Below are 57,671 nucleotides of genomic sequence, written 5' to 3' on the forward strand. Positions count from 1 at the left end.
GGGGCCGGCCCCGCCACCGCACCCGCCACCGCACGGGCCGCCCGCACCGGCCAGCCGCCCTACGGTGCCGCCGCACGCGGCTGCGTCGGGCCGCACCGGGCCGTCACCGGCCCCCGCCACCGCACCGGCCCGCCGCCCTTCTCGCGGCGCTGAGTCGCACGAGCGTCAACCTTCGTGGCAGAATTGGTTCTCGTGCCACAGGTCAAGCCCGGCACGGTCCGCTCTGGTGTAATGGCAGCACCCCGGCCTTTGGAGCCGTGGAGTATAGGTTCGAGTCCTATGGGCGGAACTGGCGAGACACACTGCGCAACCAAGCAAGGAGAGCCAATACGTGAGCCCCGAGAACACTGGCCCAGCCGCCGTGATTGTCCTAGCTGCAGGGGCCGGTACCCGGATGAAATCCCGTACCCCAAAAATTCTCCATGAGATCGGCGGCCGCTCCCTGGTCGGCCACGCGCTCCAGGCCGCCCGCAGTATCCACCCCCGCGAACTGGCCCTCGTGGTTCGGCATGAACGCGACCGCGTGGCCGCGCACGTCTCCGCCCTCGATCCGCAAGCCCTGATCGTGGACCAGGATGATGTGCCCGGCACCGGCCGTGCGGTCGAAGTCGCACTGGAAGCGCTCGACGCCGAAGGCCCGTTGAGCGGCACAGTCGTTGTCACGTACGGCGACGTCCCCCTGCTCACCGGCGAACTGCTCGCCGAACTCGTCGCCGCCCACGAGGTCGAGGGCAACGCCGTCACCGTCCTGACCGCCGTGCTCGAGGACGCCACCGGCTACGGTCGCATCCTCCGTGCCGACGACGGAACCGTCACGGGAATCCGCGAGCACAAGGACGCCACCAGCACCGAACGCGAAATCCGTGAGGTCAACTCCGGCATCTACGCCTTCGACGCCGCCGTGCTCCGCGACGCGCTGGTCCACGTCACCACGGACAACGCCCAGGGCGAGAAGTACCTCACCGATGTCCTGGCCCTGGCCCGCGCCGCGGGCGGCCGCGTCGCCGCCGTCGTCACCGAAGACCGCTGGCAGGTAGAGGGCGCCAACGACCGCGTCCAGCTCTCGGCGCTCGGAGCCGAACACAACCGCCGCATCATCGAAGCCTGGATGCGCGCCGGTGTGACGGTCGTGGATCCCGCCACCACGTGGATCGACGCCACGGTGACGCTCGACGAGGACGTCCGCCTCCTGCCCAACACGCAGCTGCACGGTGCCACCACGGTGGCGCGCGACGCCGTCGTCGGCCCGGACACCACGCTGACCGACGTCACCGTGGGGGCGGGCGCGAAGGTGATCCGCACGCACGGCTTCGGCTCCACGATCGGTCCGCGCGCCAGCGTGGGCCCCTTCACCTACCTGCGCCCCGGCACCGTCCTGGGCGAGACCGGCAAGATCGGCGCGTTCTACGAAACCAAGAACGTCACGATCGGCCGCGGCTCCAAGCTGTCCCACCTCGGCTATGCCGGGGACGCGGAAATCGGCGAGGACACCAACATCGGCTGCGGCAACATCACCGCCAACTACGACGGCGAAAAGAAGCACCGCACGGTGATCGGCTCGGGTGTGCGCACCGGTTCCAATACCGTGTTCGTCGCCCCCGTCCGCGTGGGCGACGGCGCCTACAGCGGTGCCGGCGCGATCATCCGCCAGGACGTCCCGGCCGGGGCCCTTGTCGTCTCCCTGGCCAGGCAGCGGAACTCCGAAGGCTGGGTCCCGGCCAACCGCCCCGGTTCCGTCTCCGCCGCCCTGGCAGAGTCCGCCGGCGCCGTGTCCGCCGGCGCCGTGGGCGTCGCCCCAACATCCTCCACTACTCCGGCACCGACAGAAGAGGGCTAGCAATCATGAGCGAAATTACGGCACACGGCGAGAAGAAGCTGGTGCTGGCCGCGGGGCGCGCGCACCCTGAGCTGGCGAAGGAGATCGCGAAGGAGCTGGGCACCGAACTGCTGCCCCTGGACGCCTACGACTTCGCCAACGGCGAGATCTACGTGCGGGCCGGCGAGAGTGTCCGAGGCACCGACGCCTTCGTGATCCAGGCCCACCCGGCCCCGTTGAACAACTGGCTCATGGAACAGCTGATCATGATCGATTCGCTCAAGCGGGCCTCCGCCAAGCGCATCACCGTCGTGTCCCCGTTCTACCCCTACGCCCGCCAGGACAAGAAGGGCCGCGGCCGCGAGCCGATCTCGGCACGCCTCGTCGCCGATCTGTACAAGACCGCCGGCGCCGACCGCATCATGAGCGTGGACCTGCACACCTCGCAGATCCAGGGCTTCTTCGACGGCCCCGTGGACCACCTCATGGCCATCCCGCTCCTGGCCGACTACATCCGCACCCGCGTCGGCTCGGACAAGGTCACGGTCGTCTCGCCGGACACCGGTCGCGTCCGCGTCGCCGAGCAGTGGGCCGAGCGCCTCGGCGGCGCGCCGCTGGCCTTCGTGCACAAGAGCCGGGACCTCACCGTGCCCAACCAGGCCGTCTCCAAGACGGTCGTCGGCCAGATCGAAGGCCGCACCTGCGTCCTGATCGATGACATGATCGATACCGGCGGAACCATCTCCGGCGCCGTCCAGGTGCTCAAGAACGCTGGCGCCAAGGATGTCATCATCGCCGCGACCCACGCGGTGTTCTCCGATCCGGCAGCCCGCCGGCTGTCCGAATCCGGCGCCCGCGAGGTAGTGGTCACCAACACCCTGCCGATCACCCCGGACAAGCGCTTCCCGCAGCTGACCGTGCTGTCCATCGCACCGCTGATCGCCCGCGCCATCCGCGAAGTGTTCGACGACGGCTCCGTCACCAGCCTGTTCGACGGCCAGGCCTGAGCCGGCCGGCGCAGGGCCCGGATTTAGAAACCGGGCCCTGCGCTGGTAGCCTTGTACCGAAACCTTGGCGAGGGAGAGCGCCGGTATCCGTATATTCCGTATATACGGGCAACCGGCCGCTGGTCTCCGTTATCGACTGGGTCTGAATCTCCTTCTGAAGGGCAGCTGCACAGCAGCCCGGCGTTGAAGGTCGCAAACAGACCTCCGCCCTTGCTGAACACCGTTTAGTCCCACAGCTTGAAATCCCACGAGGAGATATCCATGTCTGAGCAGAAGCTCGCAGCAGAAGTCCGCACCGAATTCGGCAAGGGCTTCGCCCGCCGCGCCCGCATGGCCAACCTGATCCCGGCTGTCATTTACGGCCACGGCGCAGAGCCGATCCACATCACCCTGCCGGCGAAAGCCACCACCCTGGCTGTCCGCACCGCCAACGCCCTGCTGACCCTGGACATCAACGGCGAGCAGCACCTGGCCCTCGTCAAGGACATCCAGCGCAACCCGATCAAGCAGATCATCGAGCACCTCGACCTGCTGACCGTCCGCACCGGCGAGAAGGTCACCGTTGACGTGCCCGTCCACCTCAGTGGCGAACTGGCTCCGGGCAACGTCCACAACCTGGAAATGACCACCGTCTCCCTCGAGGCCGAGGCAACCCACCTGCCGACCGCCATCGAGGTCAGCATCGAAGGCCGCAGCGCCGGCGAGCACATCCACGCTTCCGACCTCGTCCTGCCGAAGGGCTCCACCCTGCTGGCCGACCCCGAAGCACTCGTTGTCAACATCTCCGAGTCTGTCGAAAACGTCGAAGAGGGCGAAGAGGGCGAAGCGGCTGCCCCGTCAGCCGAAGCAGCAGCCGAGTAATTCCGGCGATTTTACCGGTGGCCGGGTCCCTCTGGGGCCCGGCCGCCGTCGTCTCTGACGTCGTCGTATCCCACGCCGCAGCCCGGAGCCGGCGGCCCCGCCGGACACGTCCCGCCTGACCGTCCCACCCTGCCGCGTCCCACCGAAGGACTGATCCATGACCGACACCTGGCTGATCGTAGGCCTTGGCAACCCCGGATCCGAGTACAGCCACAACCGGCACAACGTCGGCCAGATGGTCCTGGACGAACTCGCCTCCCGCGTCGGCGGCGGCTTCAAGTCGCACAAGTCGCGCGCCCAGGTCCTCGAAGGGCGCCTGGGCATCGGCGGACCCCGGATCGTGCTGGCCAAGCCGCTGTCCTACATGAACGTCTCCGGTGGCCCCGTCTCGGCCCTGGCCCAGTTCTACGGCATCGACCCCGACCATGTCATTGCCGTCCACGACGAGATCGACATCCCCTTCGACACCGTGCGGCTCAAGATCGGCGGCGGCGAAGGCGGCCACAACGGACTCAGGGACATCTCCAAGGCCCTGGCCACCAAGGACTACCTGCGCGTGCGGGTGGGCGTCGGGCGTCCGCCCGGCCGGATGGAGACTGCGGACTTCGTCCTGCGCGATTTTTCCGCCCCGGAGAAGAAGGAACTTCCCTTCCTCATCGACTCAGCGGCCGACGCCGTCGAAGTCCTGGTCAGGGACGGTCTGCTCGCCGCCCAGCAAAAATTCCACCCGGCCAAGGCCCCTTAGACGCGGCCCGAACCTAAACGCAGCCAAAGCGCGCCCAACGCAGCCGTCGCGGCTCCCTGGCAGGCGCCGGGCGGTTTAGTTGCATCCGCATTACGGGTTTCCTTTCCAAGCTTTCGGCATTCCAGCTATGATCTGTCTACTCTCATGTCGGGGGATAGGGATACGCTACTTCTAAGTGGGCAGTCCGGGGTTGCTGTCTGCAAAGCGGTACGAAGGAAACTACATGTCGAGGGAATCGCTGGGCTGGGGGAATGTTTCCACTACATTGGCACCCGCCGAAGAAGAACATGCTGCCGGTCCGGTCACGAGGCACGGGTGGTCCGGTTTGGCGCGGAACGCTGATGCCGAGCGTGTCCGCCACGAACTGCTGGCGCCGGACCGGATGGGCGTTGTCATCACGGGCGACCGGGGTGTGGGCAAGACGCTCGTCGGCCGGACTGCTCTCGCGGGATTCGGCCCCGAGGTGTACACCATCCAGCTCCGCAGCTCGGGTCCGGGTTCGGCAACACCGTACGGTTGCCTGGCTTTCACCCTTGCGCGGCTCCCGCAGAGCTCCCTGGGCTCGCCGACCGCCATCCTGCACGGCATTACCTCGCTGATCCGCGACGACGCCGCCGGCCGCCAATGCGTAATCCTCCTCGACAACGCCGGGGCCCTTGACGAACTCAGCACCGGCGTCCTGCTGAACCTGCTGCAGACCCGGACCGCCCGGCTGATCGCAACGGCCCAACGCACAACAGACCTTCCGCCAGACTTCTACTGGCTCATCACCTCGGGCCAGCTGGCCGAGGTCCGGCTCGCCAACCTCACCGAACTCGAAACGCTGGAGGTCCTGCAGTCAGCCTTGGGCCATCGGGTCTCGACGGCCCTGGCGAGCCAGCTGCACCAGCTGGTCGGTGGCAGCCCCACACTCCTGCAAGCCGTCGTGTCGGAACAAATCGAACGCGGAAACCTGGTCTTGTCCGGATCGGTATGGACACTGGTTGATGAGGTCGTGCTGGACGGCCGGACGGCGCTGGAAGACATTGTCCGGGCCAGGTATGCCCGGGAAACGCCCGAGGCCCGGGAGGTAATTGACGTCCTCTCATGCGCCCGGACCCTGCCCCTGTCCCGGCTCGCCAGGATGTACAGCCCCGGCGTTATTGCCGACATGGAAGAGGCCGGCCAGATCGTCGTCGACCGCACGGACCGGCACCTCGTCACGCTGGGCGACCGCTACCTCGGCGACATTGTCCGTAACTGGCTTAGCGTGGAGCGCCGGCTGGAGCTCCGGGACAAGGTCCCCGGGCACCAGGAACATGAGCTGAACGAGCTGACTGTCGAGGACCTGCTGGCCTACGCGGCGTGGACCCACGACTGCAACGCCCAGCTGGCACCCGCCCACGCTGTGGCGGCTGCCAGCGCCGCCGTCAAGCTCTTCGACCCGAAGTTTGCCCTCAAATGCGCCGGCAGCCTGTCCCCAGCGGACCCTGAGTGGGTGGAGGGGCAACTCCAGAAGTCGGCGGCCTACCTCCAGCTCGGGCTGCCGCTGCAGGCCATGTCCGCGCTGGACGATGTCTCCGAACGGCAGGTCAACGACCTCGCGGCCGAGAACTTCGCCGAATTCATTGCGGCGAAAGCTGACTGCATGGCCTGGCTGGAGGGCCGCTCCGGCCAGGTCCCCGAGCTGCTCCGGCAGGCCAGGGTCCGGCTCCAGGACTTGAGCCTGGACGAGCCGCCCGCCGCCCCGGCGGCACTTTCCCGGGCGGCGCTGGCCCTGGATCTCTGCGAGTTCAACTACTTCTCCTTCATCGGGGATTTCGAGCCCATGATGGAGCGGCTCACCACCGCGGCCACCACAGACGTCCCGGGCGCCGATCCCGTGCACCGGCTCAGATCGGCCATCATCCTGATGGAGGCCTGGTCCCTGACCGGCCACGAACTCGATGCCCGCAAACTCATGCGGGAGATCGGCGGACAGCTGGGCGAGTGGTCCAACGTGCCGCGCATCCGCGAAAACTTCGCCTGGCGCTCCTTCAATGTGCTGCTCCTCTCCGGCCTGTGGCGCCAGGCCATCGACATGCTCAAGGACGCGAGCGGCCGGGCAGGGCACGGGCTGCATTCCGGCAGCGCCGCCACCGACCTCGCCGTCGGGCTCGCCTACGTTTATGCCGGCCGCGGCTACATGGCACTGGATCCGCTGCTGGCCGCGATCGCCCAGCTGGAGGTCCGGGCGAGCCTGCAGTCCCTGCGCCAGGCCTACGCTGCCACCGCATTCGCCTACGCCCAGACCGGCAACTCGGTCCAGGCCACGATCTACCTGGACCGGGCCCGCTCGGCTGACGGTCCGGCCCGCTTCACTGTCAGCAGTTCCACGGAGTTCTGCCTGGACATGGCCTCCCGGTGGCTCGGTGACCCCGAGGCCAAGGACAGGCTGGTACGGTCCGCGGAGGCGCATTTCCGCAAGGGCCGCCACACCCTCGCCGGAATCTGCATGTTCGGCGCCACCGTCAACGGAACCGTCAAGGATTTCCTTTTCATGGAGGAAATCGCCGGGCTGCGGCAGGGGCCGCTTGCTGAGATGTCCCGCACGGTCGCCGTCGGCAGCCGGAAGAAGGACGCAGCGATCATGCTCGAAGCCGCCGAGCAGGCTGCGAACCTCGAACTGGACGCTGTCCAGGCCAGGTGCGCGGCGCTCGCGTTCGACTTCGCGAAGGGTGCCGGACTGACCGCCAGCGCCAACGCCGCGTACAGCATGCTCGAGAGCCTCTCGGAGTCCGTTCCGGCGCTGCCGGTCATGCCGCGCAACAAGGGGCCGCTGCTGACGGAACGGGAGCGGCAAATCGCCACCCTGGCCGGGAACGGGGTCTCCAACAAGGACATTGCCCTGGAAGTGGGCATTTCCGTCAGAACTGTGGAGGGCCACCTGTATCAGGTGTTCACGAAACTCGGCGTTTCTTCGCGAAGTGATCTGCTTGGACTCATCTAGGGGGCCGGCGGGAAACCCCGGAACGGCGCCTACCCGCGCCTTGACCGGGAGGTCGGAAGATTTGATGTCGGCAGTGGAGGCCCTCCAGGGCGGCAGCCATGTGGCCGTGTTCGTCCTCGGCGACAGCGGGATGGGCAAATCCAGGCTCATCGAAGCCGTGGTGGCTGAGCTGGGCGCCGAGGTGACGCCTGTGCCGATCCACGGCAGCGCGTCATTGACCAAGGTGCCTTACGGTGTCCTCGGCCCCTTCATCGTGGGACTGCCGGTCCAGGAAGCAACATCGCAGCTGGCCGTGTTGCGGACGCTGTGGGCGCACCTGGAAGAGCAGAAGCGCGTCACCCAGAAACCCCTGATGCTGGTCGTTGACGACGCCCACGACCTCGACGAGGCGACGGCCGGAATCCTGGCGGAGCTGGCCGCGGCGGGGTGGGCCAAACTGCTCGTGGGCGCGGCCGCCCGGCCCGGACTGCCGGAACCGCTCCTGCAGCTCTGGTTTGAAGGCATCGCCGAACGGCACGACCTCCGCCCCCTCACCCTCGCACAGACCACAGAGATGCTGGAGGGTGAACTGGGCTCACAGGTGTTGCCGAACGTCGCCGAGATCCTCTGGGAGGCCTCCGGCGGCAACCCGATGCTCCTCAACGGGCTCCTCGACGACGCCAAGAACGACGGCACGCTGCTGCGGCGCAACGGTGTCTGGTTGTTCACCCGGCACCTCAACAGCCACGGCGACCGGCTGACCGACGTCGTGCGCCGTCAGCTGCTGCTGCGCTCGCCGGAAGAACGTCAGGCCTTGAACCTGGTGGCGCTGGCCGAACCGGTATCCAGGGAACTGATCGAGTCTGTGGCCGGCGAAGAGGCCGTGGGATCTTTGATCGACAGCGAACTGATCCGCGTGACGGACCCCGTAACCGGAGAGCTGCGGCTGTGGCATACCGTGTACGGCGACACCCTGCGGAACCTGATCTCGCCGGCGAGGAGCCTGCAGCTGCGGCAGAGCCTGCTGCGCAAGATGGACAGCGAGCCGACGTCGGCCGAAGGGCTGCTGCGCCACGTGAGCTGGTCGATCGAATGCGGTGCGGAGGTCGAGGACCGGCAGCTGCTGCGGGCCGCGGTGCTGGCCAGCCGGCTCTACGAGGATGAGCTCGCCCGGAAGGCTGCCGCACTGGTCAAGGATCGGGAACTGCAGATGGCGGCCCGTGCCGTGATAGCGCGGACCCGCTACAACTCCTCCGACTACGTTGCGGCGCGGGACATCCTCGACGCCGATTTCGGCAAGGGCAACACCGTCCCCGGCCTCCTGGCCGGATCGCTCCTGTGGGCCGCGGTGATGTCGGCGCTGGGCCACACGCCGGCAGAGATCATGAAACGGGCACAGGTGCTCCAACGTGCCGCCGAACGACTCGCCGCGGCCCGGCCGGACGACGCCGAAGCCATTCAGCATGCCACAAAGGAGCGCCTGGACACCATGGAAGCCATGGTCCTTGCGCTGGCGGGCGAGTACGCGGCGGCCCCTGCCGAGGAGGCGGATGCCGCCAGCCGGCCGGCGGCGAACACGCTGGAAAAGGCGTTCCGGCTCTGTCTCGACGCGGAGCGGCTCCTGGCCGGTGGCAAGGGAGTGAGCGCCCTTGCCGTGATGTCCCGGGCAATCGAGGCCGCCGGAGCCGATCACGATGAGCTGTACTTCCTCACCGACTTCCTGGTGGTCCGTTCCGCCGCCGCCGCAATCCACTCCGGGGACTGGCAGGGGGCCGAAACGCTCCTGACCGGCTTTGTGGCCGGATCCGGGCCCAGCCTGATTTCCTTTGGCGGTGGAGTGCACGCGGCCCACGGCATCATCCTGCTCTACCAGGGCAAGGCTGCCCAGGCCCTGAATACCCTCAGTGCCGCGCTCGAAGCCCTGCGGTTGACCGACCCCCAGCAGCTGTTCGCCCTCACAGCGGCCATGGCGTTCGCCGCGGCCGCCGAAGTCGGTGCCCAGACGAAGGCGGAGCTTCTCCTCGCCGACTTCGAGGCCGCCCCCGCGGCTTTGCCGCGGTTCATGCGCTCGCTGGCCGCGATGGCCGTGGTTTACGGAAAAGCCCGGCTCGGGAATTACCCCGGCGCCATCGCGGAACTGAAGCGGCTCGGACACCCGGACCCGGACATGGACACCTCCGGCCTCGAACTCGACGCGCTGGCCTTTTGCCTGGCCCTGGGTGACACGGACTCGGCACCGAGGCTGCTCGAACTCCGGGCCGGGCTTGAGGGCCCACGGCCTGCCGCGATCTGCGCCTACGCCGCAGCCATCAGCACGGACAACGCCGCAGACCACCTTGAGGCCGCGAAAACCTGTGAAGCTGCCGAACTGTGGACCTTTGCCGCCCTGGCCTACGACGCAGCGGCGCACGCCTACCGGGCCGCGGGCGACACCCTGAGGGAGCGCATGGCGAACTCCCAGCGGAAGCGATGCCTGGACCGGGCCGACGACCTCCCCGGTGAGGAGGCGGCCAAGAGTGATGACTCGCTCGGCATACTGACCCGCCGCGAGCGCGACATTGTGGCGCTGGCGGTACGCGGCCTCACCGACCGGCAGATTGCCGCCGAGCTCCAGGTGTCCGTGCGCACGGTTGAAGGCCACCTCTACCGCAGCTACGCCAAGCTCAACGTGAAGGGCCGGGAGCAGCTTCCAGGTATCGGCGGACGCTAGCGGAGAAGCAGCCGGACGCCAGCGTACAGCAGCCGGCCGGGGCTGCTTAGGGCCGTGTTGGGCGGCCAGCGGGGGCCTGGGCTGGGCCGATTCTCCGGTTTCCGGGACGCTACGGTCAGGGACACGTGAAGCGGGATTCCGACTACTTGGTTTGGACCCTGCAGGGGTGCGGGTCCAACTGAGTACAGCTACGTAGAGCGGCCTGAATACTCGCTGCGTAATCGAGTACTACTTACGCATACCTAAAATACGCGCAGTCCCTACCGTTGAGGTATCACCGCTCACACTTTGATTGCGAAGGTCTCTCATATGTTCCAGCAAGACGCCGGCTTGCCTGCGGGCAGCGGCCAGACAGAAGCTATCTTTCCGGCGCAAAGAAACGGATATGGCCGGCACAAAGACAAACCCTTCACCCGCCAGCAGGTCGTTGCCGACATCGTTGAGACCMTGACGTCGGGGTCCGGCTGCGGTATTGTCCTGGTGGGCGACCACGGGGCCGGCAAGTCTTTCATCGCCCAGCGCGCCCTTGAACAGCTCGGAGACGAGTACCTGGTAGTCCAGGTCAGGGGCAGCTCGATTTCCTCCAAGCTTCCCTATGGGGCACTGAGCGTTCTGCTCAACGACCTCGACGCCTCCCACCTCGAGCACCCCCTGATGGTGCTGCGCGGACTGACCCAGCTGCTTCACAACAAATCCGAGGGGCGGCGAGTCGTCCTCTTCGTGGACAACGCCCATGACCTCGACGAACTCTCGAGCATGATGGTGGCCCAGCTGAGCGCCGGGGCCCACGTCACCCTGCTGGCGGCGTGCGTGGACATGCCCCACGTCGGCGGCGACATCATGGGCCTGTGGAAGGATGACCTGCTCCGGCGGGTAGACCTTGGACCGTTCGACTTCGCAGAGACGGCAGCAACACTGCATCACGAATACGGCGGCCGTTTCTCCCTGACCGCCGCCCGGGCGCTCTGGAGCGCGAGCGGAGGCAACGCCCTGTTCCTCCATTCCCTCGCCCGGGAACAGATCAAGCTGGGCACAGTGCTCCGCCAGGACGGCGTATGGTTCCTGGGCAACGGCCCCATTGCCCTGACCGGCGAGATCCGGGACGTCGTGAAGGCACGCCTGAACCGGCTTGGCACCGGCCAGCGCGACGTCTTTGAATTGCTGGCCCTTGCCGGGTCGGTTTCTCTGCAGACGCTCATGCTGATCGCCAACCCCCAGGACATGGATGCGCTCCAGGAGCGGGCCCTGATCCGGGTCACCCATGACCATCCGCCGATGGTGAGCGTCGCCAACCCCGTGACGGCCGGAATCGTCGCCAGCGTAGTCCCGCCCGGCCGCAGCGCCGAACTCCGCCGCCGGCTCACGGCCGTGCTCCAGGACTCGGACGCCTTGGACGCCGGCGGCGCGACCGGCGTCGCCTGGGCGCTGGACTGTGGAGAGCAGGTGCGCCCGGAAGTGGCGCTGGCCGCGGCCCACACCGCGAACAGCGAGTCCGACCCCGCGGCCGCGCTGCGGTTCATCCAGGAGGCGGAAGGAAGCGAAACCTCTGTCCTGACGGCTATCGAATCGGTGAATGCCCATATTTTGGTGAATAACGCGGAGTCCGCGCGTCGGGTCCTGGAGGCGCTGGATGAGGCCGCCTGCCGGGACCTTTCTGTGTCCGACTGGACGGCCCTGCAGCTCCTGCGCGCAGAGCTGGAAAAGCGCAGCCCGGCCCCGGGAGCCGATCCTATGGCCAGGCTGCGCGAGCTCGCGGAGCGGCTGGCGGCAGAACCGGAGCAGCACAGCCGCGCGGTGCGAGCGGGCCGCGAGCAGCTGCGCCTGGCCGAGGCCGAGCTCGCCGCATTCCAGGGACGCTACGCCGATGTCCTGGCCGCGACCGAGCACGTGGACACAACGGACCTGGGCAGCGAACTGCGCCTCGTGACCGCCAGTGTGCGCTGCGAGGCCCTGGCCGTCACTGGCAACGTCGTGTCGGCACTGGCCCTGGGAAAGCAGGTCCTGGCGGCCACAGCGAACCTGCACCTCACGGACCGGGCGGTTCGGGAGATCAGGGGCAGGTTCCTGCTCCTGCTCCTGGTCTCGGCAAAGTTCCGGGAGGCATCCGTTTATCTTGACGAGACCTACGGCGGCATCGAACCGCAGACCCGGCTCGGCGGGATGTTCGAGATTGGGCACGGGGTCATTGACCTGCACGCCGGGCACTTGGACGAGGCCCTGTCCCGGCTCCAGGCCGGCAGGTGGCAGCTCCGGGCGCAGGACCCGGATGCTTTGACCGGCCTGGCCACGGCAGTCTGTGCCTATGCCGCCGCCCTCCAGGGCGAAGAGGAGACGGCCGGCCTCCTGCTGGGCGACCTTGACCAGCCGCGGCCGCCCGCGGCGTGGCTGGCAGAACGGCTCACACGTTATTTCGAACTCTCAGCCCAGGCCGAGCTCGGCCAGCGGGCAGCATCCATCCGCGCCCTGGCAGCCGAGGCGGAGAACGACACCGAATCCTCGGCCGTGGCTCCGGCGCTCCTGTTCCAGTCCGCCGCCACCAGGTTGGGAGACCGCCAGATGGGCCACAAGCTCGGCAGTCTCGGCGGCCGGGTGAGCGGGCAGTACGCGGCCCTGTGCTCGCGGCTGGCCGAGGGCATGCGGGAGGCCGACAGCGAACTCTTGCTGGCGGCGTCCAAGGACGCCGACGCGTCCGGCAACGCCGTCTTCGCCCGGGATGCGGCCCGGAAGGCCGTCAGCTGCGCGAACGACGCCGGCAACCGGATCGCACTGCGGATCGCCCAGCGGGCGCAGCAGTCGCTCGATGACAAGTTCGGCAGTCCCAAGAACGGTCTTCACTCGCTCACAACCTCGACCCTGACGGCGAGGGAATGTGAAGTGGCCGTCCGGGCCGCTGCCGGCACGTCGAACCGCAAGATCGCGGAACAGATGCACGTGTCGGTCCGCACCGTGGAGGGACACCTCTATCAGGTGTACTCGAAGCTGCATGTCGCCAGCCGATCGGAACTCAAAGATGTCATCTCAACTCCGGCAGACAGCGCCCGGCTCGGCTGACCCCGGCAGAATCCGGGCGGCTTCCCCGTCGGCATTCCGGGAAAGGCAACAGGCGGCAGGAAGAACCGGCAATGGAAAGCCTGGCTGAGACCGCCCCGCTGATCGAGCGGTCAACACTGCTCAAGGATCTGGTGCGTTGCCTGCGCGACGACACCCGCTCAGGTGCGATCGTCGTCGGCGGGGCAGGGACGGGCAAGACCGCCGTCGTCAAGGCCGCCCTCCGCGAACTCGGGCCCCGCAGACACGTGATCCGGCTGACGGCCACCCCGGCCCTGGCCGCCGTTCCCTTTGGCGCACTGGCACCGTATCTGTCCGGGCTTCCCGACCGGGAACTCGACTCCTATGCCGCCGTCGTGGAGGCAATGGCCGGCAGCCTCAGAGCTGAGGCGGACCGCCCTCTGTTCGTCGTCGACGACGCGCATTGCCTCGACCACGGGACCGTCCGGCAACTCGCGCAGGCCGCAGCCACCGGCGCAGCGGGCATCCTGGCGACCTGCCTGCCCGGGCCGATGATCCCGGAAGAGTTCCTCTCCCTGTGGGACGACGGAATTATTGCCAAGTTCGATCTTGCCCCGCTCAGCCGGACTGGAACCCACCAGCTGTGCGAACAGGTCCTGCGGGCCGACGTCTCGCCGTGGGTCAGCGCGGTGTTTCATGACGCCGCCGACGGGAACCCGCTCATGCTGATGTCCCTGATCCAGCATGCCCGCACCACAGGCGCACTGGGCTGCCGGCACGGAGTATGGTTCCTCCTGGCGAACCCCGACATGGCCCGGGTTCCGGCCGCCGACGTCGTTGACCGGCAGCTGCGCTCCATGACGCCGGAAGAAAAGACCGCAGCCACAATCGTGGCCCTGGCAGGACCACTCTCCCTGGCCCAGATCCTGCGGATCAGCGGGCCCAAAGCCGTTGATGYGCTCGACACGGCCGGAATAATCGCCGTCTCCGCCGGGCACGACCGGCTCGTCCGGCCCGCCAGCCCGATAGTTGGCGAGATCATCCGCCACCGGGTCCCGGCCGGCCGCAGTTCCGCCCTGCGCTCGAGCGTGCTGTCGCTTCCCTCAGAACGTGCCTCAGTGCCGGGAGCGGATCTGAACCGGCTGCGCTGGTCCCTGGACTGCGGCGTGGAGATCCCTCCTGTCCAGCTGCTCCGCGCCGCTGTCGGCGCGAACACGGCCCTGGATCCCGCGACAGCTGCACGCGCCGCCGGCGCCATAAGGGACCCCCGTTTCCTCTCCGAGGCCCGCATCCAGCTCGCCTATTCCCACTTCATTGCCGGGCGCCCGCAGGCCGCTGTGGTGTGCCTGGAGTCGGCGCGGCCGGTGCGGCCCGGACGGCCGTCCTATCTGGCTGCCCTGCTCGCCGCCCGGCTCGGGGCCGCGACGCTGGCCCGGGATGCCGTGACTTCCACGCACGGTCCCGGACGTGCCCCGGAGGAGCAGCTGGAGGGCGGCGCCGCCGCTGCTGGACTGGCCGCAGAGCTCCTGGGCCGCACGTGGGACGGCAGGTTCACGGCCGTCGGAACCGGGCTGCGCGACTTGGTCGAGACCACCGGAACCCCTCCCGAAATCCGCGTCCCGGCAATTTCTCTCCTCGCCGAACTACTGACCGCGCAGGGCCAGCTGCGGACCGGCCTGCGCCTGGACGGGGAAGCATGGAACGGCGCCCGCAGCGGGAGCCTGGGGCTTCCGCTGGTGTTCGAGGACCTTGTGGTGCGCCACTGCCTGAACCTGATCCGGGCCGGTGACTGGGACGGGCTCGGCCGGGTCCTCGACGACTACGCGGCCCGCGAGCCGGGACGGCTGCTGTACAGCGGCGGCATGCTCCACCTCATGCGGGGATACTCGAGGCTGCGCCAGGGCAGGATGCGCGAATGCCTGACCGAAGTGCGGCTGGGCGTGGAGGAACTTGCCATCGCCGACCCCTTGAACCTGCTGCCGTTTGCACACGCCGTGGCAGCCTACGCGGCTGCCGCCGTCGGACGGCATTACGAGGCCAGCCAGCATTGCCTGGCTTTCCGGCTTTCGGTCTACCGGGAGCCCAAAACCCTTCGCCTGCTGGCGGAGGCGTATTGTCGGGCGGCAGAGCCCGAGGGCGCCCCGGACCAGGGCGGCGCATCGGCCCTGGCACTGCTGGCGGACGAGGCACTGCACGAGGGCCTGCGGGGCGTTGAAACCGACATCAGGCGGCTCGCGATCCGCGGTGGCGACGTCTCCGAGGCCGAGGCCGAGGCCCTGGCCCTGAGCAGCCGGGCAGTGGACGGCCCGGAGGCGCGCCTGCTGGAATCCTACGCGCTGGCGGTATCGGCGTCGGACGCTGCCGACCTCATTGGCATCAGCGACGACGCGCTCGGCGGCGGGCACGGGCTCCTGGCCCTTGAAGCCGCCCAGCAGGCCGAACGGATCCTGGCAGATGACCCGGACCGGTGGAGGCTCACCGCGGTCCAGCGCAGGGTCCATCACCGGCTCGTTGAGGCCGGCATGTCGGCGCAGCTGGAGATCGTCCACAGCGATCACGACGCAGCGCTGACCGGCCGCGAAGCCGAGGTCTTGGATCTTGTCTCCCGCGGCGCCACGAACGCCGAGATCGCCTCGGCGCTCTGCGTATCGCAGCGGACCGTGGAGGGGCACCTGTCACGGATCTTCGCCAAACTCGGTGTCGGCCGGCGCGCGGACCTGCTGGGCTACAGCTCCCTGAACCCCGAACCGTGAACTCGAATCCCGAACCTGACACCTGAACCTCGAACCCCCAACCTGAACCCTGCGCTCCGGAACTACTGACCGGCAGCGGCGGCGGCTGCGTACAGCCCGGGTGGCCCGGGGGACCGGCGGGAGTATCCCCAAGTAGTGCTGTCGCAAGCGCGCCGACAGAAGTCGGGTAAACGCTACTCGTGTGCAGATCCGGTCCCGGGGCTTGACTTAAGTCAGTCCCACGAACAACTCACAAAGGTCTCAAAATGAGGAACTTCAGGGCGGTAATTGACCGCGGGTATGACCTGCAGGGAAGTTTGGTCCCTCAAACCATCTTGCTTGCTGAGGCAGCCACTGCCACCATTAGAGGTGGTCGTGTCCTAACCTCCCTTCACCGAACTCCTTCATTGGAATCGTACGGTGCCGCAACCGGCAACCGTGCGCCAAGGTCGGAGCCGGCGGCGTCAGAGCCTTCTGAGACCGAGGCTCTCCCCCCAGCCGCCGCCGGCTCCCTTAACCGGTCTGTTCGCGGGCCCGCGCCGACGAAAAGCGCGGACCCGAAATGAGCGCCGTCGATGAGCGCCGCAGGGGGTACCGGTCGCCGGGGAGCCGTTTGACCGGCCGGCCAGCGCCAGTGCTGGCCACGAGCGCCGGTTCGCTTGGCCAGCCTTGGACCGCCGCCCCGGCCGTGGGCCACGACGACCCAGCCGCCGCTGGTGTCGACTCAGGGAAGTCCTGGGCCAAACGCTATCGTCGCTGGCTCCGGCTCACGGACACCGCCATTGTGGCGATCGCCGTCGCGGCCGCCTACGCTTTCCGCCTCGACTTAGGCGAGCCCATTCTGTCCCGCGGCGTGGACAGCGGCTCGTACTTGGTCGCGAGCCTTGCCATCCTCCTGGTCTGGGTCCTGGCGCTTGAAGTGCACCGCACCCGCGAAGAGACAGTCTTGGGAATCGGCTCCGAGGAATACAAACGGGTCCTTGACGCGACCCTGAGCGTGTTCGGCGGCATCGCGATCATGGTCATCCTCCTGGGAATCGATGTGGTCCGCAGCCACTTCGCCCTCGCACTTCCGGCCGGTGCCCTGCTGCTGTTAGTCAACCGCTGGCAATGGCGGGCCTGGCTGAACCGGCAGAGGCTCTTTGGCCACTACCTTTCCAAAGTGATCGTCGTGGGGGAACCCGCGGACGTCGAATACGTGATCCGGCAGTTCGGAAAAGTTTCCGGGGCCGCCTACGAAGTCGTGGGGGCCGCCTTGCCGGCCGGCTACACCGAGAACCACCTGAAAATTTCCGCCGAACGGGTTCCTGTACTGTGCGACGTCGACTCGGTTGCAGGAAAGGTCATAGAAACAGGGGCCAACGCCGTGGTGGTGGCCGGACCGCTCCAGGGCGGCACCCGGTCCATCCGGCAGCTGGGGTGGGCCCTGGAAGGCACCCGGGCAGGCCTCGTCCTGGCCTCGAGCCTGACCGACGTCGCAGGTCCCAGGATCCACTGGCGGCCCGTCGAAGGCCTGCCCCTCATGCACGTGGAACTGCCGCGGTTCACCGGCGGCAAGCACACGCTCAAACGGCTCGTGGACATCGTGGCATCAGCGGCGGCCCTGCTGATCCTCTCACCCGTGCTTTGCGCCCTGGCCTGGATCATCGTCCGCGACAGCAAAGGGCCGGTGTTCTTCCGCCAGGAACGGGTGGGACGCAATGGCGAGCGGTTCAAGATGATCAAATTCCGCTCCATGGTCACCACCGCGGAACAGGACCTGGCAGCGCTGCAGGACCGCAACGAGGCGGCGGGGCTGCTTTTCAAGCTCAAGAACGATCCCCGGATCACTACCTGCGGTCACTGGCTCAGGAAGTATTCGCTCGACGAGCTGCCGCAGTTCTGGAACGTCCTCAAGGGCGACATGAGCCTGGTGGGGCCACGGCCGCCGCTGCCCGGTGAAGTCGCGGGCTACGAGGGGGATGTGAGCCGGCGGCTCCTGATCAAGCCAGGCATTACGGGTCTGTGGCAAATCAACGGACGGTCCACTCTGGGCTGGGACGAGAGCATCCGCTGGGACCTCTACTACGTGGAGAACTGGTCACTGACCGGCGACATCATGATCCTCTGGCGAACGCTCAGAGTCATTCTTCATCCGGTGGGGGCCTACTAAACGCACTATTCGCATTATTCGCACTACACACCGGTACTGGGCCGGCGTCAAACGGGAAGGCAGCAGAACACAATGGGTCTCAAAATTGGATATGCCCCGGGGGCTTTTGACCTGTTCCACATCGGGCACCTGAACATCCTCAAGCACGCCAAGAGCCAATGCGACTACCTGATTGCCGGGGTCGTGGCCGACGAAATCCTGGGGCAGGTCAAGGGCAGGCTGCCTCTGGTCCCCCTCGCCGAGAGGATGGAAATCGTCGCCAGCATCGGCTACGTGGACAAGGTCTTCGCCGAAGTTGTCCCGGACAAGCTCCAGGTCTGGGAGGAACTGCGTTTCAACGTCTTCTTCAAGGGCGACGACTGGAGGGGCACAGCGAAAGGCGACCGGCTGCAGGCGGCCTTTGGCGCCGTCGGCGTCGAGGTCATCTACTTCCCGTACACCGTGCACACCTCCAGTTCGGCCCTGCGCACGGCCCTGGAACTGATCAACCAGTCCGCCTCGCCGTCGCAGCTCAGGCAAGGAGCGAGGCGGTGAGCGGCCTGCACGTCGCCATGGTGGGGACGCGTGGTGTCCCGGCCCGCTACGGCGGCTTCGAAACCGCCATCGAGGAAATCGGCCAGCGCCTGGTGCAGCGCGGCCACCGCATCACCGTCTACTGCCGCGACACGGGGGACGGCACGGACAAGCCCTCCGAGCACCTGGGCATGGAACTGGTGCACCTCCCGGCGATGCGCAAACGGTCCCTGGAGACATTGAGCCACACCGGACTGTCGGTCGCCCATCTGCTCCGGCACCGGCCGGATGCGGCAATCCTCTTCAACGCCGCCAACGCACCCTACCTGCCGGTTTTCCGGACGGCGGGCATCCCGGTGGCCACCCACGTCGACGGGCTGGAATGGAAACGCGCCAAGTGGGGCCAAGGCGGCCGGAAGTACTACCTCGCCGTGGAACGGCTCGCCGTTAAGCTCTCGGATGCGCTGATCGCCGACGCCGTCGGGATCCAGACCTACTACCGGCAGAAATTCGACGCCGACACCGTTTACCTCGCGTACGGCGCACCGCTGCTGGCCGAGGGCAACGCGGACAAGCTCGGGCAACTGGACCTCAAACCGCAGGCATACCACCTGGTGGTGGCCCGCTTCGAGCCGGAGAACCACGTCCACATGATTGTGGACGGGTTCGTCCGCAGCGGGTCGCAGCTGCCGCTCCTCGTCGTGGGTTCAGCGCCGTATTCGAACCGCTACACGAGCGCCGTCCACGCCCTGGCCGACGCCAGGGTCCGCTTCGTCGGCGGGATCTGGGACCAGGAACTGCTGGACCAGCTGTACGCCAACGCACTCGTGTACTGGCATGGCCACTCGGTCGGCGGAACGAACCCCTCGCTTCTGCGGGCCATCGGCTCGGGAACGGCCACCAACGCGTTCGACGTCGGCTTCAATCGTGAGGTCCTGGAAAGCTCCGGCCGATACTTTTCGGATCCAGAGGATGTAGCCGGGCTGGTCGCGGACGCCGAGCGCCCCGGCTCCGATGTGACCGCGCGGGGAGAACAAGCGCGGCTGATCGCGCACCGCTACAACTGGGACCTGGTCACCGACGGCTATGAGGAGCTCTGCCATGACCTCGCCCGCCTGCGGGCGCATTCGGCCCGCGGCGCCTACCGGCGGCCTTCAGCCCCGGCCTCGGCCCAGCAAATCTTAGGAGCGGGCCAGTGACTGCCATCGATTCGCACGTGGAGAGTGCCGCCGCCGGCTATTGGGACACCGTGAGGGCCCTGTCGGTGGGGCAGAAAACCGCCGCGCGCAGCGCACCGGCGTATTCGCGCTACATCAACCGCCGGCTGGGACGGCTCCTGGCTGCGGCCGCGATGCAGGCAGGGCTGGGCCCGAACGCGGTGACAGTCATCAGCGCGGCCTTCACCTTCGCCGGGATCGCCCTGCTGATGATCTTCCCGCCCTCCGGCGCGCTGGGCATCGGTGTGGCGCTGTGCCTCGTGGTCGGCTACGCCTGTGATTCGGCCGACGGCCAGGTGGCCAGGATGCGGGGCGGCGGGTCGCCCGCGGGGGAATGGCTGGACCACATGGTCGACGCCGTGAAGACCTCCACAATGCCGCTCGCGCTCGCCGTCGGACTCTATCGCTTTGGCGCCGTGGACCGGTGGTGGCTCGTGGTTCCCCTGGGTGCGGCAATCGTGTCCGCCGTCCTGTTCTTCGGCATGATCCTCACCGAACAACTCCGGCGCCAAAGCGGACGGGTGTCCGTGGCGGACCCCGGCGGGCGGTCCTGGATCCGTTCGCTGCTGGTGATCCCGATGGACTACGGCGTCCTCTGTCTGTCCTTCATCAGCTACGGCGTGCTGCCCGTCTTCCTTACCGTCTACACGCTGATCTTCGCCGCCACAGCCGGGTTCCTCGTGCTCGCGTCAGTGAAGTGGTTCCGTGAACTCTCCGCCGTCCAGCCGATATCCCGTCCGGCAGAGCAGCCCGTCACGAAGGGAGACCGGCCATGAACAAGCAGGCCAACACCCCCGCGGACAAGCCCCGGATGACCAGCCGCCGCACGCGCCTGGTGGCGACGTCGCTCGGAGTCTCCGCGCTCCTGGCTATTGGCGGCGTCGCGTGGGCGTCAGGGCTTAACTATTCCGCCGGGAACGCTGCGGCGCCGGAGGCCCGGCCGGACAGCACGGCCGGCGCCCCCGCCCACCCCGCCAACACCCAGCAGGGGGCCGCCAGCCCCGATACCGCCCGGCAGGGCAGCGCCAGCACCGCCGCCGCCCCCGGAACGCTGGACCCGGCGGCCGTCCCCGGCGCACGGCCGACGGCGACGAAACCGTCCGGCCCGCCCGAGGTCAACCCGGCCCCCGTGGACCGGAAGGGCAAAACGGACCAGGAGCTCGCGGCGATCGCGCAGCCCACGGCCGCCCCGGTGGAGCTGACAGCCAAGAAAACCGTCAAAGGTGGCGTGTCGGCGACCATCACAGACATGACGGCCGTCCAGGGCGTGGCAACCGGCATCGGCGAAGTGGCCGGACCCGCCGTGCGGTTCAAAATCAGCGTGGTCAACAGCACCGCGGCGCCGCTCGCGCTTGACCGGGCGCTCGTAGATGTCAGCTACGGCAAGGACGATGCCCCGGCGAGCCAGCTCAGCGGACCGGACCCCGCGCCCTTCCCGGCCAGCGTCGCACCCGGGGCCACCGGCGTCGCAGTGTTCATCTTCGCCGTGCCGCTCGACGCGCGGGATACCGTGACGATCCACTTCAACCTGGAAGCCGAGACGCCCATTGCGACGTTCGCCGGCCGTGCCCCGGCCGGAAACAAGCCATGACACCGGCACCGGGCGGCCCGCCGGTCTCTGCTCCCCGCCGGATGGTCCGGCGGGCACGCAAGTTGGGCAAAGGGCTGCGGGCCGCCAGCGCCGTGGCTTACCTGCAGGTCCGCAACCTGGTGGCACGCGGGCCCGTCACCGGATCCGCGCCGGTGGTCGTCTCCCTGACGAGTTACGGTGACCGGATCCGCACGGTGTCGCTCGGGGTGGAATCGATTGCCCGCGGCACGGTGCGGCCGCAGCGCCTTGTGCTGTGGCTGCAGTCGCCTGAAGACATCGCGGCGTGCCCGGCGTCACTGCGGCGCCTTGAACGCCGCGGCCTGGAAATCCGGGCGGCATCCAATGGCGGAGCGTCCAATTACGGACCCCACACCAAGTACTACCCCTACGTTTCATCCGTGCCACGGCACACCGTGCCGCTCGTGACGGCCGACGACGACATCGTCTACCCGGCGAAGTGGCTGGCGCTGCTGGTGGATGCCGGCGAGCGCCACCCCGGCACCGTGGGCGCGTACCGGGTCAGCATCATGGGGATCGAGGGGGGCCAGGTATCCGGCTACTCGACCTGGCCGTGGGCCCGTGACACGGCCGTGCGGGCGGGAAACTTCGCCACCGGCGTGTCCGGCGTCATCTACCCGCCGGCGATGCTGGAGGCGCTGCGGCTGCGCGGGGACGGCTTCCTGACCTCGTGCCCGCGCGCGGATGACATCTGGCTGAAGTGGGTGGCCCTGCGCGCCGGAATCCCGGTGCGCCAGATCGGGCCAGTGCCCCGGCACTTCCCGATCATTCCTGGCAGCCAAGGCCAGAGCCTCATGAGCACAAACGTGGGAGAGAACCAAAACGATCACTGCATTCGAGGCCTCTTTTCGGCCGAGGATGTGGCCGCGCTGGGTGCCAGCACGGTCAGTCATCAACCGAACTAAGGGGACAAGAAAATGCTCAGGAACGCAACGCTGGGGAGCGCTCGGAGGAGAGGGGCCGGGCCGCCCGCCGGCTCGGCACCGACGACGGCACCGGCACCCGCCAAGACCGCCTACACGACCGTCCTGACGGGTGCACGGGCAGGCGCGAAAAAGTTGCTGGCGCTGCTGCTGGCTGCCGCCGTCGCCCTCTCGCTGGGACTGGTCGGCAGCCAGCCCGCCGCGGCGGATACCGCTCCCGCGGATCCCGCCAGCCCCGCCACCCCGGTGACCGTCTCCGCCGACGGCCTGCCCACCGCCCAGATCAACGGCGTCGCCTGGGCCCAGGTCATTATCGGCAACACGGTGTTCGTCGGCGGCAATTTCACCGAGGCACGGCCCGCCGGCGCCGCTGCCGGCACCGGCACCGTCCCGCGGAACAACATCCTGGCCTACAACCTCACCACCGGTGAGCTGCTGAGCACGTTTGCGCCCAGCTTCAACGGCGAGGTGACGGCACTGGCAGCGTCCCCGGACGGGTCGCGGCTGTACGTCGGCGGCGCGTTTACCGCGTACAACGGCTCCACAGTGTGGCGGGCCGTCGCCCTGAACCCCGCTACCGGTGCCCTCATTACTAGCTTCCTGCCCCGCATGTCCGCGTCGGTCCGCTCGATCGTGGCAACGTCCACCACGGTGTACCTTGGCGGCCTGTTCAACGCCGTCGGCTCCGTGACCCGCGGCAATCTCGCCGCCGTGAGCGCCTCCAACGCCGCGCTCCTGCCCTGGAACCCGGTTGCCGCCGGCGGCCGGGTCAACGCACTCGCGCTCTCCCCGGACGGCGCCAGCATGGTGGTGGGCGGGGCCTTCACCTCCCTCAACGGCTCCAGCAACCCCGGCTACGGCGTGGCCAAGGTGGACACGGCCCTCGGCGCCGTCCAGCCCTTCCAGATCAACAACATCGCCCGCAACGGCGGCTCGACCGGCGCCATCACCACCCTCGCCACCGACGGCGTCAACGTCTACGGCGCCGGCTACACCTTTGGCCGCAGCAGCACGCTGGAAGGAATGTTCTCCGTCAAGTGGTCCGATGGCTCCACCACCTGGCTCGAGGACTGCCACGGCGACACGTATTCGATCCAGCCCCTGGGCGACGCGGTCTACCTGGCCGGGCACGCCCACTTCTGCGGCAACATCGGAGCCTTCCCGCAGGCCGAACCCTGGCAGTTCAACCGCGGCATCGCCTTCAGCAAGAAGGCCACCGGCACGGTGACCGCCGAAAGCCACGGGTACACCAACTTCGCCGGGAACCCGGCACCGTCGCTCCTGAACTGGTTCCCGATCCTGAACGCCGGCACCTTCACGGGGCAGGACCAGGGCGCCTGGTCGGTTACCGGCAACGCCGACTACATCGTGATGGCCGGCGAATTCACCACCATCAACAACCAGCCCCAGCAGGGACTGACCCGGTTCCCGCGCACCGGCCTCGCGCCGAACCTGCGCGGGCCGCGGCTGAGCGGCGTGAACTTCAACCCGACACTGTCCAGCCCGGCCGCCGGCACCGTGCGGGTCCGGTGGCAGGCCAACTGGGACCAGGACAACGAGAACCTCACCTATGAGGTGCGCCGCAACGGCGCCGTCATCTCCACCGTCAACCAGGCCTCCACCTTCTGGAACCGGCCCGGCATGACGTTCCTGGACTCAGGCCTGACCGCCGGCCAGAGTTACGGCTACCGCATCTTCGCCCGGGACCCCTTCGGCAACGAGGCCCGCAGCGAGACCGTCACCATCACGGTCCCCGGCTCCACCACGGCACCGGGGAGCTACGCCCAGCAGGTGCTGGCCGACAAGCCTGGCAACTACTGGCGCCTCGGCGAAACCGGCGGGGCCACCGGCGTGGACCTCGCCGGCAAGGACGATCTGATGGTCCGGCCCGGTGTCAGTTTCGGCGCCGCGGGTGCGATGACCGGGGACGCAGACAACGCCGCCGCCTTCAACGGCACCACCGACTCCGTGGCCAGCAGCCCGACGCTTTCGATGCGCCCCCAGGTCTTCAGTACCGAGGCCTGGTTCCGGACCGGCACCAACGTGGGCGGCGAGATCATCGGCTACGGCAATTCACAGACCGGACTTTCGGCCGACTTCGACCGCAACGTCTACATGGACAACGCCGGCCGGCTCTCCTTCGGTGTCCGTCCAACCGGCACCAGCGGGACCGCCTCCCGGATCACCGTCAGCACAACCAAGACGTTCAACGACAACCAGTGGCACCATGTCGTGGCGACCCTCGGCCCCAACGGGATGCAGCTGTTCCTCGACGGCGCCCTCGCGGCCGGGCGGACCGACACCACGTCCGCGTGGCCGATCGACGGTTTCTGGCGCATCGGCGGCGACAACCTGAGCGGCTGGCCCAACCGTCCGACCAGCCGCTACCTGAACGGCCAGATCGACGACGTCGCCATCTACCCGGCCGTGCTGCCGCTGTCGCGGGTGCAGGCGCACTTCGTGGCCTCGGGCCGCACGGTCAACGCCCCTCCCGCACCGCCCGTGGCCGGTTTCACCTCTGCGGCCAGTGGACTCACGGCATCGGTGGACGGGACCACGTCCGCGGACGCCAACGGACCCATCGCCACCTACGCCTGGGACTTCGGCGACGGCGGCACCGGCACCGGCGTGACTGCGCAGCACACGTATGCGGCAGGCGGCACCTACACGGTCAGGCTGACGGTGACGGACAACACCGGAAACACCGCGAGCGTCGGGCATCCCGTGACCGTGGTGGCCCCGCCGGCGAACGTGGCCCCGACCGCCGCGTTCACCTCGACCGCCGCCGACCTTGCCGCTTCCTTCAACGGCTCGGAATCAGCGGATTCGGACGGGACCATCACCGGCTATGCCTGGGACTTCGGTGACGCAAGCACCGGAACCGGGGCGACGGCGTCGCACACCTACGCCAGTGCCGGCAGCTACGCCGTCACCCTGACGGTGACCGACGACGACGGCGCCACGGGCACGCTCAGCCGCACGGTCACCGTCACGGCCCCGGCGGCCAACACCGTCGTCGCCGCGGACGCCTTCGGGCGGACGGTCACCGGAGGCTTCGGCACGGCGGACACCGGGGGAGCCTGGACGCTCTCAGGAGGCAACACCAACTTCGGAGTGAACAACGGCTCCGGTGCTGTGAGCCTCGGGGCCGCCGGAGCCAGCCGGAGCGCGTTCCTGAACTCGGTGTCCACCGCCGCCTTCGATGGAACCGTCACGGTCTCCGCCGACAAGATCGCCGACGGCGGCGGGATGTTCGCCTCCCTGCTCGGCAGGCGGGCGAACAACAACGACTACCGGGCCAAGATCAAGGTCGGGAGCAACGGTGCCGTCTCCCTGTACCTCACCCGGGTCATCAACAACGCCGAGACGACCATTGCCGGGCCCCTCGCGATTGCCGGCCTGACCATGGCACCGAACGATCCCGTGATCATCCGGCTCAGCCTGACCGGCACGGCACCGACGGCGCTCAGCGCGAAGGTCTGGCGGGCATCGGCAGCCGAACCGGCAGCGTGGCAGCTGAACGGCAGCGACTCGACGGCCGGGCTCCAGGTGGCCGGCGGCGCAGGACTCGTCGGTTACCTCTCGGGATCGTCCACCAACTTCCCGGTGGTGTTGCGTTTTGACACCCTCTCCGTGAAGATCCCGTAGGCCTAGGGCATTGGGGGAGGCCATGACGATGCCGGAGTCACTGCAGGGACCCGCGCCAGGAAAGGCGCGGGGCCGCGGCCCGGCCCCGCGACGGTTGCTGGAAAAGGTCGTGGCAGCCGTGGCGGCTTCGGCGCTCGCGCTGTCGCTGGGGCTGGCGGCAGTGGCCCGGGCGGGGGCGGACAGCGTCCCGCCGGGGCCGGCCGATCCCGCCAACCCGGCCACGGTGACGGCGGATGCACTGCCGACAGCCCAGATCGACGGCGTCGTCTGGCAGCAGGTGGTGGTCGGCAACACCGTCTACGCGGCGGGGAGCTTCGGCAGCGCCCGGCCGGCGGGCTCACCGGCCGGGACCAACACCGTGGTCCGCCGCAATATCCTGGCCTACAACCTCAGCACCGGCGAACTGCTTCCCTTTGCCCCCGTGCTGAACGCCCAGGCTTTCAGCATCGCCGCATCGCCAGACGGTTCGCGGATCTACGTCGGCGGTGATTTCACCACTGTCAACGGTGCGAACGTCTGGCGGGTCGCCGCCCTGGATCCCGGAACGGGGGCGCTCATTCCCTCCTTCCTGCCCAAGGTCGCCGCAAGCGTCCGGGCGATCGTGCCGACCGCCGGCACCGTCTACCTTGGCGGTCTGTTCACCGCGGTGGGATCAGCCGCGCGCAGCCGGCTGGCGGCCGTCCAGGCCACCAACGGCGGCCTCACAGCCTGGGCGCCCTCGGCGGAAGGCGGCCGGGTCAACGCCCTGGCCCTGTCCCCTGACGGCACCCGCATGGTGGTCGGTGGCGCCTTCACCACCCTCAACGGCTCCGCCAATCCCGGCTACGGGCTCGCCGCCGTGGACACCCTCAACGGCGGGCTCCTGCCCTGGGCCGTCAACGGGCGGGTGCGGGACGCGGGAGTCAACTCCGCCATCACGAGCCTGAGCGGCGACGCCGACAACGTCTACGCGACCGGCTACGTCTTTGGCACGGGCGGCAACCTCGAAGGGACGGTCGCCGCCGGCTGGAACGGCGGCCAGATCACCTGGATGGAAGACTGCCACGGCGACACCTACGCCGTCTATCCGGCCGGCGACGTCATCTACAAGGTGGGCCACGCCCACTACTGCGGCAACGTCGGCGGCTATCCGCAGACCGAACCCTGGAGCTTCCAACGCGGCATCGCGTTCAGCAAGGCCGCCACAGGCACCATCATCCGGGACCCGCTCGGCTACCCCAACTGGGCCGGACAGCCCTCACCCTCGCTGCTCAACTGGTTCCCGGCCCTCGACACCGGCACCTATACCGGACAGAACCAAGGCGCCTGGGCCGTCACCGGCAACGCACAATACGTGGTCCTGGGCGGGGAATTCACCACCGTCAACGGAGTACGCCAGCAGGGCCTCGTCCGGTTCACCGTCCGGGACAAAGCACCGAACGCGCGCGGCCCGGTCCTCAGCGGGGCCCGCAGCAACCCAACCCTGAGCTCGCCCGCAGCCGGGACGGTGCGGGTGCGCTGGCAGGCCAACCATGACCCGGACAATGTCCGGCTCACCTACCGCGTGATCCGGGACGGCATCACCGCCGCCCCTGTCTACACCGTCACGCAGGACAGCACGTTCTGGAAGCGGCCCGGCATGAGCTACGTCGATTCCGGGCTGGTGCCGGGCCAGACTTACAGATACCGGATCTTCGCCACGGACGCGCTCGGTAACGAGTCCCGGTCCGACACCGTCTCGATCACGGCCGCGGCCTCGACGCCAGCCAGCGGCTACGCCGACGCCGTCCAGGCTGACCGCCCCGGGAACTTCTGGCGCTTCAATGACACCTCCGGACCCACCCTGGTGGATTCCGCCGGCGCCGAGGACCTCGCAGCCGCTGCCGGAACCGGGCTGCGGGGCGACGGCGCCGTCGTCGGCGAAACCGCCGGCGCCGGAACCTTTGACGGCACCGTCAACGGAGTCGCCGCGGACAACGCGTTCCAGCGCGCGCCGGACGTTTTCACCGCGGAAGCGTGGGTCCGCACGAGCAGCACAACGGGCGGGAAAATCATCGGATTCGGCAACGTTGCCAGCGGCACGTCACGGGTCACTGACCGCAATGTCTACATGGACGACGCCGGCCGGATCTACTTTGGCCTCTGGAACGGGGCAGTCCGGAGCATCAACAGCGGCACGGGGTTCAACGACGGCCAGTGGCACCAGATCACCGCCACCCTCAGCGGCGGCGGCATGTTCCTCTACATCGACGGCGCCCGGGCAGCCTTCCGCACCGACGTCACCTCGGGCCGGGTCTTTGACGGGTACTGGCGGATCGGATCGGACCTGGTGGGCACCTGGCCCAGCCAGCCGAGCAGCGGCAGCCTCAAAGGCGACATCGACGAAGTCGCGCTCTATCCCGCCGCCCTCGGCCTCCAGCAGGTCCAAAACCACTACCGCGCCTCCGGCCGCACGCTCACCGTCCCGGCCACGCCGCCCACGGCAGCCTTCACCTCCTCGATCACCTACCTGAGCCTCAGCGCCGACGCCTCCGGCTCCTCGGACCCGAACGGACCCATCGCTTCCTACACCTGGGCGTACGGCGACGGAAGCACCGGCACGGGCGTCACCACCCAGCACGCCTACGCGGCTGCCGGGTCCTACACCGTCCGACTCACCGTGACCGACGGCGACGGCAACTCCACGAGCACCACCCGGACCATCACGGCCACGGCCCCGCCGGGGAACCAACCGCCCGCGGCGGCGTTCACGTCCACCACCAGCCAGCTGACTGTGAGCGTGGATGCGTCGACGTCCGCGGACCCCGACGGCACCATCGGCTCCTACGCCTGGGACTTCGGCGACTCGGCCACAGGAACGGGGAAAACCACATCCCACAGCTACGCAAGCGGCGGAACCTACCCGGTCACCCTGACGGTCACGGACAACGACGGGGCGTCCAGCACAAACACCGTGCAGGTCTCGGTGCAGCCAAACCAGCCCCCGGCCGCGCAGTTCACGGCCAAGGTCACCAACCGCACCGCAGCCTTCGACGCCGCCGGGACATTAGATCCGGACGGCACGATCGCCTCCTACGACTGGGACTTCGGCGACGCCTCCACTGGATCCGGCGTCGCCCCATCGCACACCTACGCCGCGGCCGGCAGCTACGTCGTCGTCCTGACAGTGCTGGACAACGACGGGGCCACCGGCACCGCCACGACGACGGTCACGGTCACAGACCCGCCGCCCAACTCGGCCATCGCCGCCGACGCCTTCGGGCGGACCGCGGCCCCGGGCTGGGGCACGGCGGATACCGGAGGGGCCTGGACAGCCGCCGGCACGGCGGGCAACTACGCCGTGGCGTCGGGGGTTGGCTCCATGACGCTGGGCACGGCCGGAGCCCAGCGCCTGGCCTACCTGTCCGGAGTCTCGGTCCCGGCCGCGGACGTCCGGGTCAAGACCTCGACGGACAAGGTCGCCAACGGCGGCGGCATGTTCCTCGGCATCATCGGGCGGAAGGCGGGGGCAGACGAGTACCGGGCCAAGCTCAAGATCTCCTCCACCGGGAGTACGAGCCTGTACCTGACCAAGCTCGTGGGCGGCACGGAAACCACGCTGCAGTCCGTCACGGTGCCCGGCCTGACCGTGGCCGCAGGAGACCAGCTCCGGCTGCGGATGACCGTGACCGGTGCGGCACCCGCCGCCCTCCAGGCGAAGGTCTGGCGCGATGGCGCCACCGAACCGGCATCCTGGCTCGTCACAGCCGGCGACGCCTCGGCTACGCTCCAGGGCGCCGGGTCGGTCGGGCTGATGTCCTTCCTGTGGAGCACCGCGGGCAACGCGCCGGTGCAGGCGAGGTTTGACGAATTCGATGTGCGGCCTACCTGAGGGCGGGCCGTTGAAGACTTGACCGCGGGACGGGCCGGGCTGAGGAGGGGTACCCGTCTTCCAGATGAAGGGATCATTCCATGACGTGGCGAACAGAAGCCGGAACCGGAAGCACTGCGGAGCCCGCAACCACTGCGCGGGCCCGCTCCTCCACAAGCCAGGGCACCCGCCGCGCCGCTGCCGTGGCGGGTGCCCTGGCCGCTGCGCTGGCCCTGTTCATAGCCGCGGCGCTCGTGTGGGCACCCGACGGCGTCACCGATTCCGCTCCCCTTGACCCAAACGACCCCAAGACCCCGGTGACCGTCACGGCAGACAGCCTCCCCACCGCCCAGCACGACGGCGTGGCGTGGCAAACGGCCGTGATCGGCAACACCGTCTATGTGGTCGGCAAGTTCGGCAACGCCCGGCCCTTCGGCGCCGCCCCCGGGACGCAGTTGACCGCCCGGGCCAACATCCTGGCTTTCGACATCACCACAGGGCGGCTCATTACCGGCTTCGCGCCCGTCCTCAATGCCCAGGCGCTCGCCGTCGCGCCATCGCCGGACGGATCCCGGCTGTACATCGGCGGGGATTTCACGTCCGTCAACGGCGTGCAGCGCCTGCGGGTCGCCGCGCTGGACCCCGCGACCGGAGCGCTGATCGGTTCGTTTGCGCCGAGGATGAACGCCTCCGTCCGGGCCATCGCGACATCGGGCGGGACCGTGTGGATGGGAGGCACCTTCACGGGCGTCGGAACCACGTCCCGCTCCCGGCTCGCGGCCGTCAGCGCCGCGGACGGAGCGCTGTTGCCGTGGGCGCCGGTTGCCGCGAGCGGCCGGGTCAACGCCCTGGCCCTTTCTCCCGAGGGCGCACGGGTGGTGGTCGGCGGCGCGTTCACCACGCTGAACAACTCGTCCCGCCCGGGCTACGGGCTCGGCATGGTGGACGCGCTCAGCGGCGCCAACCTGCCCCTGCAGGCCAACGACGTGGTCCGCGACGCGGGAACCGACTCGGCGGTTTTGTCGCTGTCCACGGACGGCACGAGCTTCTACGGCACCGGCTACATTTTCGGCACGGGCGGCAACCTGGAGGGCGCCTTCGCGGCCAACTGGTCCGACGGCCGGATCAAATGGGTAGAGGACTGCCATGGCGATTCCTACGGTGCCTTCGCCACTGACACCGCGGTCTATGTCGCCGGGCACCCGCACTACTGCGGCAACCTGGGTGGATTCCCCGAGGTCACCCCGCGCGTCTGGCACCGGGCGGTCGCCTTCGGCAAGGCCGCCACGGGGACCCTCGTGCGGGATCCCCTCGGCTACCCCTCCTTCACCGGGCAGCCTGCGCCGGCGCTGTTGAACTGGTTCCCGGACATGGACAACGGAACTGCCAGCGGCCAAAGCCAGGGCCCCTGGGCCGTGACCGGCAACAACACCTATGTGGTGATGGTGGGGGAGTTCCGCAACGTCAACCAGCAGCCGCAACAGGGCCTGGCCCGGTTTGCGCGCAGGGATGCGGCGCCCAACCTGCAGGGCCCGCGCGTCACCGGGGCCGCGTTCGTGCCCACCTTGTCCAGCCCCGCCGCCGGGCGGGTCCGGGTGCAGTGGCAGGCCAATTGGGACCGCGACAATTCGTTCCTGGCCTACAGTGTCCTGCGCGACGGAAACCCCGTCCCGGTGCATACCGTCTCCGCGCAGTCCACGTTCTGGCAACGCCCGGCCCTGGAGTTCAACGACGCCGGACTGGCCGCCGGTGCGCACAGCTACAGGATCGCCGCCCGGGATCCGCTGGGAAACACCGTCACGGGAGACAGTCGCAGCATCACCATCGCAGGCTCCTCCGGCACCGCGCCGACGGCTGCCTTCACGGCCGGCACCACGGGGCTGACGGTGAACGTCGACGCCGCCGCGTCCTCGGATCCCGGCGGCACCATCGCGGGCTACTCGTGGGCCTTCGGCGACGGCGGCACCGGCACCGGCGTCACGGCGTCGCACAGCTACGCGTCCGGCGGTACCTACACCGTGACACTGACCGTGACGGACAACAGCGGCGCCACCGGTACGGTCAGCCACGACGTCACCGTCAGTTCCGGCGGGGTCCTGGCGCAGGACGCCTTTGGCCGGACGCTGGCGTCCGGCTGGGGAACGGCGGACACCGGCGGAGCGTGGTCGCTGAACGGCTCGGCGTCGTTCTTCTCGGTCGGCGGAGGGCAAGGAACCATGAACCTGGCCGCAGGCCGGGGCCCGTCAGCATTCCTGCCGTCGGTCTCCACTGCCGCCAGCAACTCGCTCGTGACGGTATCGCTGGACAAGATCGGCAACGGAGGGGGCTCCTACTTCGGAGTGATCGGACGGCGCGTGGGAACCGCCGAGTACCGCGGCAAGGTCAAGGTGGYGGCCAACGGAGCCACCACGCTCCAGCTGACCCGCCTCGCCGGCGGTGCGGAGACCGTCCTCGGGCAGTTCACGCCGGGAATCACGCTCGCGGCCGGCCAGCAGCTGCAGCTGAGGGTGGAAGTCTCGGGAGCCTCGCCCACCACGCTCCGGGCGAAGACCTGGCGGACGGGAGCGGCGGAGCCTGGACCGTGGAGCGTCACGGCCACCGACTCTACCGCCGGCCTGCAGGGCGGGGGAGGCGTGGGCCTCCTGTCTTACCTGTCTAGCTCCGCGACCAACGCGCCGGTGCTGGCACGGTTCGACAACCTCGATGTGCGGCCCATCTGACGGGGCGAATGGAAGGTAAGACCAGAAAGGCCGGGAACGGGCAGCCGCAACCGGGCAAGTCACTCAAGTAACTCAAGGATTGGCGATGCTGAGCGAAGGAGGATTCTGATGTCCTGGAAGCCTGGGGGCGCGCCCGCGCTTCATGCCCACGGAGAACCGCCCCGGAGCGGTCCCCGTTTCCGTCGATGGCGGCGCGGATGGCCGGCTGCGGTCCGGGTCTGGAGGGCGGGTGCCAGTGCTGCGCTGGCCACAGCCCTGGCCTTTACGGCCGCCCCGGGCGCAACCGCGGACTCCGCGCCCGCCGACCCGAGCCTGCCCTCGAGCCCTGTGACGGTGACGGCGGATTCGCTGCCGACGGTCCAGGTGGACGGGGTGGTGTGGCAGCAGACCGTCATCGCGGACACGGTGTACGCCGTGGGTAAGTTCAGTACTGCCCGCCCCGCCGGCGCCCCGGCCGGCACGCAGACGACGGCCCGGAAAAACATCCTGGCGTTCAGCCTGACCACGGGAAAGCTCATCACCAGCTTTACGGCGTCCCTCAATGCCCAGGCCCTGGCCGTGACGGCGTCCCCGGACCACAAACGGCTCTATGTGGGCGGCGACTTCACCCAGGTCAACGGCCACGCCGTGCGGAAGGTTGCGGCCCTCGACCCGGCGACCGGGGCCCTCATTCCCGGCTGGGCCCCGCCTATGTCGGGCTCCGTCCGCGCGATCGTGGCCACGCCGGCCACGGTCTACCTAGGCGGCTCGTTCACCGCGGTCGGATCCGCCGTGAGATCGAGGCTGGCGGCGGTCCGCGCTTCCGACGGCGGCCTGCTGGCGTGGAAGCCTGCGGCCGGCGGGGGACGGGTTAATGCCTTGGTCCTGGCTCCCGACCGCAGCAGGGTGGTTGTCGGCGGGGCCTTCACCACGCTCAACGGCAGCAGCGAGCCGGGCTTTGGCCTGGGCGCCGTGGACCCGGTCGGCGGTAAGAACCTGCCAACGCCGGCCAACGAAGTGGTGCGCAACGCCGGCACCTACGCGGCCATCACGTCACTCTCGAGCGACGGGACCAGCTGGTACGGGACGGCGTTCATCCTCATTGACAGCGGCGGCACCGGGAACCTCGAGGGATCCTTCGCCGCGAACTGGTCCAACCTCGCCATCAAGTGGATCGATGACTGCCGGGGCGACTCTTACAGCACCTTTGCCAGCAGCACCGCGGTGTACAAGGCGGGGCACTCCCATGACTGCGGGAAGATCGACGGTTTCCCAGAAACCGACCCCCGGTCCTGGCACCGGGCGCTCGCCTACAGCAAGGCGGCGACGGGGACCCTGACCCGGCCCAGTTCACGTCTTCCGAGCTTCACCGGCCAGCCCATGCCGACGCTGCTCGTGTGGTTCCCGGATATGGACACCGGGACGGCCACGGGCCAGAACCAGGGGCCGTGGACCGTTGCCGGAAATGATCAGTACGTGGTGATGGGCGGCGAATTCCTAAACGTCAACCTGCGCGGGCAGCAGGGGCTTGCACGCTTTGCCGTAACCAGCATCGCCCCGAACAAGGAGGGGCCGAGGTCCTCGGCCGCGTCCACAAACCCCGTGCTGGCATCGCCCTCATCCGGCACGATCAGCATCAGCTGGCAGGCCAACTGGGACCGTGACAACTCCAGGCTGAACTACAAGCTGTACCGGGACGGGAAGATCATCAGCACCCGCTGGGTCTCGTCCAGGTTCTGGTACCGTCCCACGATGCAGCACGTCGACTCCGTGCCGTCCGGAACCACCCATGAATACAAGATTGTGGCCAACGATTCGTTCGGCAACGCCAAGACGTCCGCCACCGTGAGCCTGAAAGCCAGATGACACACAAAACGGGCCGGATCTTATCCGGATCCGGCCCGTCAGGACCCGCTCATGGATCCTAGTAGTTGTAGCGGATGCCGCCGGTCTTGCCTTCCACCAGCAGGGCCTGGGTGTCGGCCCAGCGGTTGCTGGTGGTCAGGCCGGCCACGGTACTGGCGGCGCGGTTGATAACCCGGACGGGGTACTTCGAGCCGTTGCCGAAATCGAACTGGTTGCGGCCGAGCTTGTTGTTCGAGACCGTGACCGTGATGTTCGAGTACTTGCCGTTGTCGATATTGATGGACGATTGGCCGTCATCCACCCAGTTCTTGTCGACCACTACGTTGGCGAGCTTGGCAACGTTCTGCTGCAGCATGATGCCTATGCCCGCGTGGGTGCCGCGCGGGTTCGGCGCGCTGCCGGTGCCCGGCGTGGAGTTGGCCACGATGTTGTTGCCGACGATGCGGATGTTCTGGCCGCCCTGGACCTGGATGCCGTCATTGTGCGTGCCGTCGCTGTGGGCAGGGTCGTAGGACCAGTAGGTCAGCCCGTGGATGTAGTTGGCTTCGGCCGTGACGTTGGCAGTCACCGGGCCGCCCGGGCGGTTGAAAATGCCCAGGCCATCGTTGGAGCGCTGGATGTGGTTCCGCCGCGCGGTGTAGTCGTGGCCGACGATGCCGTCGCGGTAGTAGGACGGCCTGTCCGGGACGATCGTGCTGTCCTGGACCACCAGGTTGACCACGGCGGCGTTGTTGGCGTCGACGACGCCGGTGTTGGACCTCGGGATCGCCTTGCCGCCGTGCAGCCGGCTGTTCTTGATGACCACGTTCTTGGCCCGGACCTTGATGTCGCCATAGATGTCCAGCCCGTCCAGGACCGTGCCGTCCCTGGTGATGACGAGGTCCGCACCCGAGGTGTTGTACGGCTTCAGGGCCGTTCCGGCCGGAACACCGGTGGTGGACGCGCTCGGCTTGTAGGACCCAACCGTCAGCGCTGCGGGCGCCATTGCGGGCGCAGCCTGGACGGCCGGTGCCGCGGACAGGGCGAGGGCAGTGATTGTCACTGCCGCAGCGCCCGCGGCATACGTTGCGCGGACGTTCTTGCGCTGGACTTTCTTCGTGCCAATGGCCATAGTGTCAAACCTCTTTTGTCTTACTCTCCGGGCACGGGGAATCGCAAGGACATAGCGGAACTGGCGGGAGGCCCGCGCGGGGCCTGTCTGCCGGCGGCGTGGAGACCGCGCCGGTATGTTGCTTGGTGCATGGTCAGCGCAAGTTGTGTTCTTGAGGCCCAGGTGACTGAGACCTGGGCGAGGCGTGGGCGGACCCGTGGCCCTTGCGACTGACTTCCCGGGAGGCGTTCCCCGACCCCGGCTTCTGTGCAGACACGCTAGTCGAGGTGCCCGGCAGGTTGCAAATTGGTAACGACGGGGCGTGTCGAATATCAGCTTGATCGCGCCCGGGCGTGTCGCTTGTATTAGCTGCAAAATTCCCCTCGTATCCAACCTGCCGCGGCGACGCCTCAGAGACGGTGAACTGCAGCAAAACTATTCTCGGCGGTACTCGCTGTAAACATAGCCAAAGGCGCCGGATGCCATACCCAGGCCCCGGGCGGCGGCCCGCATTCCCTGCGCCTGTTGCCGCACTGAGCCGCTGATGAGTCCCGCTGCCAGGCGCGCCGACCCGCCGACGAACCGGACTGATCCGGATCCCAGGGAAGCGCCCCTGGCCCCCAGCCGGGCCGCCATGCCTGCGGCGAGTTCCAGGTCGACACGCGCCGCGGAGTTCCCGCTGCGAAGGGCGCGGCGCAAGACCCACCTGCGGGTGAGCCGCGAGGCCGGAACCCGGTCCACCACCACGGCCTCATCGCACCACAGCATGGATCCGCCGCGCTGGACGAGTTGCCGGGTGAACAGCGTGTCCGATCCTCCGCTGAGACCGAAGCGTTCATCAAACGCGAGCCGCAAGGCGCGGACCTGCCGCAGGTCCAGGAGCAGGTTATTCGTCGCCGCCACGTCCAGCCGGGTCCCGGTGGGGAGCCTGCGGCGGTGGAAGAACCTGCCGGCCTCGATCCAGGGCTCCGGCGCGTGTTCGTATTCGCTGATGACCGGACCCACGACGGCGGCGGCGCCGCTGGAGCGCTGCAGGCCCACCAGCTGCGCCAGCCACTGCTCCGAGGGCACTTCGTCGTCGTCGATGAAGACGAGCAGCGCGCTTGATGCCGCCTCGTGCAGGGCGCGGTTCCGCGCCGCCGCGATGCCGGGCTTCGGCTCGTGGACGTACCGGACCAGCCCCGGCCGGAGAGTGCCGGCGAGCCGTTCCACGGTGGGGCGGGCGCTCGCCTCGGGGTCGTTGTCGATCACGAGCACGGTGGCCTGCGGATTTTCGGGCCCGTCTGGGCCTCCCTGTCCCGGTGAGACCAGGACTGTACCGGCCTGGGCCGCCAGCCGCGGCAGCGCCAGGGCGATGTCATCGGGCCGGCGGTAGGTCAGCACCGCAACGACGAGGCCGTCCGCCGGGATTCTGACGGCGAGTTCGTCGCCCGAGGGGCGAACGCTGGGGTGTGTGATGTCAGTCATTCTGACCTCTTGTCGTTGTAGGGGCTTGCCGCGGGGCAGGCCGTCCAATGAATGCCCGCGCCTGTTCGAGATAGCCCGAGAGCATGCGCCGGTGGAAAACCCGCAGCGCGGCGAGGGTGAGGGCTGCAAAGAGCCCCAGCCCGCCGAACAGGTGCCACGGGCCGTGTGCGGTGGCCAGGGACAGCGCCCCGTATCCGGCCGCACCCCAGGCTGCGGCGTGGACAGCGGGGAAGATTGCCGCCAGCTGGGACATCGTCGTCACACCTGTCAGCCGGGACTGGATGCGCAGGAGCACGGGCGTGAGGATAAAGCCGGCAGCGCAGTATCCGACGGCGACGCCGAAGACGCCGAACTGGAGTCCGATCACGATACCGCCAACCTGCACAACGGCGGCCAGGATCTCGTACCTCACGATCAACCCGCTCTGCCCCAGACCCTTCATCAGGGAGGGCGTGACGTAGAAAACGGTTTCGCGTGCGCCCCCGATGGCGAGCACACTTACCAGCCCGGCCGCGGGCAGCCACTCGGGGCCCAGAACCAGGCCCACGAGCTCGGGGGCGGCGCATGCCACAAAGACCATCAGCGGAACAGCGGAGATCGCCAGCAGCCTCGTCGCGGAGACAAGGATTGCGGCCACTGTCTCCGGGCTGCCGGCCGCGCGGGAAAACGCGGGAAACATGACCCGGTTGACGGTCTGGCCAATCAACTGGACCGGGATGACGAGGATACGGTAGGCCATCCCGTAAAGGGAGAGTGCGGCGACGCCGAGCACCCGGCCCACGAGGATGTTGTCCAGGTTCCGGGAGAAGTAGGCCAGACAGTCGGTGGCAAAGACGCTGAAGCTGAATCGGAACAGCGGCGCGATGGTCCGGAAGGCAAAATTGGGGACGGGACCCCGGCTCGCTGCCAGCAACAACGCGCTGCAGACGACGTCAGTGGCGACCACCTGGTAGACCATGGACCACGGTCCGGCGCCGGCAAGCGCAGCGCCGATCCCGGCCGCGCTGCCCGCGGCTGCCGCCGCAATGTCCGCTGCGCCGACCCTGTGGAGGGCCAGGTTCCGGGACAGCATGGCCCGCGGTGTGATGGCCAGGGCTTTGACTGGGATCGCCAGAGCCAGCAGCCTAAGGATCGGCTCAAGCTCAGCCACGCCGAAGAACTGCGCAATCCAGGGAGCGGCGCACCAGGTCACCACCGCGAGTAGGGCCGCCACCAGGATGTTTAGCATGGCTGTGGCACCTGCCAGGCGGCGGGTCACGTCCGGCCGCTGGACGAGCGCCGCGGAGAGGCCCTGGTCCAACAGCAGCGCCACCAGGTTGATRTACACGGTGGCCGCCGCGATGACTCCATAGCTCTGCGGCCCCAGGAGGCGGGCCAGAACCACGGCGCAGAGCATTTGGAATCCCTGCCGGGCCAGCACTGCCCCGAAGCTCCACCGGACGCCTCGCGCCGTTTTGGCTGGTGCGGCCGGTACGGAGGCCGCACGGGGGGCAGGGCTGCCGTTCACAAAAGCCTGCCCGCAGCCTGCGCCAGATGCCCGGTCATGAGGGTCCCGTAGCGTTCCGGACTGTGCCTGCGGCCGGCTTCGGCGGCGTCGAGCCTTGCACTGGACTGGTAGTGGTGCCATTGGCCGGCGAGGCGGGCGAGGGCCGCGGGGGGCGCGGAACGTGACGTGGTCTTCGGCACCATGGGCCTGGACCTGGCTGCGGAGGCCGGCCTCGTAGTCCTCGTAGCCGGGGAAGACCGCCCCCACCACGGACAGGCTGGCCGGCACGCCGTCGCTGCGGAGCCGCAGCAGCGCGTCGATGGCCACATCCACGCCCTTGCGGTGGGACAGCCGTCCGACGTACAGGATCCGGAGCCCGCCTTGGAGGTCCGGCCGTGGCGGTACCGGCGCGTCCGGCCCGGGGACGCCGTTGTAGAGCACTCTCGGGCGGCCATGGAGCGCCGGCAGCGCGGAGGCCAGTGTGTCGGAGCTGAACTGGCTGTTCGTCAGGATCCCGCTTGAGAGCAGCAGCGGCAGGGCCAGGGCCGCGCGGAGAGCCCGGGGGGCGTTGGCCTCCGCCTCATGGACGTGGGTGACCACCGGGACCCCCGTCAGCCGTCCCGCGGCCGTCCACAGTGGGACAGTGATGGTGTTTGCCAGAATGACGTCCGGGCGCGCGCCCCGGATCACACCTATGCTGCGGAGCAGCCCGTATACAGACGCGGCCGCGAGTTTCGCCAGTCCAGGTGCCGTCAGCAGGCTCTTGCGCAGCACCGGCGTCGGCGACAGAATGACCGCGGCGCCCCGGCGCTTGAGTTCTGCCACGAGCGGCCCCGGCGACGGCAAGGCCACCAGGACGCGCGCGCCGCTGCGGTGCAACCCGTCAATGGTTTCCAGCAGCACCCGGTCGGAGCCGTAGAGGTCCGCGCTGGGGTGCGCCACTAGTACCGAGAATTGCTCCCCGTTAGTCTTCATCGTGCCCCCTCGATCCGGTACCGCGGCGGAAGGCAACCCTGAACAAAGGACCGGGGCCGCTGCTGACGCAGGAACACCGGTCCGGCCACCGGGGCCTGGCCCCGGGGCCCGTTGCTGGGACCCCGCCACTGAGACCTGTTGCTGAGACCTGCCGTCAGGACCTGAGTCCAAGTCCTGTTTCCAAGGACTTGACGCCCAAACTGTTGCTGGACCTGACGGTCCGTCCTGATTAGGGAAAGACTACGGCCGGTGCCGGAATTTGGCTAGGATTCAGGCCCTAAGCCAGGTCGGTCCGCCGGCATAGCAACCTTCGTTGCGCCACCGGGAGGCCTGAGCGCCGGGACCGGCCGCAAAGACACAGAACCAAAAAGCTTCCGCACGGCGCGGTCGCAGTCAATAATGGGGCGTCAAGGGACCATGAAGGACCGTGCCGCTGCAGGCACGGCGTGGTGGCCGCATGGGGGGTTCGCTTGGAACTGTCTGAGTACGGACGCGCAATTGCGCGGAGCTGGCTGATAGTGCTCGTGTGCCTGCTGGCGGGCGTCGGAGTCGCCTGGGGCGTGACATCGACGGCAACGCCGGTGTATCAAAGCGCCGTCAAGTTCTACGTCGTGTCGCCGCCGGCAACGGGACAGTCGTCCCTGCAGTCCCTCGAACTGTCGCGGGGACGCATCGCCTCCTACGCGAGCCTGGTCAAGAGCGACAAGTTTGTGGAAAAGCTCGTCAGCAGCAGTTCCACCGGCCTGTCGGCAGCGGACATCGCGCAGAGCGTCAGCGCCTCGGCGGACCAGGACACCATGATGTTGACGGTCGTCGTGAGCATGCCGGACCAGGCCAAAGCTCTCGGGATCGCCCGCGAGATCGTCTCCGGCCTCAACACGGCCCTGGCTGACGTTGAAGCCGGCCGGACCCAGAGCGGCGGCGGGCAGACCGTCCTGAACGTGGTGGCGGGACCCACGGACGACACGGATCCGGTGTCCCCCCGACTTTCGTTGAACCTTGGTCTGGGCGCGCTGCTTGGCCTCGGCGCCGGCATCGCCATCGCGGTCGCCCGCCGGATGGCGGACCACACGCTCCGGACCCCCGAAGATGTCGAAGCCGCGTCCGGGCTGCCGCTGCTGGCCCGCGTCCCGGTCAGCGCAGACGCACGCAAGTTCTCCGGCATCCTGGATCGCCGCGCGGCCTCGCTGCTCGATGAGGCGGCACGCCGGCTCCGCACCAACGTGGACCATCTGCCCGCACTGCCGGCCTCCGGCGTCGTGCTCATTTCCTCGGCGCGGGCAGGGGAGGGCAAGACCACCGTGGCACTCATGCTGGCCCGGGCCTGGGCCGACGCGGGGGAGAAAGTCCTGCTGGTGGAAACGGACCTCCGGCGCCCGAGGCTGGCGTCGGAACTCAAATTTGGCAACACAATGGGCCTGACCGACGTCCTCGCCGGCCGGGCCGGACTGAACGGTGTCATCCAAAAAACGGCGAGCGACCGGCTGCACATTGTGGCTGCCGGCTCTGTTCCCGAGAACCCCACAGAACTTCTGGCAAGCCGGGCCATGACGGCCGCGCTCGGCGAGATGCGGGGCAGCTACAGCCGCGTCATCCTCGACGCGCCAGCCATGCAGCCGTTCAGCGACGCGGCCTTGCTGGCCGTGCAAGCGGACTTCACAGTGCTGGTGGTCCGGTACCGGAGCGTGACGCGCGAACTGCTGGGCGCGTCCTTGCGGAACCTGGATCTGGTCAAGGTCACAGTGGCGGGCGCTGTGCTGAACGCCCTTCCGCTCCGACTGTCCGAAGGGCGCAAGCAGCCCCGGGCATGGCTCCGCAGGCCGATCCGACGAGCCAAGGTGACGCCCCCGGCGGTGCCCGCGGAACCGGCACCGGTCAAGCACTCTGCCGGCCGGAGGTGAGGGTGGACGGCGTCGCTGTTCCGGGCCGGATCGTGACGTCCGGCCGGGTGGCCTAAATGCAGCTGGCGGCCTGGATCGGAGTGTCCCTCGCGGCGGCTTTCCTCTGCCGCAAACACGCCAGGGTGCCACTGGCTGCGGTGCTGGGGCTGTGGCTGCTGGTGCCGGCGATCGGGGCCGCGACGCTCACCGGAGTGTCCTCCGGCCCCGTGTCCGTCCATCCCGCGACCTGGCTGGTGCTTTGCATCTTCCTGGTCCGGCTCTTTCACGATCCGGCCAGCGTCAGGATTGTCCTGGGCCGTCACTTCCTGCTGTTCCTGGTCCTTGGCCTGGTCATCGTGGCGGCGTACCTGGCCACATCGACGTCCGGCAATGGCGGTGGAATGGTGCTGCTGGTGGACCAGATTGTGGTGCCGGTGCTGTTCTTCCTGCTGCTGCTCGCCGAAGCCGTTCGCGGCGGCGGACTCGTGGTGCTGCTGCGCACCGTGCTCCTGGGCCTCGTTGCCCTCGCGTGTGCCGTGGCTGTCGCGCAGTGGCTGAGCGGCAATGTCCTGTTCTATGAGGCAGGATTCGAGACCCAGTACTGGTTCGCCAGGAACTCCGGGCGCTGGATGGGGACGTTGGACCAGCCGCTCGCCCTGTCCCTCGTTGTCAGTGTTGCGGCGCCACTGGTGGCAGGCCTGTCACGTCAGTGGCTGCAGGCCGGGCTGCTGGGACTCATGGCCGTGGCGGTGCTGATTTCGCAGTCCCGCGTGGGACTCGTGGCCCTGGCCGTGGCAACCGTGGTGGTGGTGCTTTTTGTCCGGCGGCCTGTCTGGGTCAAGACGGCCATGCTCCTGGTGATGACGGGAGTGGGCGCCGCCATCATGCAATCCCCGCTGGTGGCCGGCGTGGCGGCGCGGGTTGCCAACGACACCGGGTCCAGTGAGGCGCGCAGCATCGCCCTCGAGTACTTCCTCAGCCGCTGGAACGACTACGCCGTGGCCGGCCAGGGGATCGGCTCCAGCTACCGGGTGGCGGTCCAGGCCGGGCTGCAAACGAGCTTCGAGAATCCGATCCTGATGTACGGCATCGACTTCGGCCTCCTGTTCGCCGTGCTCTACTTCGGTGCCATGGCAGTCTTGGTGCTCCGCGGCATGAGGACCGGCTACCCTGGCCTGGCGCTGGCCGGGATCATGGCGCTGGTCATTCCACAGACATACAGCTCCCTGGCCACGCGTTCCGCCGGCGGCATCGTCGTCTGGACGGTGCTGGCCATGGTGGTCATCGCAACCGACGAGGCCCGCCGTGCGGCGTCGCCGCCTGTCCCCGCCACAGCCCCCGCGCGCGCCCGGGCCGGAACCACTGGTCAAGCCCCGGCCGAAACCCCGGCCCAAGCCTCCGTGAAGAATTCGGCCCTCACCCCCGCGAATCTGCCGGGCGCAGGATCGCCGTGATCGCGCGGCGGCAGTTCCTGGGCCTCGCCGCAGCAGGGGCGGTGCTGGGCGTGGCAGGCTGCTCTTCGTGCCCCGGAAACTCCGCGGCGCCGGGGGCCACGGCCCGGCCGCGGCCCCCGATCGTCCCGGCGGCATCCGCGGCCAAGGAATTCGTCACGGCGGGTGCGGTCGCGGCGCCGGGGGACAAAGGGCCTTTCACGGTCGCGGACCTGCTCGAGGCGCCGTCGTTCTTCGTCGCGCACCGGGGCTCCGGGGACAACTGGCCAGAGCACACGATGCGCGCCTACAAGGGGGCGGCGGCAGCGGGGCTGAAGGCGATCGAGGTGTCCGTTTCCGCCACCGAAGACGGCGTGCTGGTCTGCCACCACGATCTGAACACGCAGCGGCTGACCGGCATTGACCTGACCATCGCCCGGGCGCCCTACGCCGCGCTGGAGCCGCTGCGCAATGACGCCCGGGCCTGGCTCGGCCCGGCCACGCCGCTGGAGCCCATCCCGCTCCTCACCGACGTCCTGGACGCGTTCGCCGCCAGCCACGTGATCTTCCTTGAGGACAAGCCCGGGACCAACGCCGACGAAATCCTGGCCCTGCTGGAGAACTATCCCGGGGCCCGGGAGCATGTGGTGTGGAAGCAGCCGGCCGCGTCGCGGGGGCATGAGCTCGCGGCGGCCAGGGGTTACACCACCTTCGGCTACCTCACGGCGCGGGAGCAGGACAAGGTGGCCGGGCTCATCCCGCGGGCGGACCTGCTCGGCATCCACCACAACGCGCCGGAGGCGATGATCCGCCAGATGGTCGCCTCCGGCAAGCCGGTGCTCGCTTGGGAGCTGCACCGTCGCAGCGAGCACGCCCGCCTGCAGGACCTGGGTGTGCGGGGCTTCATTTGCTCCAACATCCGCTATGTCCTGCACCAGGAGGAACCGCTCCGGGAAGACGGCTTCTCCGCCGGCCGCCGGGGAACCGGCGATCTGCCGTGGGCTGCCGACGCCGTTTGGGATGGGCAGCCGGCGTTTGCCGACGGGGCCCTCAGCATCTCCAGCCCGGACAAGTCCGGCTACGTCCTGGGCTCCCTGGCGGGGGCGGTTGATTCCCCGGACTGGGAAATCGAGTTCGAGCTGCGCTGGCCGTCCGGACTCCCTGGGGCAGGCCCGGGCGCGGGGGTGGCCTTTGGCCAGGACTCCGACGCGCCCTACCGTCCGGGGTCCGCCCTGAAAGTTCCCGGCTATGTCCTGGACGTCGCCGGGGACGGCACGCTGGCGCTCTACCGGCACGACGCCGGCACCGCGGCCCCGGTCCGGCTCGCGGAGTCCGGCAGCCCGGCGCCCCGGCCCGGGGAGTGGATGAAGTTCGTGGTGACGCTGGGGCCGTGGCACATCAGCGTCCGCCGGGACGGGGGCGGCACCTCCGGCGCTAACGTCTCCGCCGAAGACACCCGCTACGGCGGGGCATGGCTGACCCTGCGGAAGAATTACGACGCCGGACCTCCCGTCGAGTTCCGCGGTGTGCGGGTCCGCGCGGTGGCCGCGCAGGAGGGCTGCGGGAACGTGGGATAATTAGGTTTAATCTGTGTGACGTATTTCGTGCCGCCGGCTGCCCGGCCGGCAGGGGTACGCCGCAGCGAACGCCGATCCAGGAGTCTCCGCCATGGTTGCCACCCCAGCCCACCTCCGCCGCTCTGCCGCTGTGCTCGGAAACGAGGAGGTTCTGAGGATCCGCAACGACTTCCCGATCCTGCAGCAGCACGTCAATGGCCGGCCCCTCGTCTACCTGGACTCCGGGGCCACCTCGCAGAACCCGCTCAGCGTGCTCGAGGCGGAGCAGGAATTCTACGAGCAGCGGAACTCCGCGGTCCATCGCGGGGCCCACCACCTCGCCGTCGAGGCCACCGAGGCCTTCGAAAACGCCCGGGAAACAGTGGCGGACTTTGTCGGCGCGGAGTGGGATGAACTCATCTGGACCTCCAACGCCACGGAGGGCCTGAACCTGCTCACGTACTCCTTCCTCAACGCGTCCCTGCCCGGCGCCGGACCCGAAGCGGCCCGGTTCGCCCTGGCCCCGGGCGACGAAATCGTGGTCACGGAGATGGAACACCACGCCAACCTGATCCCCTGGCAGGAGCTGGCGGCCCGGACCGGCGCTGTCGTGAAGTTCATCCCGATCGACGATGCCGGCGCCCTGGACCTGGCGGCCGCCGCCGGCCTCGTCGGCCCCCGCACCCGCGTCCTGGCGTTCACCCACGCGTCCAACGTCCTGGGCACCATCAACCCGGTGGCCGCCCTGGTTGCCCTGGCCCGGTCCGCGGGGGCCCTCGTGGTGCTCGATGCCTGCCAGTCCGCGCCGCACCTGCCCCTGGATGTCAAGGCCCTCGACGTCGACTTCGCGGTGTTCTCCGGCCACAAGATGCTCGCCCCCACCGGTATCGGCGCCCTCTATGGCCGCTCGGAGCTGCTGAACGCGATGCCGCCGTTCCTGACCGGCGGCTCCATGATCACCACCGTCACGATGGAACGGGCGGGTTTCCTGCCGAGCCCGCAACGCTTCGAGGCCGGCACCCAGCGCATTTCGCAGGCGGTGGCGCTCGCCGCGGCGGTAAACTACCTCAGCGAAATCGGGATGGACCGCATCCACGCCTGGGAAGCCGAACTCGGCCAGCGCCTGGTGCAGGGCCTGGGATCCATCCCCGGAATCCGGGTGTTGGGTCCCGCGGCGGGGCAGGAACGGATTGGCCTGGCGGCGTTCGACGTCGCGGGCGTCCACGCACACGACGTCGGCCAGTTCCTGGACAGCCGGGGCATCGCCGTGCGGGTCGGTCACCACTGCGCCCAGCCACTGCACCGCAGGCTGGGACTGACGGCGACGACGCGCGCCAGCACGTACCTCTACAACACCACGGACGATGTGGACGCGTTCCTGAACGCGGTCGCCGATGTCCGTGCCTACTTCCAAGCCTAGGACGGACATCCATGAGTCTTGACCAGCTCTACCAGCAGATCATCCTGGAACACGCCAAGGCCCGGCACGGCAGTGGCCTCGCCGCCGCGGACGCACCCAATGGCGCGAGCAGCGGCCAGTCCCACCAGCTGAACCCGACCTGCGGCGACGAAATCACGGTCCGGGTGTCCGTGGCCGGCGGGAAGGTCAGCGAGCTGCGCTGGGACGGCGACGGCTGCTCAATCTCGATGGCCTCGGCGTCCGTCCTGACGGACCTCGCCGAGGGCATGACGGTCGGGGAGCTCCGCACCGTCATTGACAGCTTCCGCGAAGTGCTGCGTTCGCGCGGCAAGGTGCCGGCCGATCCGGAGGTGCTGGGTGACGCCGCCGCGTTTGAGGGCGTGTCCCGTTATGCCGCCCGGGTCAAGTGCGCCATGCTCTCATGGGTCGCCGCGGAAGACGCCCTGGGCCAGGCGCTGGCAGCCTGAGCCCACCTCGTCACGGCCGGCCCAGGCCCTTGTAGATCCAACCGGCGGCCCGCCACTTCGCCGGATTCAGGACGTTGCGGCCGTCCAGGATGCGGGGCGCGGACACGAGCGCCTTGGCCGCGTGCGGATCAAGCTCCCGGTAGGCCTGCCACTCGGTCAGCAGCAGCACGGCGTCGGCCCTGTGCAGCGCCGTGTCCAGATCCGGCTCGAGCGGCAGCTCCGGGAAGCGCTTGGCGGCGTTGGCCAGCGCCTGGGGGTCCGTGACCGTCACCACGGCGCCCTGCAGCTGCAGCTGCGCGGCGGCGCTGAGCGCGGGAGAGTCCCGGACGTCGTCGCTCTCGGGCTTGAAAGCCGCCCCCAGCACGGCGATCCGCTGGCCCAGCAGGGACCCGCCACACAGTTCGCGCGTCAGTTCCACCACCCGGGTCCGGCGCCGCATGTTGATGGCATCCACTTCCCGCAGGAACGTCAGCGCCTGGTCCGCCCCCAGCTCACCGGCGCGGGCCATGAACGCCCGGATGTCCTTGGGCAGGCAGCCGCCGCCGAATCCGATGCCCGCGTTCAGGAACTTCCGTCCGATCCGCTCATCGAGCCCGATCGCATCAGCCAGCCGGGTGACGTCGGCCCCGGTGGCTTCGCAGACCTCGGCCATGGCGTTGATAAAGGATATTTTGGTCGCGAGGAACGAGTTGGCGGCCGCCTTGACCAGTTCCGCCGTGGCGTAGTCGAGCACGAGCCGGGGTGTCCCGCCGGCGAGCGGCGTCGCATAGACCTGGTCCAGGACGGCCACCGCGGGATGTTCTTCGTTGCCGTCCGGTGTCCCGTAGACGAACCGGTCGGGGTTCAGGGTGTCCGCCACCGCGTGGCCTTCGCGCAGGAATTCAGGATTCCACACCAGCGTGGCGCCGGGTTCCGTCTCCGCCAGCACGTCGGCCAGCCGAGCGGCGGTTCCCACGGGCACCGTGGATTTCCCGGCGACGACGTCGCCGGGGGAGAGCTGGGCCGCGAGGGACGCGACGGCGGCATCCACGTAACGCAGGTCCGCGCCGTTTTCGCCGCGCTTTTGTGGCGTTCCGACGCAGATGAAGTGGACCTCGGCGCCGCGGGCGGCCGCCATGTCGGTGGTGAACCGCAGCCGGCCCGAGTGGGCCAGCTCCGCGAGGAGGTCATCCAGCGCCGGTTCGTAGAACGGGGCCGTGCCAAGGGACAGCTGCGCCACCTTGTGCCCGTCCAGGTCGATGCCGACAACGTCGTGCCCCAGGCTGGCCATGGCTGCCGCATGGACCGCGCCGAGATAACCGCAACCGATAACCGAGATCCGCATAGCTGCCGTGTCCTCTCGCCGTGGATAGTTCACAGCGTACGTGCCGGGTCCGGGTTTCGTACACGGCCGTGGAATGCCATGAGCAACAGGGCCGCGAAGGCGCCGACCATGGCACCGAACGTGTTCGCGGCGACGTCGGCGACCGAGGGAAAGCGCGCCGGGAGGAAGACAAGCTGGGCGAGCTCAATGAGGACCGAGACGACGAAGCCGACGGCAACCCCGCCCCACCACAGCCGTGCGCCCAGGATCCGGGCCACCAGGGCGCCCAGGGGAAGGAACAGGAGCACGTTGGCGGCCAGTTCCACCACCCCGTAGTCGAAGGAGGCGGGGACGCCCCAGCGGTGCAGCTTCCGCAGCGCCCGCATCAGGAGATCGGACGATCCCTGGTCCACGGGAACGGGCCAGAGCGCAATAAGGCCAAGGGCAAGCACATAGGCGCCCAGTGCCCATATAGCCGCACGACGGGGTAGCAAACGGCGTCCCCTTTCAGCGGTCCACCTTTTTGCCGATTCTAGCCGCCAGCACGCCGCCAGAGCAGGAAATCCGGCACACCGGCGGTCGTATTACCGCCGGTGTGCCGGATGCTAGCCGATCAGCCCGGCAACGCCAATCGCCGCCGTCGCGGCCCCGAGCAGCATGGAGATGCTGACGAGGACCACGTGGACGGTCAGGAAGCGCGTGGCCTTGCCGTCGGCGTCACGGGCGCGCGGGTCCTTCATGACCCGGCGCAGGAACTGCGGCCAGACCACCAGGGACCAGACGCCGGCAATGACCAGGACGACGGCGAGGAACGCGGGCAACTCCACGGCGCTAGTGGCTCTCGAGCCAGGCCTGGGCCTGCTGGGACTGAATGTTCAGGGCCTTGCCGACCATCGGTTCGGCTGCATCGGCGATCTTGCCGCCAAGGAACGGCACTGAGGAGGTGACGTTGCCCTCAAGCTCGATCCGGGTGCTGCCGCCGTCGGAGACGAGGCGCTGGACAGCGTTCACGTCCAGCGGTGCGCCGGAGACCTTGAGGGAGATCTTGCTCTGCCGCGAGCCGTCGGCGGCGGGGGCCTCCCAGTCCTCCAGCTGGGTTACTTTCAGGCTTTCGCCGACAAATTTCCGCGCGATGTCAGGCATCCGCGTGGTGGGGATGGTCCGCACAGTGGTGGTGCTGAACGCGCCGGCGGGGTCTCCGTCAAGGGCGAAGGATTCCAGGGTGCCGCCGACGAGTTCGCTCGTGTGGCGCAGGAAGTCTTCATTGACGAAAACCGCGGTAACACGGTCAACGCTGTGCGGAACGGTAGTGGATGCACTCAGGGCCATAGGGGGGTCCTCCGTGATAGGGAAGTGGACGTTTCGGGCTCCAACATCCTACGTCGTGTGCCCGGCAGGCTTCGATTCGAGGTCTTCCAGGTCCCGGGCGGCGGCAGTGATATTCCGCGACATGGCCGGAAATATGACGCTGTGAAAAGGCAGCACGGCGAGCCAGTACAGACGGCCGCTGAGGCCTTTGGGGAAGAAGATGGCGCGCTGGCGGTAGCGGCTGCCCGCCCCCTCCGGCTCCACGGAAAGTTCGAGCCAGGCCCTGCCCGGGGCCCGCATTTCGGCCCGCAAACGCAGCAGCCGGCCACGGTCGATCCGCTCGACCCGCCACCAGTCCACCACCTCGCCCTCGGCCAGCAGGTGCGGGTGCCGGCGGCCCCGCAGCAGCCCCGCGCCGCCGGTGAGCTTGTCCAGCCAGCCGCGCACCTGCCAGGCAAGCGGCAGGGAGTACCAGCCGTTCCGGCCGCCGATTCCTTCGATGACGGTCCAAACGTGCCGCGGGTCCACGTCGCTGGGGAAGCTGCGCTCGTCCACGTACACCGTGTGGCCGGACCAGTCCGGGTCGCTCGGCAGGGGATCGGCGTCGACACCGGCACTGGCCCAGGTGGTTTCCACCTGACCGTCGCGTTCCTTGCCCAGGGCGAGGGCCACGGCCCGCCGGTAGGGGGTCAGGCCGACTTCCGGTACCCGGATGTACGCATCGATGTCGTGCTCGCCGGCGACGGCGTCGTGCTGGAGCGATTCCACGAGCGGCAGGGACATGGAGAGCGGGATCGGCGTAGTCAGCGCCACCCACACGCCGGCCAGCTTGGGGGCAGGGACCGGCAGCGCCAGAACCACCCGGTGCGGCAGGCCCGCCTCGGCCGCGTACTCCTGCATCATTCCCGCATAGCTGAGCACCTGGCGGCAGCCGATGTCGAACGTCCGGTTGATGGTTCCTTCCAGCGACGCCGCGGCCACGAGGTAGTACAGGACATCGCGGACGGCGATCGCCTCGATCTTGTTGCGCACCCAGCTCGGTGCCGGCATGAGCGGGAGCGTCTCAGACAAATGCCGGATCATTTCGAACGACGCCGAGCCTGAGCCAATGACGACGCCGGCCTGGAACACCACTGCGTCCACCGGGCTGTCCAGGAAAACTTTCCCCACCGCCTCACGGGAACGCATGTGGGTGGACAGCTCGGCCCCTGCCGGGTGCAGGCCGCCGAGATAGACAATCCGGTCCACTCCGGCCGCGGCTGCGGCCCGGGCCGCCGTCCCGGCCATCGCCTTTTCCTTGGCTTCGAATCCGGCCCCCGCCGCCATGGAATGGACCAGGTAGTACAGGACGTCGACGCCGCCGAGCGCCTCCCGCAGGGCCTCGCCGTCGTCGAGGCTGCTGTGGACCACCTCGACGTCATCCAGCCACGGCACGCCGGCGATCTTGGCCGGCGTGCGGACCACGACTTTGACCGTGTGCCCGGCTTCCAGGAGCCGGGGGACCAGCCGCCCGCCGATGTAGCCGGTGGCCCCGGTGACCAGCACGGTTTTCGGGGAGGCGGCCTTGGCGGAGACCGCCTGCGGGGCTGGAGCAGGCGTTCGGGCGGGTTCAGGGGTTGCTGTTGTGCCGTTCATGGTGACTCCTTGTCAGCCAGCAGTTGGCGGGTGGCCTACCAAGCGATTCGGTGCCCAGGGCACTTCGGATGGGCCACCCGCTCCTCCCGCCAGCCTAGCCTCGTCGGTCTGGCCCGGGGCTCCGCGGTAGGCTTGGAGGACCCGGGATTCTCACGAATTCCGGCTATTCGTGTTGCCTGCACCCCGTGATCACATCAGGAGCAACAGCTATGAGCCTCAACGGCCCCTCTCTCACCGGTTTGCGCCGTGTCCTCGCCGAAGACCGGAATTACGCCCGGATCCAGGCCGAGGCCGCCCGCGGGTTTGCCGCCCGCAGCGAGGACTACCAGATCAGCGCCCCGGCCGGAATGCGGTCCACATTGCTCGCCGAAATGGCGGACGGACTCACGGCGCATGCGGCGAACGAAACCGGCTCTGCCGGGGCCGGCTCTCCGGTGCCCGTGGTCCTGGCTGTCACCGCGACCGGCCGCGAGGCCGAGGACCTGACCGAGGCCCTGCGCGCCTTCCTGCCCGCCGACGCCGTGGCCGAGTTCCCCAGCTGGGAGACCCTGCCGCATGAGCGGCTCTCCCCGCGCTCGGACACCGTGGGCAGGCGGTTGTCCGTGCTCCGGCGGCTCGCGCACCCCGAATCGTCCACCGCCGGTGCTCTGCGCGTCGTGGTGGCCCCCGTGCGCGCCGTCGTGCAGCCGATCGTCGCAGGCCTGGGTGAATTGGTGCCCGTGACCCTGAAGCTCGGCCAGGAGGCCCCCTTCAGCAGTGTCGTCAAAAGCCTCGCCGACGCCGCCTACGCCCGGGTGGACATGGTCACCCGCCGCGGCGAGTTCGCCGTCCGCGGCGGCATGCTGGACGTCTTCCCGCCCACCGAGGACCACCCCATCCGGGTCGAGTTCTTTGGCGACGAGGTGGACCAGATGCGCTGGTTCGCCGTCGCCGACCAGCGCTCGCTGACAGCGCCCGGCCTGCACCATCCCACCGAACTCCATGCCCCGCCGTGCCGCGAAATCCTGATCACGCCCTCCGTCATGTCCCGCGCGGCCACCCTGAAGTCCCAGCTCCCGGCCGCCGCGGACATGCTGGAGAAGATCGCCGGCGGCATCGCCGTCGAGGGCATGGAATCGCTGGCTCCCGTGCTGGTGGACGCCATGGTGCCGTTCCTGGACCAGCTCCCGGCCGGTTCCATCTCGGTGGTGATCGAACCGGAGAAGGTCCGCACCCGGGCCCACGACCTCGCCGCGACCAACGAGGAATTCCTCGAGGCCGCCTGGTCCACGGCGTCCGACGGCGGCCCCGCGCCCCTGGCGCTGGACACTGTTTTGGCCTCTGCGGCGTCCGAAGCGCTGCACTCGGCCAGCTTCCGCTCGCTGACCGATACCCGCACCGCAGCACTGGAGCACGGCGTCTCCTGGTGGTCCATCACCTCGCTGGCCAGCGACGAAGAGCTGCTGCCCGACGTCGACGTGCTGAACCTGCACGCCCGGGAACCCCGCGGCTACCAGGGCGACGTGGCGGAAATGATGGACTTCATCGGCTCCCGCGTCCGGGACCAGTGGCGGATCGTCGTGGTCACCGAGGGTCCAGGCCCGGCGCAGCGCCTCGCGGAACTCTTCCACGACAACGACATCCCCTGCGCCCGGGTGGACACCCTCGAGGCGGACCCGCAGGCCGGGCTGATCGAGGTGACCACCGCCGCCGTCGGCCGCGGTTTTGTCCTGGATCCGCTCAAGCTGGCGCTGCTGACCGAGGCGGACCTCCTGGGCCGGACCTCCGCCGGGTCCACCAAGGACATGCGCCGGATGCCGTCCAAGCGGCGGAACGCCGTGGACCCGCTCCAGCTCGTGGCCGGGGACTCGGTGGTGCACGAACAGCACGGCATCGGCCGGTTCGTGGAGCTGATCCAGCGTCGGGTGGCCGGAGGAGGCGACGGGGTGCGCGAGTACCTGGTGCTGGAATATGCCCCGTCCAAGCGCGGAGCCCCCGGCGACCGGCTCTTTGTGCCCACCGACCAGCTGGACCAGGTCACCCGGTACGTGGGCGGGGACACTCCGGCGCTGAGCAAGATGGGCGGCGCGGACTGGGCCAGCACCAAGTCCAAGGCCCGCAAGGCGGTCAAGGAGATCGCCGGCGAGCTGATCCGGCTCTACTCCGCCCGGATGGCTTCCCGCGGCTACGCCTTCGGCCCGGACACCCCGTGGCAGCGGGAACTGGAGGAGGCCTTCCCGTACGTGGAGACCCCGGACCAGCTGACCACCATCAACGAGGTCAAGGCCGACATGGAGCGCGAGATCCCGATGGACCGGCTGATCTCCGGCGACGTCGGCTACGGAAAGACCGAGATCGCGGTCCGGGCTGCGTTTAAGGCCGTCCAGGATGGCAAGCAGGTGGCCGTGCTGGTGCCCACGACCCTGCTCGCCCAGCAGCACTACGAGACGTTCACCGAACGGTTTTCCGGGTTCCCGCTCGTCGTCAAGCCTCTGTCCCGCTTCCAGAGCGGCAAGGAGGCCAAGGAAACCGCCGACGGCGTCAAGAGCGGTTCCGTGGACGTCGTGATCGGCACGCACCGGCTGCTGTCCAAGGACTTCGGCTTCAAGGACCTCGGCCTGGTGATCGTGGACGAGGAGCAGCGCTTCGGCGTCGAACACAAGGAGGCGCTGAAGAAGATGCGCACCAACGTGGACGTCCTGGCCATGAGCGCCACCCCGATTCCGCGGACCCTGGAAATGTCCCTGACAGGCATCCGCGAAACCTCCACCCTGGCCACCCCGCCAGAGGAGCGGCACCCCGTGCTGACCTACGTGGGCCCGTACACGGACAAGCAGACCTCCGCCGCGATCCGCCGCGAACTGATGCGCGAAGGCCAGGTGTTCTTCGTCCACAACCGGGTGTCCACGATCGACCGCACCGCGGCGAAGATCCGCGAACTCGTCCCGGAGGCCCGGGTGGAGGTGGCGCACGGGCAGATGTCCGAGAGCCGGCTGGAACAGATCATCGTGGACTTCTGGGAAAAGCGCTTCGACGTCCTCGTCTGCACCACCATCATCGAGACCGGCCTGGACATCTCCAACGCCAACACCCTGATCGTGGACGGCGCGGACAAGTACGGCCTGTCCCAGCTGCACCAGCTGCGCGGACGTGTGGGCCGCGGYCGCGAACGCGCCTACGCCTACTTCCTCTACCCTTCGGAAAAGCCGCTCGGCGAGGTGGCGCTGGAACGGCTCAAAGCCGTCGCGACGCACAATGAGCTCGGCGCCGGCATGCAGCTGGCCATGAAGGACCTGGAGATCCGCGGCGCCGGCAACCTGCTCGGCGGCGAGCAGTCCGGCCACATCCAGGGCGTCGGCTTCGACCTCTACATCCGGCTGGTCGGCGAGGCCGTGGCCGAATACCGGGGCGAGGCCGAGGAGAAGGCCGCCGAAATGAAGATCGAACTGCCGGTCAACGCGCACCTGCCGCATGACTACGTGCCGGGCGAGCGGTTGCGCCTGGAGGCCTACCGCAAACTCGCCGGCGCCATCACCTACGAGGCGATCGATGAGGTCCTCGCGGAGCTCGTGGACCGCTATGGCGAACTGCCGCTGCCCGCGACAAACCTGATCGACGTCGCCCGGTTCCGGGTGGGCGCCCGCGAGGCCGGATTGTCCGACGTCGCGCTGCAGGGCAACTTCATCAAGTTCTCCCCGGCGCAGCTGCCCGAGTCCAAGCTCATGCGCCTCACCCGGATGTACCCCGGCGCGCAGGCGAAGCCGGCCCTGGACGCAGTGCTTGTCCCGAAGCCCAAGACCGCCAGGATCGGCGGCCGGGACCTGCAGGACGCCGAGATCCTCGAGTGGGCCAACGGCGTCATCCGCAACATCTTCTCCGACGCCCCGTTAGCGGTGAAATAGAACAATGATGGGAGGACATCACGCCGCGTCGGGAGCCGCGGCGTGGGTAGCCATTGCCTCGACCGGCCCGTATGCGCTTGGCTGGTACCCGCTGGATCCCGCGGGAATCGTGATCGGTGCCATGGCGACGGCGGGGACTGCGCTGGTCTGCGACTGGGACCACCGCGCCAGCACTGTGGCGCATGCGCTGCCGCCGCTGTCCAACCTGGTGGCGCGCGGCATTGAGAAGGTCAGCGGGGGCCACCGGCAGGGCACGCACTCGGTGCTGGGCGCGGCGTTCTTCGTGCTGCTGGCCACGATCGCCGGGCAGTGGCAGGTGCAGACCCAGTGGGGGCTGCTGTCCGTCGGGGCCGGCCTGCTGTGCATGTTCATGATCAACATCGCGGTGAAGGCACTGAAGCTCTTTCCCAAGTACGGCTGGATCAGCAACTGGATCTTCGGGCTGCTCATGGCAGGAGTCGTGACGTGGTTTGCGCCGCACCAGTGGACCTGGCTGCCGGTCTCGATGCTCACCGGGGTGCTGGTGCACATTGTGGGGGACATGATCACCACCGGGGGAGTGCCGCTGCTCTGGCCGCTGGTGATCAAGCCGCCGAAGGTCCTGCGGAAACTGCCGCTGCTCAAGAACATCTGGAAGGCCAACGGGGCGTTCTCCATCCCGCTGCTGGGCCGGGCGGGCTCACGGCGGGAATGGTTCGTCCTCATCCCGGTGAGCGGCTATGCGATGGTGGGGATGTTTGGCGCCGGCCTGGCCGTGGCCAAAGCGCACTTCCCGGCAGCCCTGGCTCTGGGCACGGGGCTGGTCGAGGGCCTGGTGAAGGGCCTGCTCGGGCTGGTGTCCGGCTAGGCTGCGCTCCCCAGAAGACTGAGGCTCCCCGGGCACCAGAGGTCCTTAAACGACTGAAGCTCCGGAAGATCCGGAGCTTCAGTCATCAAGAATGGGGGAGCCTAGTTTTCGCCGGCCGAATCCGAGCGGCCCAGCAGCGTCTGCGGGATCCAGAACGAGAGGGCAAAGAGGACCAGGCAGACGGCCATCGGCCAGACGTTGTCCAGCGTCAGGAAGGCCAGGGAGTAGATCGCGCCGAGGAACAGGACCATCATCGGCACGAACAGGGCGATGCTGGATCCGAGGCTGTTCTCAACGCGTCGGGACTGGGTGGTGTTGCTGGACATTCGTTCCTCCTCGGCCCCGGGGGGCTCAAAACTGTGGGCGCTGCCGGCGTGGATCAGTACGCGGATGAACCCTGTTCACCCTTGACGATCGCGATGCCGGAGCTGGCGCCAATACGTGTTGCACCTGCAGCAATCATAGCCTGAGCATCGGCCAGGGAACGCACGCCGCCGGAGGCCTTGACCCCCAGGTCCGGACCGACGGTGCGCCGCATGAGCGCGACGTCCTCGGCCGTGGCCCCGCCGCCGTTGAAGCCGGTGGAGGTCTTCACGAAGTCCGCCCCGGCCTCCACCGCGGCCTCGCAGGCGAGCACTTTCTGGTCATCGCTCAGCAGAGCCGTTTCGATGATGACCTTCAGGATGGCCCCGCCCTCGTGCACGGCGTCGGCGACGGCGGCGATGTCATCCACCAGCGCGCCCTTGTCATTGGCACGGGCAGCGGCGATGTTGATGACCATGTCCACCTCTTCTGCACCGTCCAGGACCGCGCCGCGGGCCTCGAAGGCCTTGACGTCGCTCGGCGTGGCGCCCAGCGGGAATCCCACCACGGAGCACGTCAGCACGCCGGATCCCTTCAGCGCGGTCTTGACGGTTTTGACCCAGACCGGATTCACGCAGACCGACTTGAAATGGTATTCGGCCGCCTCGGCGCAAACCTTGAGCACCTCCGCCTCGCTGGCCTCCGGCTTGAGCAGCGTGTGGTCGATGTAGGAGGCGATGTTGGGCGTGCCCGCGGTAGCGGCTTCGTGGCTCATGGTGGTCCCTTTCGTGGCGGGCCTGGGACGCGGCGGTCCCTTCCCGGGCCTTGTGGGCCTGCGGGCCCTGGCGGCGCCGCATGGTGCGCGGCTTATCAGGGAACCATCTTGCCATAGGAACATGCCCGGCGGCCGCCCCAGCCGGGCCGCCCCCGCACACTCAGGCCGCGGCCGCCAGGGGCCGGCCCATGGTGGCCTGAAGCAACTGGGAGGCACACACCGACGCGGCCGACCCGGAGGCCACGAGCAGTCCCAGCCGGACGCCGTCGTAGGCCGCGGCGTCACCGATCGCCCATATGCCCGGCACGGAGGTGCGGAAGTCCTGGCCGATGACAATCCCGCCGCCGGGCGCGGTGGTGAGCCCGGCCGTGGCGGCCAGTTCGTCGCGGGCGATGCGCTCCTCGGCGAGGATCACGAGGTCACCGTTCATGCTGGAGCCGTCCTCGAAGACGATGCCGGACGCCGGCAGGACGGACCCGGCAATGGTGGGAACGACGGCGGCGGGGCGGACGGTGGTGCGGATGGGGCGGACGCCGCGGGCCCGGAGGACGGCCTCGGCCTGGCCGGCGGCCGAGCCCGTGCCGACCAGGATGCCCAGCGGGCGCCGGCCGAGGACCCGGGTGACGTCCTTGACGGCCTCGCCCAGCCGGGCGGCGTCGTCGATCGTGGAATAGCTCAGGCACCGGGCGGCGCCTTCCACCGGCGCCTCGGCGGGAGCGGAGCCCGTGGCGATGACGAGCTCGTCGTAGTCGAATTCCATGCCGTCGGCGGTGGTCACGCGGCGGTTTTCCGCGTCGATGTAGCTGGCCGGCTGGCCAAAGCGGATGGACACCTGGGGCAGGACGGCGAGCTCCAGCAGTTCCTCGGGGGCGTCGTCCCGGTTGCTGAGGACCGTGATGGCGCCGGCAAACGGGGTCCGGGTGAGCTGCCGGACGAGGGCCTGGGCGGCCCGGCCGGCGCCGGCGACGACGATCCTGGGCCGGGCTGCCGTCGTGACTGCTGTCTTGTAGGCGGAGGAGGAGGCGGCTGCCGTCGAGGTAGACGTGCCGGAGGTGGGAGACAATGCCGGAGCGGACATGTGCAGGCCCTTTCGCTGGGTGGCCATCGTGTGGCCGGTGTGCTTGATGAACCCCAGCGTAGGCGTCCGATTTTTCCGGGGTGTTTCCCGGGTGTTGCCGCTTTTGCCCTGCCTGTTCGCCAGTATTTACCGGCCGGTAATGCCGTGCGTCACACCTCCGCGGCGGCCCGTTCTGCCACTGCGTTACACGCGGATCCGGTAGCCGCGCTTCACCACGGTTTCCACGAGCCGGGTGTCCGGCAGCGCGGACCGCAGCCGGCTGACGGTCATGTCCAGGGCATGCACGGAACCGCGCAATTCCAGGAGGTCCGAGAGCGCCTCGCGGGACAGCACGGCCCCGCCGGCGCCGATGAGCGCGCGCAGCAGCAGCAGGGGCGCCGGTGCCATGTCGACCGCCTCGCCGTTGATCCGCAGCGAGCGGCCGCGCAGCTCCACGCTGCCGGAAACGGTGTCGAGCCGGCGGACGTGGTTGAGCGCCAGGTGCTCG

At 68.8% G+C, this 57,671-nt stretch carries 37 protein-coding genes and 1 tRNA gene (1 of these 38 running past the window's edge); 26 read left to right on the forward strand and 12 right to left on the reverse strand.

What is annotated here, in order from left to right:
- Positions 1–217: 217 nt before the first annotated feature.
- The 19 genes from AC1DR1_RS11585 (at position 218) to AC1DR1_RS11675 (ending at position 34,283) form a co-directional block, all read left to right on the forward strand.
- A tRNA-Gln gene (locus AC1DR1_RS11585) sits at positions 218–289 on the forward strand.
- 42 nt (positions 290–331) lie between these two features.
- Positions 332–1,837 (forward strand): bifunctional UDP-N-acetylglucosamine diphosphorylase/glucosamine-1-phosphate N-acetyltransferase GlmU, encoded by a 1,506-nt coding sequence (gene glmU, locus AC1DR1_RS11590; protein ID WP_229995024.1) that lies wholly within the window; start codon positions 332–334, stop codon positions 1,835–1,837.
- A 5-nt stretch (positions 1,838–1,842) separates the two neighbouring features.
- Entirely contained in the window at positions 1,843–2,823 is a 981-nt protein-coding gene (locus AC1DR1_RS11595) for a ribose-phosphate diphosphokinase (RefSeq protein WP_026537748.1), read from the forward strand.
- A 261-nt stretch (positions 2,824–3,084) separates the two neighbouring features.
- Positions 3,085–3,684: a 50S ribosomal protein L25/general stress protein Ctc gene (locus AC1DR1_RS11600; protein WP_229995025.1), complete on the forward strand. Its 600-nt coding sequence runs from the start codon at positions 3,085–3,087 to the stop codon at positions 3,682–3,684.
- Between the two features lie 157 nt (positions 3,685–3,841).
- Complete coding sequence (gene pth, locus AC1DR1_RS11605) at positions 3,842–4,429, forward strand: aminoacyl-tRNA hydrolase (protein WP_229995026.1); 588 nt, start codon at positions 3,842–3,844, stop codon at positions 4,427–4,429.
- A gap of 223 nt (positions 4,430–4,652) precedes the next feature.
- A complete protein-coding gene (locus AC1DR1_RS11610; RefSeq protein ID WP_476992619.1) occupies positions 4,653–7,397 on the forward strand; it encodes a helix-turn-helix transcriptional regulator in 2,745 nt (914 codons plus the stop codon).
- Positions 7,375–10,086 (forward strand): helix-turn-helix transcriptional regulator, encoded by a 2,712-nt coding sequence (locus AC1DR1_RS11615; protein WP_476966531.1) that lies wholly within the window; start codon positions 7,375–7,377, stop codon positions 10,084–10,086. Before AC1DR1_RS11610 ends, AC1DR1_RS11615 begins: the two co-directional genes overlap by 23 nt.
- Before the next feature lie 309 nt (positions 10,087–10,395).
- The gene (locus AC1DR1_RS11620) at positions 10,396–13,137 is read left to right on the forward strand and encodes a LuxR C-terminal-related transcriptional regulator (protein WP_476992620.1); all 2,742 of its coding nucleotides are present in this window, start codon (positions 10,396–10,398) and stop codon (positions 13,135–13,137) included.
- 71 nt (positions 13,138–13,208) lie between these two features.
- Positions 13,209–15,848, forward strand: a complete 2,640-nt coding sequence (locus AC1DR1_RS11625) for a helix-turn-helix transcriptional regulator (RefSeq protein ID WP_476992621.1) — start codon at positions 13,209–13,211, stop codon at positions 15,846–15,848.
- A gap of 541 nt (positions 15,849–16,389) precedes the next feature.
- Complete coding sequence (locus AC1DR1_RS11630) at positions 16,390–17,979, forward strand: sugar transferase (RefSeq protein ID WP_229995031.1); 1,590 nt, start codon at positions 16,390–16,392, stop codon at positions 17,977–17,979.
- 72 nt (positions 17,980–18,051) lie between these two features.
- Entirely contained in the window at positions 18,052–18,513 is a 462-nt protein-coding gene (locus tag AC1DR1_RS11635) for an FAD synthase family protein (protein ID WP_229995032.1), read from the forward strand.
- A 5-nt stretch (positions 18,514–18,518) separates the two neighbouring features.
- On the forward strand, positions 18,519–19,691 hold the full coding sequence (locus AC1DR1_RS11640) for a DUF1972 domain-containing protein (protein WP_364747516.1): 1,173 nt from the start codon (positions 18,519–18,521) through the stop codon (positions 19,689–19,691).
- Positions 19,688–20,485 (forward strand): CDP-alcohol phosphatidyltransferase family protein, encoded by a 798-nt coding sequence (locus AC1DR1_RS11645; RefSeq protein ID WP_229995033.1) that lies wholly within the window; start codon positions 19,688–19,690, stop codon positions 20,483–20,485. Before AC1DR1_RS11640 ends, AC1DR1_RS11645 begins: the two co-directional genes overlap by 4 nt.
- Positions 20,482–21,300: a hypothetical protein gene (locus AC1DR1_RS11650; protein WP_364747261.1), complete on the forward strand. Its 819-nt coding sequence runs from the start codon at positions 20,482–20,484 to the stop codon at positions 21,298–21,300. Before AC1DR1_RS11645 ends, AC1DR1_RS11650 begins: the two co-directional genes overlap by 4 nt.
- Entirely contained in the window at positions 21,297–22,223 is a 927-nt protein-coding gene (locus tag AC1DR1_RS11655) for a hypothetical protein (protein ID WP_229996221.1), read from the forward strand. Before AC1DR1_RS11650 ends, AC1DR1_RS11655 begins: the two co-directional genes overlap by 4 nt.
- 12 nt (positions 22,224–22,235) lie before the next feature.
- Positions 22,236–25,889, forward strand: a complete 3,654-nt coding sequence (locus AC1DR1_RS11660) for a PKD domain-containing protein (RefSeq protein WP_364747263.1) — start codon at positions 22,236–22,238, stop codon at positions 25,887–25,889.
- A 22-nt stretch (positions 25,890–25,911) separates the two neighbouring features.
- On the forward strand, positions 25,912–29,739 hold the full coding sequence (locus AC1DR1_RS11665) for a PKD domain-containing protein (RefSeq protein WP_476992622.1): 3,828 nt from the start codon (positions 25,912–25,914) through the stop codon (positions 29,737–29,739).
- 80 nt (positions 29,740–29,819) lie between these two features.
- The gene (locus AC1DR1_RS11670; protein WP_476992623.1) at positions 29,820–32,438 is read left to right on the forward strand and encodes a PKD domain-containing protein; all 2,619 of its coding nucleotides are present in this window, start codon (positions 29,820–29,822) and stop codon (positions 32,436–32,438) included.
- A 108-nt stretch (positions 32,439–32,546) separates the two neighbouring features.
- Positions 32,547–34,283 (forward strand): hypothetical protein, encoded by a 1,737-nt coding sequence (locus AC1DR1_RS11675; protein ID WP_229993199.1) that lies wholly within the window; start codon positions 32,547–32,549, stop codon positions 34,281–34,283.
- Positions 34,284–34,341: 58 nt separating this feature from the next.
- Here the strand turns inward: AC1DR1_RS11675 and AC1DR1_RS11680 are convergent, their stop codons facing one another.
- The 3 genes from AC1DR1_RS11680 to AC1DR1_RS11690 form a co-directional block, all read right to left on the reverse strand.
- Positions 34,342–35,394 (reverse strand): hypothetical protein, encoded by a 1,053-nt coding sequence (locus AC1DR1_RS11680; RefSeq protein ID WP_229993200.1) that lies wholly within the window; start codon positions 35,392–35,394, stop codon positions 34,342–34,344.
- A 414-nt stretch (positions 35,395–35,808) separates the two neighbouring features.
- A complete protein-coding gene (locus tag AC1DR1_RS11685; protein WP_229993201.1) occupies positions 35,809–36,840 on the reverse strand; it encodes a glycosyltransferase family 2 protein in 1,032 nt (343 codons plus the stop codon).
- On the reverse strand, positions 36,833–39,301 hold the full coding sequence (locus AC1DR1_RS11690; RefSeq protein WP_476992624.1) for an oligosaccharide flippase family protein: 2,469 nt from the start codon (positions 39,299–39,301) through the stop codon (positions 36,833–36,835). The genes AC1DR1_RS11685 and AC1DR1_RS11690 overlap by 8 nt, the downstream gene beginning before the upstream one ends.
- A gap of 470 nt (positions 39,302–39,771) precedes the next feature.
- On the opposite strand from AC1DR1_RS11690, the gene AC1DR1_RS11695 reads away from it, so the two are divergent.
- The 5 genes from AC1DR1_RS11695 to sufU all read left to right on the forward strand — a co-directional run bounded on the left by AC1DR1_RS11695 (position 39,772) and on the right by sufU (position 46,054).
- Positions 39,772–41,202 (forward strand): tyrosine-protein kinase domain-containing protein, encoded by a 1,431-nt coding sequence (locus tag AC1DR1_RS11695; RefSeq protein ID WP_229993204.1) that lies wholly within the window; start codon positions 39,772–39,774, stop codon positions 41,200–41,202.
- 56 nt (positions 41,203–41,258) lie between these two features.
- Positions 41,259–42,635, forward strand: a complete 1,377-nt coding sequence (locus AC1DR1_RS11700; RefSeq protein ID WP_229993205.1) for a hypothetical protein — start codon at positions 41,259–41,261, stop codon at positions 42,633–42,635.
- Positions 42,632–44,188, forward strand: coding sequence for a glycerophosphodiester phosphodiesterase (locus tag AC1DR1_RS11705; protein WP_364747273.1), 1,557 nt, complete (start codon positions 42,632–42,634; stop codon positions 44,186–44,188). The genes AC1DR1_RS11700 and AC1DR1_RS11705 overlap by 4 nt, the downstream gene beginning before the upstream one ends.
- A gap of 91 nt (positions 44,189–44,279) precedes the next feature.
- Positions 44,280–45,587: an aminotransferase class V-fold PLP-dependent enzyme gene (locus tag AC1DR1_RS11710; RefSeq protein WP_229993207.1), complete on the forward strand. Its 1,308-nt coding sequence runs from the start codon at positions 44,280–44,282 to the stop codon at positions 45,585–45,587.
- A gap of 11 nt (positions 45,588–45,598) precedes the next feature.
- Positions 45,599–46,054 carry a Fe-S cluster assembly sulfur transfer protein SufU gene (gene sufU / locus AC1DR1_RS11715; protein ID WP_229993208.1) on the forward strand — a complete coding sequence of 152 codons (456 nt, stop codon included), beginning with the start codon at positions 45,599–45,601 and terminating at the stop codon, positions 46,052–46,054.
- Between the two features lie 10 nt (positions 46,055–46,064).
- Here sufU and AC1DR1_RS11720 read toward each other — a convergent pair whose 3' ends face one another.
- The 5 genes from AC1DR1_RS11720 to AC1DR1_RS11740 all read right to left on the reverse strand — a co-directional run bounded on the left by AC1DR1_RS11720 (position 46,065) and on the right by AC1DR1_RS11740 (position 50,300).
- Entirely contained in the window at positions 46,065–47,378 is a 1,314-nt protein-coding gene (locus AC1DR1_RS11720) for a UDP-glucose dehydrogenase family protein (protein ID WP_229993209.1), read from the reverse strand.
- A gap of 29 nt (positions 47,379–47,407) precedes the next feature.
- Complete coding sequence (locus tag AC1DR1_RS11725) at positions 47,408–47,809, reverse strand: VanZ family protein (protein ID WP_229993210.1); 402 nt, start codon at positions 47,807–47,809, stop codon at positions 47,408–47,410.
- Between the two features lie 153 nt (positions 47,810–47,962).
- Positions 47,963–48,184, reverse strand: a complete 222-nt coding sequence (locus tag AC1DR1_RS11730; protein WP_229993211.1) for an SCO4848 family membrane protein — start codon at positions 48,182–48,184, stop codon at positions 47,963–47,965.
- A gap of 4 nt (positions 48,185–48,188) precedes the next feature.
- Positions 48,189–48,686: a DUF2505 domain-containing protein gene (locus AC1DR1_RS11735; protein WP_229993212.1), complete on the reverse strand. Its 498-nt coding sequence runs from the start codon at positions 48,684–48,686 to the stop codon at positions 48,189–48,191.
- Between the two features lie 48 nt (positions 48,687–48,734).
- Positions 48,735–50,300 carry an SDR family oxidoreductase gene (locus AC1DR1_RS11740; RefSeq protein WP_229993213.1) on the reverse strand — a complete coding sequence of 522 codons (1,566 nt, stop codon included), beginning with the start codon at positions 50,298–50,300 and terminating at the stop codon, positions 48,735–48,737.
- A 209-nt stretch (positions 50,301–50,509) separates the two neighbouring features.
- Between AC1DR1_RS11740 and mfd the strand changes: the two genes are divergently transcribed.
- Positions 50,510–54,181, forward strand: coding sequence for a transcription-repair coupling factor (gene mfd / locus AC1DR1_RS11745; RefSeq protein ID WP_229993214.1), 3,672 nt, complete (start codon positions 50,510–50,512; stop codon positions 54,179–54,181).
- A gap of 4 nt (positions 54,182–54,185) precedes the next feature.
- Positions 54,186–55,028: a metal-dependent hydrolase gene (locus AC1DR1_RS11750; RefSeq protein WP_229993215.1), complete on the forward strand. Its 843-nt coding sequence runs from the start codon at positions 54,186–54,188 to the stop codon at positions 55,026–55,028.
- A gap of 101 nt (positions 55,029–55,129) precedes the next feature.
- On the opposite strand, the gene AC1DR1_RS11755 is transcribed toward AC1DR1_RS11750, so the two are convergent.
- From AC1DR1_RS11755 to AC1DR1_RS11770, 4 genes are all read right to left on the reverse strand, one after another.
- The gene (locus AC1DR1_RS11755; RefSeq protein WP_229993216.1) at positions 55,130–55,354 is read right to left on the reverse strand and encodes a hypothetical protein; all 225 of its coding nucleotides are present in this window, start codon (positions 55,352–55,354) and stop codon (positions 55,130–55,132) included.
- A 53-nt stretch (positions 55,355–55,407) separates the two neighbouring features.
- A complete protein-coding gene (gene deoC / locus AC1DR1_RS11760; protein ID WP_229993217.1) occupies positions 55,408–56,106 on the reverse strand; it encodes a deoxyribose-phosphate aldolase in 699 nt (232 codons plus the stop codon).
- A 160-nt stretch (positions 56,107–56,266) separates the two neighbouring features.
- Positions 56,267–57,184, reverse strand: a complete 918-nt coding sequence (locus tag AC1DR1_RS11765) for an FAD-dependent oxidoreductase (protein WP_229993238.1) — start codon at positions 57,182–57,184, stop codon at positions 56,267–56,269.
- A 183-nt stretch (positions 57,185–57,367) separates the two neighbouring features.
- Positions 57,368–57,671, reverse strand: partial view of a uroporphyrinogen-III synthase gene (locus AC1DR1_RS11770; protein ID WP_229993218.1) — the final stretch only. It continues 908 nt past the right edge of the window; the window shows 304 of its 1,212 coding nt (coding positions 909–1,212); the start codon falls outside the window, past its right edge — the gene reads right to left on this strand; its stop codon occupies positions 57,368–57,370.

This window comes from Arthrobacter sp. P4_F10, assembly GCF_056401435.1.

Coding starts and splice junctions, on each gene's coding strand:
- AC1DR1_RS11740 (WP_229993213.1), bottom strand. CDS start 50,300: ATGAACGGCACAACAGCAACCCCTGAACCCGCCCGAACGCCTGCTCCA.
- AC1DR1_RS11635 (WP_229995032.1), top strand. CDS start 18,052: ATGGGTCTCAAAATTGGATATGCCCCGGGGGCTTTTGACCTGTTCCAC.
- AC1DR1_RS11650 (WP_364747261.1), top strand. CDS start 20,482: ATGAACAAGCAGGCCAACACCCCCGCGGACAAGCCCCGGATGACCAGC.
- AC1DR1_RS11655 (WP_229996221.1), top strand. CDS start 21,297: ATGACACCGGCACCGGGCGGCCCGCCGGTCTCTGCTCCCCGCCGGATG.
- AC1DR1_RS11710 (WP_229993207.1), top strand. CDS start 44,280: ATGGTTGCCACCCCAGCCCACCTCCGCCGCTCTGCCGCTGTGCTCGGA.
- AC1DR1_RS11755 (WP_229993216.1), bottom strand. CDS start 55,354: ATGTCCAGCAACACCACCCAGTCCCGACGCGTTGAGAACAGCCTCGGA.
- sufU (WP_229993208.1), top strand. CDS start 45,599: ATGAGTCTTGACCAGCTCTACCAGCAGATCATCCTGGAACACGCCAAG.
- AC1DR1_RS11750 (WP_229993215.1), top strand. CDS start 54,186: ATGATGGGAGGACATCACGCCGCGTCGGGAGCCGCGGCGTGGGTAGCC.
- AC1DR1_RS11720 (WP_229993209.1), bottom strand. CDS start 47,378: ATGCGGATCTCGGTTATCGGTTGCGGTTATCTCGGCGCGGTCCATGCG.
- AC1DR1_RS11700 (WP_229993205.1), top strand. CDS start 41,259: ATGCAGCTGGCGGCCTGGATCGGAGTGTCCCTCGCGGCGGCTTTCCTC.
- AC1DR1_RS11735 (WP_229993212.1), bottom strand. CDS start 48,686: ATGGCCCTGAGTGCATCCACTACCGTTCCGCACAGCGTTGACCGTGTT.
- AC1DR1_RS11630 (WP_229995031.1), top strand. CDS start 16,390: ATGAGCGCCGTCGATGAGCGCCGCAGGGGGTACCGGTCGCCGGGGAGC.
- AC1DR1_RS11765 (WP_229993238.1), bottom strand. CDS start 57,184: ATGTCCGCTCCGGCATTGTCTCCCACCTCCGGCACGTCTACCTCGACG.
- AC1DR1_RS11675 (WP_229993199.1), top strand. CDS start 32,547: ATGTCCTGGAAGCCTGGGGGCGCGCCCGCGCTTCATGCCCACGGAGAA.
- AC1DR1_RS11680 (WP_229993200.1), bottom strand. CDS start 35,394: ATGGCCATTGGCACGAAGAAAGTCCAGCGCAAGAACGTCCGCGCAACG.
- AC1DR1_RS11665 (WP_476992622.1), top strand. CDS start 25,912: ATGACGATGCCGGAGTCACTGCAGGGACCCGCGCCAGGAAAGGCGCGG.
- AC1DR1_RS11600 (WP_229995025.1), top strand. CDS start 3,085: ATGTCTGAGCAGAAGCTCGCAGCAGAAGTCCGCACCGAATTCGGCAAG.
- deoC (WP_229993217.1), bottom strand. CDS start 56,106: ATGAGCCACGAAGCCGCTACCGCGGGCACGCCCAACATCGCCTCCTAC.
- pth (WP_229995026.1), top strand. CDS start 3,842: ATGACCGACACCTGGCTGATCGTAGGCCTTGGCAACCCCGGATCCGAG.
- AC1DR1_RS11610 (WP_476992619.1), top strand. CDS start 4,653: ATGTCGAGGGAATCGCTGGGCTGGGGGAATGTTTCCACTACATTGGCA.
- AC1DR1_RS11660 (WP_364747263.1), top strand. CDS start 22,236: ATGCTCAGGAACGCAACGCTGGGGAGCGCTCGGAGGAGAGGGGCCGGG.
- AC1DR1_RS11595 (WP_026537748.1), top strand. CDS start 1,843: ATGAGCGAAATTACGGCACACGGCGAGAAGAAGCTGGTGCTGGCCGCG.
- AC1DR1_RS11685 (WP_229993201.1), bottom strand. CDS start 36,840: ATGACTGACATCACACACCCCAGCGTTCGCCCCTCGGGCGACGAACTC.